The following is a 54,216-nucleotide window of genomic DNA, read 5'->3' on the forward strand; positions in this document are numbered from 1 at the left end:
TGCCGCCGAATCCCAGCACCGCCGCGATGAGGGCGATGACCAGGAAGACGACGGCGTAATGCAGCACGGGGACTCCTCGGGTGTTCTTGCGCAGGGGCCCGGTCAGGCGATCCGGGCCTGCCGCTAGCTTAGGCATATCCGCCGACGCGGTGATCAGGGCCTTGCGTGACAGCTTGTAGTCGGCAGGGTCGGTCGCGGTGTAGGACCATTCCGACAGCCCGACGGCCGAGCTGCGGCCGGCGCTCAGGACGGACTGTCGATCGCCGCCGGCTCCGGGGCCTCGGCCTCGGACTCGCCGCGCGAGCCGCCGGTCTTGGGCAGCATCGCGAGGATGCGCGTGCCGTGGCCGGGGCGGGAATGGACGGTGAGGCGCCCGCCCGCCGCTTCGACGCGATGCCGCATGCCCGCGAGACCATGGGTCGTGGGGCGCACCGCCTGGAGCTCGAAGCCGCGGCCGTCGTCGCGCACTTCCACCTCCACGTGGTTGCTGTAGTTGCGCACGCTGATGTCGACCTGTTGCGCCTCCGCATACTTGCCCACGTTGGTCAGCGACTCCTGCACCGTGCGATAGACGGTGAGCTGGCGGTCCTCGTCGAGTTCGACGGCCTCCAGGCTGCAGGCAACCTCCACGCCGGAGCGTTCGGAGAATTCGCGCGCCAGGATCTCGAGCGACGGCGTGAGCCCCAGGTTCGCGAGGGACGATGGCCGCAGGTCCTCGATGATCCGGCGCTTCAAGGCGATGCCGCTGTTGAGCGTCTCGGTCAGGTGCCGCAGGCGCTCCAGCACCTCCGGCGGCTGCTCGCCCATCCGCGATTTCAGGCGGGCCACGTCCAGCTTGGCCGCGGTGAGCAGCGCCCCGAGTTCGTCGTGCAGCTCGCGTGCCAGGTGGCCCCGTTCGTCTTCGCGCACCTGCTGCAGGTGGGTCGCGAGCTGCGCCAGGCTGGCGGTGCGCTCCCGCACCTGTGTTTCGAGCAGGTCGCGCTCCTGCTGCAACGCGGCCTGCTGCTGCTCGTCCGCGCGTTTGAGCCGGGTGGTCTGCCGCAGGTAGAGATAGAAGGCGAGGAGGGCGGCGAGGGTGACGATGGAGATGCCGCCCCGCGCGAGGCGCAGCGAGCGCTGCACCTGGTGCTGCGCGGTCACCATGGCGGCGGTGGCGCTCTTCACCAGTTGCCCCGCCTGCTCGCGGATGGCGTCCATCTGCTCCTTGCCCACGTCGGAGAGCAGCACGAACTTCCAGGTTTCCTCGTTGCCCTGCTTGCGCATGCGCACCGAGATGTCCATCTCGGCGAGCTTGCGCTGCACGTTGCGCGTGAGCTGGGACAGCGTCGCGGATTCGGCGGCCTCCGGCGGGTAGCTGCGGCGCAGCACGTCCAGCGTCTTGCCGATGTCGGCCACGGCGGCGTTGTACGGCTCCAGGTAGCGCGGGTCGCCGGTGAGCAGGTAGCCGCGCGACCCTGTTTCCGCATCCAGCACCTGCTGCAGGAGCTGGTTGACGTCGTTGCGGGTGCGGGTGGACGCCTCGATCCGGTCGAGCGCCTGGCTCGACTGGCGGTTCCCCGTCTCGCTGATACCGATGAGCACCAGCGCCGACAACAGGGCGAGGATGAGACTGATCGCACCCCGGGACGAGGCGAAAGATGACAAGACCTTCACCCTAAAGGCTCAGCGGTGTGAATACAATCCGGCGCACGTCATGACTCAAGGGTAGGCCATTTCGTTCTGAAGTGGGGCACAATGAAACAGCTTGGCGTAGAAGGTGAAGCATGATCAAAGTGGGCATTGTGGACGACCACGCCATCGTGCGGTCGGGCCTCAAACAGTTCTTTTCCGAGCAGGTCGACTTGCGTGTCGTCGGTGAAGCCGCGAGCGGCCGCGAGGCGATCGATCTCGTGCGCACCACGGAGATGGACGTCCTGGTGATGGACCTGTCCATGCCGGGCCAGAGCGGCATCGACGCACTCGGCATGATCCGCGCCAAAGCGCCGGATGTCGGCATCCTCATTCTCTCCGGCTACCCCGAAGAGCACTACGCGATGAACCTGATCCGCCAGGGCGCGAGCGGCTACCTGAACAAGGAGTGCGAGCCCATGGAGATCGTCAACGCGATCCGCACGATCGCGCTGGGCCGTCGCTACATCTCTCCGGCCGTCGCCGAACTGCTGGCGCAGCAGCTCAATCGCAAGGAAGGCGGCGCGCCGCACGAGCAGCTGTCCGAGCGCGAATTCCAGGTGTTCCTCAAGCTCGCGAAGGGCGAGACGGCCGGCGACATCGCGAAGGCCCTGTCCCTCTCGGTCAAGACGGTCAGCACGTACCGCACGCGCCTGATGGAGAAGATGAACCTCTCCTCCAACAGCGACCTGACCTATTACGCGCTGAAGAACAAGCTGATCGACTGATGGTCCCCGGAGCGCGGGCGCCTCACGCGCCCCGCCGCTCCACCAGCGCGAGGCAGAAGTCCACCAGCGCGTCGATCTCGTTCGACTTGTCGAAGACCGCGTCGGCCCCGAGTTCGGCGCTGCGCTTGCGCATGTCGCTCGTCGCATAGTTGCTCAGGACCACCACGCGCTGGCCGCGGCCGCGGTCCTGGCAGGCTTCCAGCACGCCGAGCCCGCTGCCTTGCTTGAGGAACAGGTCGACGATCAGGAGGTCCCAGTCGCGGTGCGCGGCGAGCCAGGCACGCGCGTCCTTCTCGGTCTCGGCCCACCCGAGCGAGCGCACCGAAGCGAGTTCCTCCAGCGTGCCGACCAGGTTCTCACGGATCGTTGCGTTGTCTTCGACGATGTAGGTTCGCAGTTCCACCGGATCTGGTGCGTGGCCTCCGCGCCCCCTGGCGGCGACCCCTCTCTCCTGTCGGCGGCGATTGTGCCAGTGCCCCCGGGGCGGCACGGTAGGACCTCTCCTACGGTGCCGGTTGGGCGCGGGTGACAGGAGGCGCGGCGCGCGACTACTTGCATCCGTGCGTGCCCATGGAACACTGCCGGGCAGGAGGAGCGAGGCAGTTCCTGCTCCCTTTCCACCATGAAGCTCTTCGTCCAGTCCGCCATCGTCTTCTTCGGCACCCTCATGGCCGCGGCCCTGGTCGCGCTCGGCGCGCCGGGCAACGCCGAGGTGGAGATGGCCGTGCAGGCCCCGCCGCCGGAGATGGTGGCGAGCCTGTTCGGGCTCGAGCCGTAAGCGCCTACGCGGCGTGCCGCGTCCCGCACACGGGACACGCGGGGTCGCGCCGCAGCCGCATCTCCGTCCACTCCATGCTGCGTGCATCGAGCATCTGCAGCCGCCCTGCGAGCGACGTCCCCACGCCCGCCAGCAGCCGCAAGGCCTCGGAGGCTTCCATCGCGCCCACGATGCCGACCAGCGGCGCGAACACGCCCATCGTGGCGCAGAGCGCCTCCTCGAACTGCTGGTCCTGCGGGAAGACGCAGGCGTAGCAGGGGCTGTCTTCGCTGCGCGGGTCGTACACGCTCACCTGCCCGTCGAAGCGGATCGCCGCGCCGGAGACCAGCGGCTTGCCGTGCGCGAAGCACGCACGGTTGATCGCATGGCGCGTGGTGAAGTTGTCGGTGCAGTCGATCACCACGTCGGCCTGCGGCACGAGTTCGTCGAGGTCCTGTGCGTCGACGCGCATCACGAGCGGCCGCACGAAGACGTCGGGGTTGATCGCCGCGACCGCATCGCGCGCGGACTCCGCCTTGGGCCGCCCGACGCGTTCCAGGTTGTGCGCGATCTGCCGCTGCAGGTTGGTGAGGTCCACCGCGTCGTTGTCGACGAGCGTGATGCGCCCGACGCCCGCGGTGCCGAGGTACAGCACCACGGGCGAACCGAGCCCTCCGGCGCCGATGACGAGCGCGTGCGCGTCCATGAAGCGCTGCTGCCCTTCCACGCCCAGTTCATCGAGCAGGATGTGGCGCGAGTAGCGGAGCAGCTGGTCGTCGGTCATGGGGGGATTGTGCCCGGGACGCTTGCTGGGGTGCGCTTCGCGCAACCCAGCCTACGAGCAACCGGGCTTCGTAGGCTGGGTTGTGCGAAGCGCACCCCAGCAAGCAACGCACGGACAAAGAAAAAGCGGCCCGCAGGCCGCTTTTTTCTTCGGGGAAGGAGATCAGTTCTCCTTCTTCTCTTCCTTGTTCTCCACGACCTGCGTCTTGGAGACGATCACCGGGCGGCCCTTCAGCTGGTTCAGGGCTTGCACCAGCTGGAAGTCCTTGTCGGTGCCGAATTCGGGCACCTTGCGGTCCGCGGGGGCCTTCTTGGCCTCTTCCTCGGCGCGCTTGCGGGCTTCCTCGCGGGCCTTCTCGAAGGCCGGGTCCTTGTTGATCTCGACGCCGCCCTGGCCGCTGGACAGGTGCTTGTCGAGGTCGGCTTCGCGGGTGCGCAGCGCGGCGAAGATGTTGCCTTCGGCGGTCTCGTCGACCATGACGTCCGGCACGATGCCGCGCGCCTGGATCGACTTGCCGCTGGGCGTGTAGTAGCGCGCCGTGGTCAGCTTCAGGCCGGTGTCCGGACCCAGCGGGCGCACCGTCTGCACGGAGCCCTTGCCGAAGGTCTGGCTGCCCAGGACGGTGGCGCGCTTGTGGTCCTGCAGCGCGCCGGCCACGATCTCCGAAGCGGAGGCGGAGCCTTCGTTGACCAGCACCACCAGCGGCACGGTCTTGAGCTGCGCGGGCAGGCGCTTCAGCGGGTCGGCACCGGCACGGCGCTGGTAGAACTCCGGCGAGGCCTTGTAGACGAACTTGGACTCGGCCAGCTGCCCGTTGGTGGAGACCACCGTCGCGTTCTCCGGCAGGAAGGCGGCGGAGATCGCCACGGCCGCATCCAGCAGGCCGCCCGGGTCGTTGCGCAGGTCGAGGACCATGCCCTTGAGGTTGGGGTCCTGCTTGTACATCTCTTCGACCTTGCGGACGAAGTCTTCCACCGTGCGTTCCTGGAACTGCGACAGGCGGATCCAGCCGAAGCCCGGCTCGACGACCTTGCCCTTCACCGACTGGGTCTTGATCTCCTCGCGGGTGATCGTGACCGGGAAGGTGCGGTTCTCGTCCTTGCGGTAGATCGTGAGCATCACCTTGGTGTTGGGCTCGCCGCGCATGCGCTTGACGGCCTCGGACAGGGACAGGCCCTTCACCGCGGTGTCGTCGATCTTGGTGATCAGGTCGCCGGTCTTCAGGCCGGCGCGGTAGGCGGGCGAGCCCTCGATGGGCGACACCACCTTCACCAGGCCGTCTTCCTGGGAGATCTCGATGCCCACGCCGACGAAGCGGCCGGACGTGCCTTCGCGGAATTCCTTGAAGGACTTCTTGTCGAAGTACTGCGAGTGCGGGTCGAGGCTGGCGACCATGCCGGAGATGGCGTCGGTGATCAGCTTCTTCTCGTCGACCGGTTCCACGTAGTCCGTCTTGACCATGCTGAAGACGGCAGCGAGCTGCTGCAGTTCTTCCAGCGGAAGCGGGGCAAGCGAGCCACGGGCGACGGTCTGCAGGGAAACCGTGGTCAGCGCTCCGGCCAGGGCGCCAACGGCAACAAAGCCGGCGATCTTCAGTTTGTGGCTCATGGGGTGGGTCCAGGTCCTCTCGTCTTCAATATACACCTGAGAAACGTGTCAGATGCGCGGGCGGGATAAGGGGTTCCCGAGGCCCTCCGGACGGCGTGTGAAAAAAACGCGCATCGGGGCAGGAATCGTCCTACAGCGTGCACCGAAGTGGGTCCCGCCTCGCCGGCAAAGCCGCGTCAGGCCTTGCCCTGCGCCGCGACGGCGGCGGCCGCCCGGGCTGCCGCTTCCGCGTCGCCGAGATAGTAGTGGCGGATGGGCTTCAGGTCCGTATCCAGTTCGTAAACGAGCGGGATTCCGTTGGGAATGTTCAGGCCCACGATGTCCTGGTCGGAGATGCCGTCCAGGTACTTCACCAGCGCCCGGATGGAGTTGCCGTGCGCTGCGACCACGATGCGCTTGCCGGCGCGGATCGCCGGCGCCATGGATTCGTTCCAGAACGGCAGCACGCGCGCCACGGTGTCCTTCAGGCACTCGGTGCGCGGCATCTCCTCGGGCTTCAGCTTGTCGTAGCGGCGGTCGCCGCGCTCCCAGCGGGGATCGCCGGCTTCCAGCGCCGGCGGCGGGGTGTCGTAGCTGCGGCGCCAGACGAGGACCTGCTCGTCGCCGTATTTCTTGGCCGTCTCCGCCTTGTTCAGGCCCTGCAGCGCGCCGTAGTGGCGCTCGTTGAGGCGCCACGAGTGCACCACCGGCAGCCAGGTGCGGTCCATCTCGTCGAGGACGTGCCACAGCGTGCGGGTGGCGCGCTTGAGCACGCTCGTGTAGCAGAGGTCGAAGTCGTAGCCCTCCTGCTTCAGCAGCCGGCCGGCCATCACCGCCTGCTCCAGCCCCAGCGGCGTGAGGTCCACGTCGGTCCAGCCGGTGAAGCGGTTTTCCAGGTTCCAGGTCGATTCGCCGTGGCGGATCAGGACGAGCTTGTGCATGGTCGGTCGCAAGGTGAGGGGAAACCCGCCATTCTAGAATTGCGGGTTGTCCGGCAGCGGCCGGGCGTAGAACAGGAAGAGTTTGAATGGATGTCTTGCCGTTTCTGATGCACAACTGGGCGCTGGTGCTGATCGCCGTCGTCTCCGGCACCCTGCTGCTCGCGCCCGGCGTCATGGCCGGCGCCCGCTCGGGCCTGACGCCCGGCAACGCGGTGCAGTTGATCAACCGCGACAAGGCGGTGGTGGTGGACGTGGGCGAGTCCGACGAGTTCGCGGCGGGCCACATCGTCGGCGCGCGCAACATCCCCGTGGCCGACTTCGAGAAGCGCCTGCCCGAGGTGGTGAAGAACAAGGCCGTGCCGCTCATCCTGGTGTGCGCCTCGGGCGCCCGGGCGCAGCGCTGCCTGGCCACGGCGAAATCCCTCGGGTACGAAAAGGCTGTCGCGATCGCGGGCGGAATGCGTGCGTGGAAAGAGGCTAATCTCCCGGTCGAGAAAAACTGAACCTCGCGCCACGATAGACCCATGCAGCCCGTCAAGATGTACACCACGGCCGTTTGCCCCTACTGCATCCGTGCCAAGCAGATCCTCAAGTCCAAGGGCGTCGCCGAGATCGAGGAGATCCGCATCGACATGCAGCCCGAGGAGCGCGCGAAGATGATGGAGATCACCGGCCGCCGCACCGTGCCGCAGATCTTCATCGGCAGCACCCACGTGGGCGGCTGCGACGACCTGGTCGCGCTCGACGGGCGCGGCGGGCTCGTCCCGCTGCTCAACGGCAGCGCCGCCTGAGCCGGGGCCTCCCGGCGGCCTGCGACATAATCGCGGCCTGACACGCACTGCGCCCGCCGGAGCGTTCCCGGCGGGCTTTTTCATTTCGCTTCGAAAGGCATTGGCCATGGCCGACAACAACGATCCCGTTTTCCAGATCCAGCGCGTCTACATGAAGGAGGCTTCGCTGGAGCAGCCGAATTCGCCGGCCATCCTGCTGGAGCAGGAGCAGCCGTCCGTGGACATCCAGCTGGGCGTCGAGGCGCAGCAGGCGGCGGAAGGCATGTTCGAGGTGTCCGTGTCCGCCACCGTGACGACGAAGATCAAGGACCGCACCGTCTTCCTGGTGGAAGTGAAGCAGGCCGGCATCTTCGAGATCCGCAACCTGCCCGCCGAGCAGATGCAGGCCGTCATGGGCATCGCGTGCCCGCAGATCGTGTACCCGTACCTGCGCTCCAACGTCGCCGACGTGATCACGCGCGCCGGCTTCCCGCCGGTGCACCTCGCCGAGATCAACTTCCAGGCCATGTACGAGCAGCAGCAGGCGGAGCAGCAGCAGGCCGGCGGCGCCTCGCGCATCATCACCAACGCCTGATCCTCCCGGGCCGCGCGCGATGGACATCCTGGTGCTCGGGGCCGGCGCCTGGGGCACGGCGCTGGCCATCAGCGCGGGCGCGCGCCACCGCGTGACGCTGTGGGCGCGCGACGCGGCACAGGCCGCGACGCTCGCCGCGCGGCGCGAGAACCTCACCTATCTCCCTGGCTACCGCCTCCCTGCAGGCGTGGTGGTGGCCGACCCTTCCGCAGGCGAGCTCGCCGCGCTCGCGGCACGCCATGAGCTCGTGATCGTCGCGACGCCCATGGCGGGCCTGCGCGACATGCTCGTCGCCCTGCGCGAGTGCCCGCGGCCCGTCGCCTGGCTGTGCAAGGGCTTCGAAACGCCCCGCACGCAGCCTTACGGACTGCTGGGGCACGAGATCCGCGCCGAAGTCGCGCCGCGGCTGGCGGCCGGCGTGCTGAGCGGCCCCAGCTTCGCGCAGGAAGTCGCCAACGCGCAGCCCACGGCGCTGGTGGCCGCGAGCGGCACGGCATCCGTCCGCGATGCACTCGTCGCTGCCTTCCATGGCCCCGCGATGCGCGTCTACGCCAACGACGACATGCCGGGCGTGGAAGTGGGCGGCGCCGTCAAGAACGTGCTCGCCATCGCCACGGGCCTGTGCGACGGGCTGGCGCTGGGGCTCAATGCCCGCGCCGCCCTGGTGACCCGCGGCCTCGCCGAAATGACGCGGCTGGGCCTCGCGCTCGGCGCGCGCGCCGACACCTTCATGGGCCTCTCCGGCCTGGGCGACCTCGTGCTCACGGCGACCGGCGACCTGAGCCGCAACCGGCGCGTGGGCCTGCTGCTGGCGGAAGGCCGCACCTTGCAGCAGGCGGTGGAGTCGCTGGGGCACGTCGCCGAAGGCGTGTACAGCGCGCGCACGGTCGTGGAGCGCGCACGGCGCCTGGGTGTGGACATGCCGATCGCCCGCGCCGTGGTGGACCTGCTGGATGGCCGCCTCGCGCCCGCGCAGGCCGTGGCCACCCTCATGGGGCGCGACCCCGCCGCCGAAAATATTCCGCCGGTTGCATAGGGAGCTTCCCGCTGGCGCGGGGCCATGGCGGGGCTAGCCTGAGCGCTTCCCCAACGAATGGAGCTTCCATGCAGCGATCCCTTGCCGTCCTTGCCCTGGCCGTGGCCACCGGGGGCCTCGCCAGCTGCAGCAGCATGAACGAGATGATGGGCCGCGGCCCGAGCTTCTTCGTCACCAGCGCGAACCCCGGGCGGGGCGCGGACTTCGGCGGCCTCGCGGGCGCCGACGCGCACTGCCAGAACCTCGCGAGCAGCGCGGGCTACGGCAGCCGCACCTGGCGTGCGTACCTGAGCACCACCGGCGCGAACCCGGTGAACGCGCGCGACCGCATCGGCAAGGGCCCCTGGTACAACGTGAAGGGCGTGCAGATCGCGGGCAGCGTGGACGAACTGCACGGCACCAACCAGCTCGCGAAGGAAACGGCGCTCACGGAACGCGGCGAGATGGTGATGGGCCGCGGCGATGCGGTGAACCTGCACGACGTGCTCACCGGCTCCACGCCCGAGGGCCGCGCGACGGTCGGCGGCAGCGCGGACACCACCTGCGGCAACTGGACGCGCAGTGGCGACGGGTCCGCGATCGTGGGGCACCACGACCGGCAAGGCCTGCGCGACGACGCGCCCTCGAGGTCGTGGAATTCGTCGCACGGGACCCGCGGTTGCGGGATGGATGCGCTGAAGTCGACCGGTGGAGGTGGGCTGCTGTATTGCTTCGCGGCGAACTGAGCCGCTTCGCGGGCGGTGGGGTTCGCTTCGCTCACCGTCCGCGGCTTTCGCCGCGCCACCCTACACCTTGGCGCATCCCTGTAGGGTGGCGCGCCAGCGGCAGGTGAGCGAAGCGAACCCCACCGCGCTCACGCCACCTTCGCGAACGCCTCCCGCACCTCGTCCAGGTTCCCCGGCCGCGTCACCCGCGCAACCTCCTGCCCATCCTTCAGGAAGATCAGCGTCGGCCACAGCTTCACCCGGAAGCTGCGTCCGAGCGGCCGGCCGGGGCCGTCTTCCACCTTGATGTGGCGCACGTCCGGGTGCGACGCGAAGGCACCCGCGATCAACGGCTGGGCCGCGCGGCACCAGCCGCACCACCCGGTGCCGAACTCCAGCACGGTCGCGCCGGCGAGGGCGTCGACCTCCTCGCGCGACGGGGCGCTCGTGGCGTAGCTCGTTTCCATGGACCGATTGTCGGGCAGCGGCGCGGGGCGCGCGTCGGCCGCCCCCGGCAACCCGTGTGGGCCTAATCCAGCACGAGCTGCGTCTGCGTCACCACCGAGCAGAGCTTGCCTTCCGCATTGCGGATGGACGTCTGCCAGACCATCGTCGTGCGGCCGCGGTGCAGCGCCACGCTCTCGCCGGTGACCACCGTGTCGACCTTCGCCCCGCCGATGAACTTGGTGCTGGAGTCGGTGGTCGTCGTGCGCTTGCCCTTCGGCAGGTTCAGCACCGTCCCGACCGCGCCCAGCGTGTCGGCGAAGGCCATGTGGGCGCCCCCGTGCAGGATGCCGCCCGCGGTGCACAGATCCGGACGCACGCGCATGGTGGCGACGACGCGCCCGGGCGTCGCCTCGGTGAGTTCCACGCCCATGAGGCCGGGAAAGAGCGGTTGCAGCAGGGCCTGGAGCTGGTCGACGGTCATGCGGGTCCTCCGGCCGGCGACTGTACTGCCGCGATGAGCGTCGCGCCAGCAGGGGCCTGCCCGAGCCGGTATGCTCGCCCCATGCGTTCCGTGTTCGATTTCTCTCCTGCCGCCATCGCGCGGCTCGCGCGCGACGACGCCGCCCGCGCGCTCGCCGAAGACGTCGGCGACGGCGACCTGACGGCCGCCCTGGTGGACCCTGCCCGCCGCGCGCAGGCGCGGGTCCTGGCCCGCGAGGCCGCGGTGATCTGCGGCGCGCCCTGGGCCGAGTCGGCCTTGCGCCAGGTGGACCCCGATGCGCGCATCCGCTGGCTGGTGGGCGAGGGCGAGCGCTGCGCCGCCGACCAGGTCGTGCTGGAGGTGGAAGGCAGCGCGCGCGGCCTGCTCACGGCCGAGCGGACGATGCTCAACTTCCTGCAGCTGCTGAGCGCGGTCGCCACCAAGACGGCGAGCTACGTGGACGCGGTGCGCGGCACGCGCGCGCAGATCGTGGACACCCGCAAGACGCTGCCGGGGCTGCGCCTCGCGCAGAAGTACGCGGTGAAGGCCGGTGGCGGCACCAACCACCGCATCGGGCTCTACGACGCGGTGCTGATCAAGGAAAACCACATCGCGGCGGCCGGGGGCGTGACCGCGGTGCTGCAGGCGGCGCAGCGTGTCGCGGCGCGCGCGGTGTTCGTCGAGATCGAGGTCGAGACGCTGGAGCAGCTGCGGGAGGCGCTGGATGCCGGCGCGAAGATGGTCCTCCTGGACAACATGGACCTGCCCACGCTGCGCGAGGCCGTGCGCATCAACGCCGGCCGCGCCATCCTGGAGATCTCCGGCGGCGTCACCTTCGAGCGCCTGCGCGAGCTTGCGGAAACCGGCGTCGACCGCATCTCCATCGGAACCCTGACGAAGGACGTGAAAGCCACGGACTTCTCCATGCGTCTCAAGGAAATCGGATGAGTGCCGTGATCCCCCTCAAGGAAGTCGAATACGAACACCCGCTGCCGGGCAATGCGTGCGACACGAAGTACGCGTGGGCGCGCGTGCCGGTGGAGCCCTCGCCGGCGGAGCGCACGGCGCTGAAGGACAAGATCAAGCGGCTGCTGAAGGAACGCAACGCGGTCATGGTCTCGCACTACTACGTGCACCCGGACCTGCAGGACCTCGCCGAGGAAACGGGCGGCATCGTCAGCGACTCGCTGGAGATGGCGCGCTTCGGGCGCGACCACGCGGCGCAGACGCTCGTCGTGTCCGGCGTGAAGTTCATGGGCGAGACGGCGAAGATCCTGTCGCCGGAAAAGCGCGTGCTGATGCCCGACCTGGACGCGACCTGCTCGCTGGACCTCGGCTGCCCGGAAGACGAGTTCGACGCGTTCTGCCGCCAGCACCCGGACCGCACGGTGGTGGTGTACGCGAACACGAGCGCCGCGGTGAAGGCGCGTTCGGACTGGCTGGTGACTTCCAGCTGCGCCCTCGACATCGTGGGCGCCCTCAAGGCCAAGGGCCACAAGATCCTGTGGGCCCCGGACAAGCACCTGGGCAGCTACATCCAGCGCGAGACCGGCGCCGACATGGTGTTCTGGAACGGCTCGTGCATCGTGCACGACGAGTTCAAGGCCTTCGAGCTGGAGGACCTGAAGAAGCAGTACCCGGACGCGAAGGTGCTGGTGCACCCCGAGTCGCCCGCCGACGTGGTGGCGCTCGCCGATGCGGTGGGATCGACCTCCGCCATCCTGAAGGCGGCGCGGGAGATGGACGCCAGGGAGTTCATCGTCGCCACCGACAACGGGATGATGCACAAGCTGCGCACGCTCAACCCCGGCAAGGTGTTCATCGAGGCGCCGACGGCGGGCAACAGCGCCACGTGCAAGAGCTGCGCGCATTGCCCGTGGATGGCGATGAACGGCCTGGCGGGGCTGGCGCACGTGCTGGAGACGGGCGCGAACGAAGTCTTCGTCGACCCGGCGCTCGGCGAGCGCGCGCGCGTGCCGATCGACCGGATGCTGGCCTTCACGGCGGCCCTGAAGGCGGGGCAGCCGGCGGGGGCGCTGGTGCCGAACATCGGCGCGGCTTGAGGCGGTGATCGCTGGGGTGCGCTTCGCGCAACCCAGCCTACGCGCCGCGCCAGCCCCTAGGCTGGGTTTCGCGCCAGGTGATCGCTGGGGTGCGCTTCGCGCAACCCAGCCTACGACCGTTCACGCGCCACCGCGCCCGCCGTAGCCCCGTAGGCTGGGTTTCGCGCCAGCGAACCCCAGCTTCCCTACCGCCTCCCGATCCCGAACCGCCACGCCTCGCTGCTCGCCACCAGCGGCACCAGCAGCCAGGCGACGAACGCCTGCGCGATGGCGTGGCGCGACACCTCCATCTTCGGCCCGTGCAGCGCCCACACGACCGGCGCCCACCCGTAGATGCACAGCAGCAGCGCCGCGGTGAACAGCACCGTGCCGATCGCGAAGCGGCCCTGCAGCCACTGGCCGGAGCCGGGCACCAGGAAGGATGCGAGCACCGCCTGCCAGGGGCGGCGCGGCGCCAGCGCGATCTCGACCGTGTTGCCGAAGTCGTCCGGCAGCGCCGGCGACGACATCAGCAGTTGGGCGACGCGGCGCGCGGTGTTCCCGCTGGCGCAGCGCAGGTACAGCGTGGTGCCGGTGGTGAACGTGAGCACCAGGTTCGCCGGCTGCAGGAGCTGCTGCCACCAGGGCCGGTGCCCGGCCATCTGCCCGGGCGAGCCTGCGAACACCACGGAACGCCGCGGCCACTCGCTCTGCAGCCGGCGCTCCTTCGCTGCACCGGCGAACAGCAGGATGCGCCGGTTGGTCACGAGCAGCCACCGCGGGCGCCGTCCCGGCAGGTAGACGGCTTCGCGCGGCACTTCCGACTCCAGCTTCACGCGCTCGAATTCCGCCGGCGACCGCAGCCACGCGATGGCGGGCTCGTTCAGCGCTTCCTCCACTTCGGGCCCGCCGGCGAGCTGGCGGTGCCGCGCGTAGGCGAGCAGGCCCAGCACGAGCAGCACGGCGGAGAGGGCGAAGGCCTGGCGCGACGCGACCCCCTTCCAGAAGGCACGGTCCTCCCGCAGCTTGCGGAAGGCGGCGCGCACCTGCACGTCGCCGAACGGCTCGATCTCGTTGCGGTCGGCATCGAAGCGGCGCACCTCGAAGGTGTGGCCGTCCACCAGCAGCAGCTGCTTGTTGAACCAGGCCACGTCGCGCAGTTGCGGGATGGTGTCGAGGTTGAACATCGCCTGCGAGCCGTCCGGGAAGACGTCGACCACGTGCCCGGGTTCCATCAGCGTGCCGAGGCGCGTGACGGTGGCCAGCGGCAGGTCCGTGCCGCCGACCTGCGGACCGCCTTGCGAGGCTATCGCCTCGCCAAGGAACGGGGTGTCCGGCGGCGCGCGGCGCAGCTGCACGTTCACCTTCACCGCCAGCGTGCGCGCATCCAGCAGGCGCAGCGCGAAGCGGTTGGTGTCCGTGGTCCACCAGCCTTGCGGCGACCACCACAGGCCGTTGGTGAAGCGGTAGGTGTCCGGCGGCGTGCGCGCGAGCAGGCGCCCTTCGCTGTCGAACAGCACCACGGTGTGGCCGCCGCCCGTGGACGCGGCGATGTCGCCTTCCGGCGAAACGGCCAGGTGCACGGCGTGGAGCGGCAGCTTCGCGATGTCGTCCGGCCACTGCGGCCGGATGGTGCGCACGCGGGCAAAGGTGCGGCGGTCCACCAGCTGCCAGTCGCGGTCGAAGCGGCTCGCGAGCAGCACCTGGTTGCCGGGAGCCATCGCCATGTTGCTCACGGCAGCGGTGAAGCCGAGCTCGCGCGCGGTGCGCACGCCGTTGCGGTGGCCCAGGCTGTCCATGATCCAGAGGTCCTCGTCGACCCCCAGCCACAGCGTGTCCGCGTCGATCGCCTGCAGCGTGACAGGGCCCTGGATCGCGACCCAGCGGCCGTTGGCGTGGAAAGTCGCCGCAATGCCTGCCAGCGCCAGCACCAGCAGCCCCCCGGCCAGCGCGCGCATCGCGCCGGCCGATTCCCAGATCTTCCGCATCCCCGTCCTCGTTCTTGTTGCTTCGTCCCGCCGCGATTGTCACGGCTGAGGCGCGTCGCCGCCGCGCGCCGTCCGGCGGATGGACAGCCGCGCCGCGTGCGGCTTCACGGACTCGTTGCGCCCTTCTCCAGCGATTGCAGCAGTGCCTTGACTTCCGCGGGCAGCTGCAGCAGCTCCGGGCTCGTGATGATGCCGATGCCCAGCGCGTCCAGGCCGTCGAGCATGCTGCACTGGAAGCTCACGTCCGGCTGCTTCAGGCATTCGACCACGCCGCGCGCGGCCGCCGTCGCCGGGTAGCGGCCCGGATGGAAGGCGTAGACCATGTCCTCCGCGTTGCGCGGGTAGACCGTGCGCTGCAGCAGGTCCGCGGGGTACTTGCTCGCCGTCATGGTGCGGATCACGTAGGCCATGCGCGGGCCCAGCTCCGGCAGCGGCTGCCGCGTGTCGATCGAGTGCGCGCCGTGCAGGCCCACCATGGTCTGCGCGATCGGGCGGCCGTCGCTGAAGAAACGTTCGGAGCCGCTCAGGAAGATGAGGCCGCAGGCGGACTCGCACTTGCCGGCCACCGCCGTGGGCAGCCCTTCGTCGCGGATGCGGTTGCCGACCTGGTAGCCGTTCCAGAGGTCGCCGCCGGGGCTGTCGTGCAGCAGCACGAGGGCAGGGCGGCCGGGGCCGGCCAGCGCGTCGCGCAGGCGCACGAGGTCGTTGCCGTCGACCGGACCGGACATCACGAGGATGTCGCCGACCCGGTGGAAATCCATCGCCCGCGCGCCGGGGGCGGCAGCCACGGCGGCGAAGAGCAAGGCAAGCAGGGTGCGGCGCATCGGAATCCCCTCGCGGCACCCGACTCCGTGCCGCCTGTGGGTCCGTTATAGCAACGGCGCTCCCGGGCGGCCAGCCGGCCGTTGCAAAAAAGGAGGTTCCGGCGACCGGCGCTCAGGGCTGCAGGATGGTCGGCACCGCCACCGGCGCCATCCGCGGATAGTCGCGGCTGAAATGCAGGCCGCGGCTCTCGTGCCGCGACTGCGCCGACTTCACGATCAGGTCCGCCACCGTCACCAGGTTGCGCAGTTCCAGCAGGTCGCGCGTGACGTGGAAGGCGCTGTAGAACTCCTGGATCTCCTGCTGCAGCAGCGTGACGCGGTGGGCGGCGCGGTCCAGGCGCTTGTTGGTGCGCACGATGCCCACGTAGTCCCACATGAAGCGGCGCAGCTCGTCCCAGTTGTGCGAGATCACCACCAGTTCGTCCGCGTCGGTGACGCGGCTGTCGTCCCAGGCCGGCACCGAAGGCGGCAGCGGCAGCGGCGTGGCCAGGATGTCCTGCGAGGCGGAACGGGCGAACACCATGCACTCCACGAGCGAGTTGCTCGCGAGGCGGTTGGCGCCGTGCAGGCCCGTGTACGCCGTCTCGCCGATGGCGTGCAGGCCAGCCAGGTCGGTGCGGCCGGAAAGGTCCGTGTGGATGCCGCCGCAGGTGTAGTGGGCGGCGGGCACCACCGGGATCGGCTGGCGCGTGATGTCGATGCCCAGCTCCAGGCAGCGCGCGTGGATGTTCGGGAAGTGTTCCTTGATGAACTCGGGCGGCTGGTGCGAGATGTCCAGGTGCACGCAGTCGAGGCCGTGCTTCTTCATCTCGAAGTCGATCGCGCGGGCCACGACGTCGCGCGGCGCCAGTTCCAGGCGCTCGTCGTGCGCCGGCATGAAGCGCGTGCCGTCCGGCAGCAGCAGGCGGCCGCCTTCGCCGCGCACGGCTTCGGAGATCAGGAAGTTCTTGACGTGCGGGTGGTACAGGCAGGTCGGGTGGAACTGGATGAACTCCATGTTCGTCACCCGGCAGCCCGCGCGCCAGGCGGCGGCGATGCCGTCGCCCGTGGCCGTGTCCGGATTGGTCGTGTACAGGTAGACCTTGCCCGCGCCCCCGGTGGCCAGGATGGTGTGCGGCGCGCGGAAGGTGACGATCTCGTCGGTCGCTTCGTCCAGCGCGTACAGGCCCAGGCAGCGGTTGGCGCCCTCCAGCCCCAGCTTGGCGGAGGTGATCAGGTCCACGAGCATGTGGTGCTCGAGGACGGTGATGTTGGGCGTGTGCTTCACGCGCTGGATCAGCGTCTGCTGCACGGCGGCGCCGGTGGCGTCGGTCACGTGCACGATGCGGCGCGCGCTGTGGCCGCCTTCGCGCGTGAGGTGCAGGTGGCCGTCTTCCTCGGAGAAGGGCACGCCCAGCTGCTGCAGCCAGGCCACGCTTTCGGGCGCGTGCTCCACGACGAAGCGCGTGGCGGCCGGGTCGGACAGGCCGGCGCCGGCGATGAACGTGTCGTTGACGTGCGCATCGAAGCTGTCGCTCGGGTCCGTGACGGCGGCGATGCCGCCTTGCGCCCAGCCGCTGGAGCCGTCGCTCATGACGCGCTTGGTGAGGATGGCGACGCGGTGCGTCGGCGCGAGGTGCAGGGCGGCGGACAGGCCGGCGAGGCCGCTGCCGACGATGAGGACGTCGAAGTCCCGAGGTTGGGCCTGGCTCAAGGCAGGGCTCCCGTTCTTGTTATGCGGGTTGGTACGCGAGGCGGACGTAGATCGGCGCGTAGGCTTCGGCCTGGGTCAGCTCGATGAGCGTTTCCTTGGCCAGTTCGAGCATGGCGATGAAGGTGACGATCAGCACCGGGACGCCCCGGGTCACGTCGAACAGGTTCTCGAACTCGACGAACTTGCGGCCCTGCAGCTTCTTGAGCACCATGGACATGTGCTCCCGCACGGAGAGCTCCTCGCGCGTGATCTTGTGGTGCTGCACCAGCCTGGCCCGGCGCAGGATGTCGCGCCAGGCTTCCTGCAGGTCGACGATGTCCACGTCGGGAAAGCGCGGCTGCAGCGACTGCTCGATGTAGACCTGCGCACGCAGCACGTCGCGGCCGACCTGCGGCATCTCGTTCAGGCGGAAGGCCGCGGCCTTCATCTGCTCGTACTCCAGCAGGCGGCGGACCAGTTCGGCGCGCGGGTCCTCGGCTTCCTCGCCCTCCGCCGTCTTCTTGGGCGGCAGCAGCATGCGCGACTTGATCTCGATGAGCATCGCCGCCATCAGCAGGTACTCCGCGGCCAGCTCCAGGTTGCGCACGCGGATCTCGTCGACGTACACGAGGTACTGGCGGGTCACCGCCGCCATCGGGATGTCGAGGATGTTGAAGTTCTGCTTGCGGATCAGGTACAGCAGCAGGTCCAGGGGGCCTTCGAAGGCCTCGAGGAAGATCTCCAGCGCGTCCGGCGGGATGTACAGGTCCTGCGGCAGGGCGAACAGCGGCTCGCCGTAGAGGCGGGCGAGCGCGACCTGGTCCACCACCTCGGGCAGGCCGGTCTCCTCGGGCGCCGGGGGCTCCGGCAGCTCGGGCAGGACGGTGTCGCCGCTGTCCATCGGGGGCTTCAGCGCGGCCGGCGCGGGTCGTCGCCGTACACGTACGGCTTCTGCGGGACCCGGGCATCCTTCCACTCGGCCAGCGCGTCGCGGTCCAGGTGCTTGTCCCACCAGAGGGCACGGCCGGCGCGCTGCTGCGCCTCGAGCTCGGGCTTCTCCGTCTTCAGCTGCTCGATGAACTGCGTGACGTCGGAGCGGTAGTCGGGGCGGCGGAAGATGCGTTGCAGGAAGGACATGGGGCGATTTTACCGGGCGGACGGATGGGGGGCTTCCGGCGCGATCCGGCCGTCCACGACCTGCACGATGCGGTCGCAGCGCCGGGCGAGTTCCGGGTTGTGGGTGACGAAGAGGACGCTGGTGCCCTGTTCGCGGCTGACGGTGCGCAGCAACTCGAAGACGACGTCGGCGCTCTTGGTGTCCAGGTTGCCCGTCGGCTCGTCCGCCAGCAGCAGCGCCGGCTCCATGGCCAGCCCGCGCGCGACCGCCACCCGCTGCTGCTGCCCCCCGGAGAGGCGCCCGGCCGGCTGGTCGGCCCAGGGGGCCAGGCCGACCCGGGCGATGAGGTCCGATGCACGCCGGGCCATGTCCTCGCGGCCGACGCCGCCGGCGCCAAGCATCGGCATCATCACGTTCTCCACCGCGCTGAAGGCGTTGATCAGGTGGTGGTACTGGAAGACGAAGCCGATCGTGTGGCCCCGCAGGCGGGTGAGCTCCGCCTCGTCCAGGCCGGTGGTCTCCCGGCCCGTGATCTCCAGGCTGCCGGCGGTGGGCCGGTCCAGCAGGCCCACGATGTTCAGGAGGGTGCTCTTGCCGGAGCCCGACGGGCCCATCACGGCGACGAACTCCCCGCGGCGCACCACCAGGTCGACGCCGTGCAGCACCTCGGTTTCGTTCGGTTCCCCGACGTTGAAGGACTTGCGGATGCCCCGCAGCCGGACGACGGGCGTGTCTTCCATCGGGCTCATCCGCGGATCGCCACGGCCGGGTCCAGCCGCGCGGCGCGCAGGGCCGGCGCGAAGGCCGCGAGCAGGCCCGTCAGGGCCGCCACGGCCAGGGCCACGCCGAAGAGGCGCGGGTCGAGTTCCAGCGGGAACAAGGGGGTGCCGTCCGGGTTGCGGGCGACCTGCTGCCAGACCACCAGCGACAGCGCGCCCATCACCGAGCCGGCCAGCGCGCCGCCGAAACCGAGCAGCCCGCCCTGCAGCAGGAACACCCGCAGGATCTGGGCGCGCGAGATGCCCATGGCGCGCAGGATGCCGATCTCGCGCGAGCGCTGCACCACGGACACCACCAGGACGCTGGCGATGCCGAGCGCCACGGACAGCGCGACGAAGCCGCGGATCGCGGTGTTGGCCGTCGTCTGCGCGCTGACGGCGGTGAAGAACTGTTCGTTGGTCTTGATCCAGCTGTCCGCCTCCACCCCGGTGCGGGCGGTGATGCGCTGCGCCACCCGCTCCGCCGCATAGACGTCGTGCACCGTGACGTCCAGCACCGTCACCCCGCCGGGCAGGCCGAGCAGGCTCTGCGCGGTGCGCAGCGCCACGAAGGTGTTGCGCTGGTTGGCGCCCTTGTTGCCCAGGTCGAAGATCCCGGCGACCGTCAGGACCGCGTCGCTCCCGTTGGCCGCCGAGATGCGCAGCTTGTCGCCGACGCCCACGCCGAGGTCGCTGGCGAGTTCCGTGCCGACCAGCATGTCCGTGGCCTGGATCTGCGCGGTCCCCCGCACGATCTTCTCCGGCAGCGACACGATGCGGTAGTACTGCTGCGGGTCCATGCCGGTCACGCTGACGGCGCGGCTCGCGTCGCCGCGCACGGCCAGCACCGAGCCGTTCAACGCGGGCGAGACGTGCACCACCTCGGGCATCTCCTGCAGCGTTTCCACGACGCCCTGCCACTGGTCGATGCCCTTGAGGCGCTGCAGCGGCGGCTGCAGCACCACGCCCACCGCCGGCCCGTCGCGCAAGGGGCGCGCCGTCTCCCTGGCGGGCAGCAGCTGGATGTGGGGCTGCCCCGTGAGCACCCGCCGCACGAAGTTGCCCTGCAGGCCGGCCAGCAGGGCCGACATGAAGATGATCACGCCGACGCCGACCGCCACGCCCACGAGGATGAAGGCGGTCTGCATGCGCCCTTCGCGCAGGAAGCGCACGGCCACGATCCACTCGAAGGGCAGCCAGGACGGGAAGGCGCGGCGGACAGCCGGCGGCTCGGCGCTCTCCATGGCTAGCGCTGCGGGACGATCGCCCGCACGCGGGCGCCTTCGGCGACCTGCAGGGCGGCCGGGCCGGTGGCGGGCAGCACCGCGTCGCCGGCGGAGGCGCCCGACAGCACCTCGCACCAGCCGCGCGAGCGCAGGCCCAGCTTCACGGGCTGCCGGCGCGCATGGCCGTCCTCCACCTTCAGCAGCCACGGCGCGGGCGAGTCGATCCCGCGCACGGCCTCCGTCGGCACGAGGACCGCGGCGGGGCGCCGGGCGACCTCGATGTCCACGGAAACGGTCATGTCCTGCCGCAGGTAGTCGGGCGGCTGCGGCACGTCGAGCTTGACCTCCACGGAGCCGCGCTGCGCGTCGATGCCGGGATTGATGTAGGCGAGCTTCGCAGCGAAGCGCTGGTCGGCGTACGCATCGGCGGAAGCCAGCGCGTCCTGCCCGACCGCCAGCAGCTTCAGGTTCTTCTCGTCGATCTGCACCACCAGCTGCGCGGCGCCGCTGGGGGACAGGACCATGAGCGGCTTCCCGGGCTGCACCACGTCGCCCCGCTCCACGTTGCGGGCGATGAGCGTGCCGGCCGCGGGCGCCAGCACGCGCGTGTAGCGCAGCCGGGCCCGCGCGGCTTCCGCGGCGGCGCGGGCCTGGGCGAGCGCCGCGTCGGCCGAGACGGCGTTGCTGCCGCCGGGCCGCGCGCTCGCGAGCTGCTGCTGCGCGGTGCGCAGGATGGACTGCGCCACGCTGGCGGCACGTTCGGAGTCGTCCAGCGCCGCCTGGCCGATGAACTCCCTGGCGATCAGCTCGCGGTTGCGTTTCAGGGTCCGCTCGGCGACCTCGTGGTTCGCCTGCGCCTGGCGCACGGCCTGTTCCGCATTGGGGGCGTCGACTTCGCGGACCTGGCGCACGCGCGCCGCCGCCTGCTTCACGGCCAGTTCCGCCTGGGACACGGCGGCCCGTGCCTCCGTGGATTCCAGCTCGATCAGCAGGGCGCCGGCGGGCACCGTCTGTCCCTGGGCCACCGGCACGGCGACGACCGTGCCCGTGACCTGGACGCCCACGTCCGCGCGGTGCGGGGTTTCCACCCGGCCGCTCGCCACGACCGTCTGCACGAAATCGCGTTGCACCACCTGCAGCACCGCCACCTTCGGGCCCCGGAGCATCCGGGGCGCGGCGAGCGCCGCGACCGCCAGCACCAGCACGGCCGCGAGCAGCCACGCCGCGTGCTTGCGGGCGCCATGCAGCCAGTCCTTCCAGCGGCTCGATCCAGCCATACGGCCAAAGCATGCGCGCCGCATGCTCCCCGCCGGTTGACCCACGTCAAGCTAGGCCGGCACCTCTTCGGAGGCCTCGTGCCGGGCGAGTTCCCCCAGGAAACCCGCCTGCACCAGCACCTCCCGCGGCTGGGGCTGGAGGTTCTCCATGCGCAGGGTGCCGCCGCGCAGCAGCACCACCTTGTGCAGCTGCCGCAGCGCGTCCAGGCCGGAGGTGTCCAGGTGCACCATCTGCAGCGCGTCGAGCACGACCGGCGTGCCCGCCGGCCCGCTTTCCACGGCTTCCACGATGGGATCGACCTTGGCCGTGGCGCCGAAGAACAGCGAGCCGTAGAGCCGGTAGCGCAGCTCTCCGCTGTCGCCCGGGATGCGCTCGACGCTGAAGAGGGAGCCCATCTTCTGGATGAACAGGATGCAGGCGGCGAGCAGGCCGACCTGGACGGCCACCGTCAGGTCGAAGACGACCGTCAGCACGAAGGTGCCCAGCATCTTGATGCGGTAGTCCGCGCTGTAGCGCCGCAGGTGCGCGAACTCGCGCCACTCGCCCATGTTCCAGGCGACGAAGAAGAGGATGCCGGCCAGCACCGAGAGCGGCACCAGCTGCGCGAGCGGCGCGGCGGCCAGCACCACCACGGCGACCGTCACCGCGTGCACGAGGCCGGCGATGGGGGAGGTCGCCCCGGCCCGGATGTTGGTCACCGTGCGGGCGATCGTGCCCGTGGCCGGCATCCCGCCGAAGAAGGGCACGACGAAGTTCGCGACGCCCTGGGCCATCAGCTCCTGGTTCGGGTCGTGCCGCGGCAGGTTGGACAGCTGGTCGGCGACGCGCGCGCACAGCAGCGACTCGATCGCCCCCAGCAGCGCGATGGTGACCGTGGGCGTGACCAGGAGCTTGACCGTCTCCCAGCTGAAGTCCGGCAGCGTGAAGGCCGGCACCCCGCGCGGGATGGCGCCGAAACGGCTGCCGATGGTCTCCACCGGCAGCTGGAAGTACCAGGCGACGAAGGTCAGCGTGGCCAGCGCCACGATCGGGCCGGGGATGCGGGCGCCGACCTCGCTGGCTTCGCGTACGCCGGGCAGGTCCACCGGCAGGCGCTCGGCCAGCCGCACGCTCCAGAGGCGCGGCCACACGAACAGGCCGAGCAGGCAGGCGAGCCCCAGCGCGAACGCGGACGGGTTGAAGGTGTCGAGATGGGACCCCAGGAGCCGCAGCTGCGCGAAGAAATCGGCCGGCAGCTTGCCCACGTCCAGCCCGAGCCAGTCCCGCAGCTGCGAGGCGGCGATCAGCACCGCGATGCCGTTGGTGAAGCCCACGACGATGCTGAGGGGCACGTAGCGCACCAGGCGCCCGAGGCGCAGCAGCCCGAGGAGGAACAGCAGCACGCCGGCGCAGGCGGTCGCGATCAGCAGGTTCGCGACGCCGTAGCGCTCGATGATCCCGTACACGATCACGATGAAGGCGCCGGCGGGCCCGCCGATCTGCACGTGGGAGCCGCCGAGGGCGGCGATCAGCGCGCCCGCGATGATCGCGGTCCACAGCCCGGCCTCCGGCTTGAGCCCGGAGGCGATCGCGAAGGCCATGGCCAGGGGGAGGGCGACGATGCCGACCGTCAGCCCGGCGCCGAGGTCGCGCCCCGCGCGGGCACGGTCGTACCCGCGCAGGGCATCCAGCAGGCGGGGGCGGAAGGGGGCGAGCGGCACGAAGGCCATCGCGCTGTATTCTTCCATCGGCGCAGCGGCGCGGCGAGGCCCTTGTGGGCCCGCGGCAACGCCGGCTCAGTGGCCGGATGCGACCAGGCGCTGCCGGACATCCCGCAGGAACGGACGCAGCGCGAGCAGCCACAGGCCGATCGCGAGCGGCACGGTGCTCGCGAAGCCCACGTGCTTGAACCCCCAGGCGCCCGCCAGGCCGCCCGTGAAGAAGCAGGCCACCAGCAGGCCGTGGATGCGGAGCTTGCGGCGGTTGGCGAGCACCGGGTCGCGCCCGGGTTCGCGCGGGTTGACGTACAGGAGCTTGCCCAGCTCGATGCCGATGTCGGTGACCAGGCCGGTGACGTGCGTCGTGCGGATCTCGGCGCGCGAGATCTTGGTGATCACGGCGTTCTGCAGGCCCATGATGTAGCAGAGGAGCAGCACGGTGAGCGGCAGGAACAGCGCCGCGAAGCCGCCGATGGAGGCGCCGGCCACGCCGAACAGCAGCAGGGCCACGGCTTCCAGGAACAGCGGCAGGCCGTAGGCGCTGTGCAGGCGGCGGCGCAGCCCCCAGTTGACGAGGATGGCCGTGGTCATCGCACCGAGGACGAAGGCGAGGATGGCTGCGGCCGCTGCGGCGACCGGAGCGAACTGCCCCAGCACCAGGTTGTCCGCCATCGAGGACACCAGGCCGGTCATGTGGGAGGTGTACTGGCCGACGGCGAGGAAGCCGCCTGCGTTGGTCGCGCCGGCCACGAAGGCGAGGAAGGCACCGAGCCGGACGTTGGCCTGCGTCGTGCGGTCGACGTCCGCCCAGCCGCGGATGAAGGGAAACATCGTGGCGGAGCTTAACCCAGGCCCCGCGCGGGGCTCACTGCCCGGCGGCTTCGCCCGAGGGCAGCACGGCGTCCACCGCCGCGCCGGCGACGGCACCGGTGACCTTGGCCGCGCCCACCGCCGCATCCACCGCCAGCGATCCCGCGGTCACCGCCACGGACGCGGCGGCCGCGCCGATGGTGATGACGGTGCACCCGCTGCAGGTCGCAACGACGAGGGCGAGGAGGGCGGCGCGGACGGGGTACTGCATGCCCGCCAGCTTACCTTCGCAAGCTCAGCGGACCTGGTCCTTTACATAGGCGGCGAGGGTCCGCGTGACCGCCGTGAGATCTTCCTGCAGCAGGGCGAAGCCCTCGTTGCGCTCGCGCGTCGCCTCGTCCATGTAGAGGGGACGGCGGATCTCCACCTGCAGGCTGTGGCGGCGCCGCGCGGGCTGGCCGATGCGCGCGATCAGCTGCACGCCCTTGTACGGGTCGTTGCGCGCCACGGTGTAGCCGCGCGCGCGCAGCTCGCGGTCCACGAGGTCCACGAAGGCGGGTTCGCAGGTCGTGCCGTCGCGGTCGCCCAGCACGAAGTCCGCCAGCGGCCTGTCGCTGACGATCTGCAGGCGCTGGTAGGCGTCGTTGGGCATCGAGTGCAGGTTCAGGTGCCACACGGCGCCGAAGCGCTGCGCGGTCTCCTCGATCGCCTCGGACAGGGCGGCGTGGTACGGGAGGTACCAGGCATCGATGCGGTGGCGCACTTCGGCGACCGTCAGCGGCCGGTCGTAGATCGGCACGCCGGCGCGGATGTTGCGCCACACCAGGCCGTAGCCGAGGCGGCTCTTCTCGCTGGGCGCCAGGGGCTCGGGCCAGGGTTCGGCGAGCAGGTCCGGGTCCAGGTCCTCCAGCGTGCGGTTCGCGTCGATGTAGGTGCGCGGGAAGTGCGCGTGCAGCAGCGTGCCGCCGTGGCGCGGCACGGCTTCCCACAGCGCCTCCACGTGCGTGTCCTCGCCGCGGCGCAGCAGCTCGCGCGGCACCGCGTGGGCGTAGTCGTCGGGGTAGAAGGTGCCGCTGTGCGGGGAGTCGCACACCAGCGGCACCGCCGCGCCCTGCGGGCGCAGCAGCGTGAAAGGCGCCATCACTCCGCCTTGATGTTGGCCATCTGCGCGACCTTCTGGTAGCGCGCGATGGCCTGCTGGATCTGCTGGCCGAACTCCGCCGGGGTGCCGGGGATCAGCGTGGCGCCGAGCTCGTCGATCTTCTTCTGGAACTCGGGGTTCTTCATCGCCTTGTGGAAGGCGGCATTCAGCTTCGCCACCACTTCCGGCGGCGTGCCCGCGGGCGCCACCACGCCGAACCAGCCGCCGCCGCCCATCTGGGGGAAGCCCAGTTCGCCGTAGGTCGGCACGTCGGGCAGCGCGGGCGAGCGCTTCTCGGACAGCACCGCCAGCGCGCGCAGCTTGCCACCCTTGATGTGCGGCAGCGCGGAAGGCAGGTTGTCGGTGATGGCGTCCACCTGGCCGGCCAGCGCGTCGTTCATCGCCTGGCCCGCGCCCTTGTACGGCACGTGCAGCAGCTCGATGTGCGCCAGCGCCATGAAGTGCGCGATGTTCGCGTGGCCCAGGGAACCGGTGCCGGGCGTGCCGAAGCTGTACTTGTTGGGGCTGGCCTTCGCCTGCGCGAGGAATTCCTTCATGTCCTTGGCGGAGACCTTGTTCGGGTTCACCGCGAACACGCTGGGCGTCGTGGCGACGTTGGTGACGGGCGCGAAGTCCTTCACCGGGTCGTACTTCAGCTTGCTGCCGTACACCGCGGAGTTGGCGCCGTGCGTGCTGACGGTCGCCATGCCCAGCGTGTAGCCGTCCGCCTTGCTCTTGGCAACGAACTCCATGCCGATGGAGCCGCCCGCGCCGGCCTTGTTGTCGACGACGATGGGCTGGCCCAGCTCGCGGCTGCCGAACTCGGCCAGCAGGCGCGCGGCGATGTCGGTGGAGCCGCCCGGGGCGAAAGGCACCACCAGCTTGATCGGCTGGCTGGGGAAGGGCTGCTGCGCGGAGGCGCCGAGCGCGAGGAGGGCGGCGGCCGCAACCGCGGCCTGTAGGAAATGGCGGGTCTTCATGGGAGGTGTTCCTGGGGTTCGTTCTCGCCCGCGAGGCTAGGGGTCCCCGGCGCGGCGGTCCAACGACTTTTTCGCCGGGGGTGATGACATGCTGTAATCGCCCCATGCCGATCCGCAGTCCCTCCCTCGTGGAGCTGCACGCCTTTCTCGCCGTCGCCCGCACGGGCAGTTTCCGCAAGGCCGCCGACGAATTGTTCGTCACGCAGGCGGCGGTGAGCCGCGCGGTCGCCCGGCTGGAGCAGGAACTGGGCGTCGACGTGCTCGCGCGCTCGGGCAGCGGCGTGGAGCTGACCGCGGCGGGGCGCGAGCTGCGCCGGCGCGTGGAGAAGCCGGTGGCGGCGCTGGAGGAGGCCGCCGTGCAATTGCGCCGCCGTTCCGATCGCATGCGGCTGCGCCTCTCGGTGGTGACCAGCCTCGGCAACCTGTGGCTGATGCCGCGCCTGGAAGACTTCCATGCACGGCACCCGGGCATCGCACTCGAATTCCGCCCCTACCGGCGCGACGACGATTTCCTGCGCGAGGACGTCGACCTCTGGATCGCCCTGAAGCAGAAGCCGCGGCAGCAGTGGCCGCGGCAGGTCGCGGCGGACTACCTCGTCGGGCGCGAGATCGTGGCGGTGTGCAGTCCCGCGGTGGCGCGCCGCATCCGCAGCGCCCGCGACCTGCTCGCGCAGCCGCTGCTGGTGCACTCGATGTACCCGGAGAACTGGTCGCTGTGGGCCGAAGCCGTGGGCGCGAAGCTGCCCGCCGGCTGGGAGGGCAGCGGGTTCGACCTGGTGATCAACCTGATCGAGGCGGCGCGCAGCGGCATGGGCGTGGCGGTGGTGCAGAAGTGCATGGTGGAGGCGGACCTCGCTTCCGGCCGCCTCGTGATGCCCGTGCCGGGCACCGCCTCCACGGGCCGCGGCTACTACCTGTGCCGCCGGCGCGCGCTGGGCGCGCATCCCGCGGTGGAGCAGTTCTCGGCGTGGGTGGCGGCGCAGGCCGCGCTCAGCGAACCCGCATCCCCGGCTCGGCGCCGGGCCACGGGTTGAGCACGTAGATCCCGGCCTTCTGCTTCTCGTCCGCGTGGCTCGCGGCGAGCACCATGCCTTCGCTCACGCCGAACTTCATCTTGCGCGGGGCGAGGTTGGCGACCATCACCGTCAGCTTGCCGACCAGGTCCTCGGGCTTGTACGCCGAGGCGATGCCGGAGAACACGTTGCGCATGCGGCCCTCGCCCACGTCGAGCGTGAGCTGCAGCAGCTTGGTGGAGCCTTCCACCGGCTTGCACTCGACGATCTTCGCGATGCGCAGGTCGATCTTCGTGAAGTCGTCGATCGTGATGCTGGGGGCGATGGATTCGCCCCCCGGTTCACTCCCTCTCCCGCTTGCGGGAGAGGGCTGGGGTGAGGGCTGGTCCGCCGGCGGCTCGAACAGCGCATCCAGCTGCTTCGCATCCACGCGCTGCATCAGGTGCTTGTAGTCGCCCACCTGGTGCCCCGCAGGCAGCGGCTGCGCGGCGTTGGTCCAGTCCAGCGGCTCGCACTGCAGGAAGGCTTCCGCCTGCGCGGCGAGCGCCGGCAGGATGGGTCGCAGGCACGCGGTCAGCACGCGGAACATCTGCAGGCACCAGCTGCCGACCGCCGCGGCTTCGTCGCCCTTGCCTTCCTTGGCCAGCTTCCAGGGCGCGGCGGCGTCGAAGGCCGTGTTCACCTGGTCGGCGACGGCCATGACCTCGCGCAGCGCCTTGGCGTAGTCGCGCGACTCGTACAGCCCTTGCACCGTCCGCAGCAGGGCCTGCGGATCGACTGCCGCGAGGGGCTGGCCCGCCACCAGCTTGCCGCCCGGCACGAACTTGACGGCGCGGCTGGCGATGTTGACGTACTTGCCCACCAGGTCGCTGTTGACCCGGGCCATGAAGTCCTCGGGGTTGAAGTCGACGTCCTCGTTGCGGCCATTGAGCTTGGCGGCGAGGTAGTAGCGCAGCCACTCGGGGTTCATGCCGAGCGACAGGTACTTGAGCGGGTCGAGCCCGGTGCCGCGGCTCTTGCTCATCTTCTCGCCGTTGTTCACGGTGAGGAAGCCGTGCACGAAGATCGCGTTGGGCGTCTTGCGGCCGCTGAAATACAGCATCGCCGGCCAGAACAGCGTGTGGAAGGTGATGATGTCCTTGCCGATGAAGTGGTACTGCTCCGTCGCGGGGTCGGCGATGAACTCCTCGTACGAGCGGGTCTCGCCGGCCGCCTTCGCGCCGCCCTTGTCGAAGTAGTTCTTCAGCGACGCGAGGTAGCCCACCGGCGCGTCCAGCCAGACGTAGAAGTACTTGCCCGGCGCATCCGGGATCTCGATGCCGAAGTAGGGCGCGTCGCGGCTGATGTCCCAGTCGCCCAGCGCCGTCTGGCCGTCCTCGCCGGGCACCAGCCACTCGCTGATCTTGTTCAGCACCTCGGGCTGCACGGTGCCGCTCGCGGTCCACTTCTTCAGGAACTCCATGCTGCGCGGATCCGACAGCTTGAAGAAGAAGTGCTCGGACGTCCTCAGCACCGGCTTGGCGCCGGACAGCGCCGAGTAGGGGTTGATCAGGTCGGTGGGCGAATAGACCTTGCTGCATACCTCGCAGTTGTCGCCGTACTGGTCCTTCGCGTGGCAGTTCGGGCACTCGCCCTTGATGAACCGGTCCGGCAGGAACATCTGCTTTTCCGGGTCGAAGAACTGCTCGATGGTCTTGCTGGCGATCAGGCCGTTGGCCTTGAGGTCGCGGTAGATCTGCTGCGCCAGCTGGGTGTTCTCCGGGCTGTGCGTCGAGTGCCAGTTGTCGAAGCGGATGTGGAAGCCGTCCAGGTATTCCTTGCGGCCCGCGGCGATCTCGGCCACGAACTGCTCCGGCGTCTTGCCCGCCTTCTCCGCGGCGATCATGATCGGCGCGCCGTGCGCGTCGTCCGCGCCCACGAAGTGCACCATGTTCCCCGCCATGCGCTGGTGGCGCACCCAGATGTCGGCCTGGATGTATTCCATGATGTGGCCGATGTGGAACTTGCCGTTGGCGTAGGGCAGGGCGGTGGTGACGAAGAGCTTGCGCTGGGGCATGGGTTGATTCCGGGGGGAACCGGGCATTTTATCGGCGGTGGGTACACTTGCAGGGAAGCAGGAAAGAGAGACATGGCCACCCAGGAACAGCTGCTCGCGGCACTCGCAGGCGTCAAGGACCCGAACACGGGCAAGGATTTCGTTTCCACCAGGGCCGTGAAGAACGTGCAGGTCGAAGGCGGCGACGTCTCCTTCGAGGTGGAGCTGGGCTACCCGGCGAAGAGCCAGGTGCCGGAGCTGCGCAAGGCGCTGGTCGCCGCGGCGAAAGGCGCGCCGGGCGTGGACAACGTGTCGGTGAACATCACCACCCGGGTCCTCGCCCACGCCGTGCAGCGCGGCGTGCAGCTGATGCCCAACGTCAAGAACATCATCGCGGTCGCGTCCGGCAAGGGCGGCGTGGGCAAGAGCACCACGGCGGCCAACCTGGCGCTGGCGCTCGCGGCCGAAGGCGCGCGCGTGGGCATCCTGGACGCCGACATCTACGGCCCGAGCCAGCCCATGATGCTGGGGATCGACCGCCGGCCCGAGAGCGAGGATGGCCAGACCATGGAGCCGCTGGAAAACCACGGCGTGCAGGTCATGTCCATCGGCTTCCTCGTGAACCAGGACGAAGCCATGATCTGGCGCGGCCCCATGGCCACGCAGGCGCTGGAGCAGCTCCTGCGCCAGACGAACTGGCAGGAGCTCGACTACCTGATCGTCGACATGCCCCCGGGCACCGGCGACATCCAGCTCACGCTGTCGCAGCGCGTGCCGATGACGGGTGCCGTGATCGTCACGACGCCGCAGGACATCGCGCTGATCGACGCGCGCAAGGCCGTCACCATGTTCGAGAAGGTGGGCGTGCCCATCCTCGGCATCGTGGAGAACATGGCCGTGCACGTGTGCAGCAACTGCGGCCACGCCGAGCACATCTTCGGCGAGGGTGGCGGCAAGCGCTACGCGCAGGAGAAGGGCATCGACTACCTGGGCGCGCTGCCCCTGGCGCTGCACATCCGCGAGCAGGCCGACAGCGGCAAGCCGACGGTCGTGGCGGACCCCGACAGCGAGGCCGCGAAGATCTACAGGAGCGTCGCGCGCCAGGTGGCGATCAAGATCGCCTCCAAGGCGAAGGACTTCTCCGCGAAGTTCCCGACGATCACCGTCTCGAAGAACACCTGAGGTGGCCATGGAACGGCCGGCCCTCGACGTCGCCGTCGTCCTGCGCAAGGTGCCCACGTCCAGCCAGTGGCAGCCCTGGCGCTGGGAGCTGGCGGAAGTGGTGCCCCACGAGGAAAGGTTCGGCACGGAGCCGCGCCTGCTGCACCGTGGCGACGACGGCGAGCGCTGGCTCCACCCCGCGCAGCGGGTGGAGCTGTACCGCGACGAGGCCGAGGGCTACTACCTCAACGTCGCCTCGCCGGCGCCCTGCTGGTTCGTGCTCTGGCGCATGGAGGAGGAAGCCAGCGTCGCCGACGAGCCCATCCCGCGCCCGCTGATCGTGACCCTCAGCTACAACGAGGCGGCCCGCTGGCTCGACGCGCAGGAGACCGTGGAGCAGGTGCCCGCGCCCGCGCACGTCGTCGAGTGGATGCGCGCCTTCTACGAGCAGCACTACGTCCCCGAGCCCAAGAAGCGCAAGCGCCCGGACAGCTTCCGCCGGCTGGAAGACCGGTTCGGGCAACCGGCGACGGTGAGCACGGAGAAGAAGTACGGCCGGGGGGAAGGCAATGGCTGAGGGGTTCTTCAGTCGGTGGTCGCAGCGGAAGGATGCGCTCAGGAAGGGGCAGGAGCTTCCCGAGGAGCCGAAGCCGGTTTCGGCGCCCGAGCGCCCCTCACCCCCACCCTCTCCCCGGAGGGGAGAGGGAGAGGAAGGGCTCCCTCTCCCGCTGGCGGGAGAGGGCAGGGGTGAGGGCCAGTCGGCGCCGGAACCCCCACCGACCCTCGAAGACGCCCAGGCGCTGACGAAAGACTCCGACTTCACCCGCTTTGCCCGGCCCGACGTCGCCCCCGAGGTGAAGAACACGGCGATGAAGAAACTCTTCAGCGACCCGCACTTCAACACCATGGACGGCCTGGACGTCTACATCGACGACTACAACAAGCCGGACCCGCTGCCGCCGGACATGCTGCGCAAGCTCGCCAGCGCGAAGTTCCTGAAGCTCTTCGACGACGAGGAAGAGGAGAAGGACGCCAAATCCCCCACGGCGGGCGAAAGCCCCGATGCGGGTGCGCCCGAATCCGTGGCACAGTCCAGCACCCGGACCGCGCAAGCATTACCGCCGGCCGAAGACCATGCCGACCCTGATCTGCGACTGCAACAAGACGATGCCCCTGGACCCGAAAGCCCTGGGGCGGGCTCTCGATGAAAACCTGACGCTGCACTCCACGCTGTGCCGCCGCGAGGCGGGCGCGTTCCAGCAGGCCGTGAAGACGGGCGATGACGTGGTCGTCGCCTGCACCCAGGAAAGGCGCCTGTTCGGCGAGCTCGGACAGCAGACGGAGGGGGCCGTCTCGCCCATCCGCTTCGTCAACATCCGCGAGACCGGCGGCTGGAGCAAGGACGCGCGCAGCGCGATGCCCAAGCTGGCCGCGCTGCTCGCGGCCGCGAAGCTGCCCGAGCCGGAGCCGGTCCCCACCGTCACGTACAAGAGCGCCGGCCGCCTGCTCGTGATCGGCCCGCTGGAAGAGGCGGAGCGCTTCGCGCATGTGATCGGCGACGCCCTGGACATCACCATCTTCTCGCGCGGCGGCAGCGGCGAGCAGGAGCGCCGCTATCCCATCGTGGGCGGCCGCATCGAGAGCCTCACGGGCTGGCTGGGGGCCTTCCAGCTCGCCTGGTCGCAGGACAACCCGATCGACCTGGACCTGTGCACGCGCTGCAATGCCTGCGTGGCCGCCTGCCCCGAGCAGGCGATCGGGCTGGACTACCAGGTGAACCTGCAGGCCTGCAAGTCGCACCGGTCCTGCGTGAAGGCCTGCGACGTGGCCGGCGCCATCGACTTCACGCGCGAGCCGGTCGCGCACACGGACACCTTCGACCTGGTGCTGGACCTGCGCCGCCAGCCGTCCTTCGTGCAGCACGCGCCGCCGCAGGGCTACTTCCACCTGCCGCCGGAGCAGGAGAACGGCCCGCGCGCGCTCGACGTCGTGCTCAAGCTGCGCGAGCTGGTGGGCGAGTTCGAGAAGCCGAAGTTCTTCGCGTACAAGCAGAAGCTGTGCGCGCACAGCCGCAACGAGAAGGTGGGCTGCAACGCCTGCATCGAGATCTGTTCGGCCGAGGCCATCTCCAGCGACAAGTCGCGCCAGCAGGTCAAGGTGAATCCCAGCCTGTGCGTGGGCTGCGGCGCCTGCACGACGGTGTGTCCCACGGGCGCGCTCACGTACGCGTATCCGCGTGCGAACGAGCAGGGCGCGAAGATCCGCACCCTCGTCTCCACCTACGAGAAGGCGGGTGGCAGCGCGCCGGTCGTGCTTCTGCACAGCCAGGAACGGGGCCAGGCCTTCGTCGAGGAGCTCGGCCGCGCCGCACGCGTCGGGGTCGCCGAAGGCGTGCCGGCCAACGTGATCCCGATGTCCGTGTGGCACGTGGCAAGCATGGGCATCGACCTGTGGCTCACCGCGGTTGCCCAAGGTGCCGCGCATGTCGCCGTGCTCGCGACGAGCGAAGAGGCGCCGCAGTACCTCGAAGGCCTGCAGGCCCAGATGCAGGTGGCGCAATCCATCCTGGAAGGCCTGGGCTACGAAGGCAGCCACTTCAGCCTGCTGCAGGCGCGCAGCGCGAGCGACCTCGACCAGGAGCTGAAGCTGCTCGCGCGCCGCCGCGGCGCCGCGCCCGCGACCCGCGCGCGCTATGCCGTGTCCGCCGAGAAGCGCACCACGCTCGACCTCGCGCTCGACCACCTCGTCGAACATGCGAAGAAGAAGCCCGAAGCGATCGCGCTGCCGGCCGGTGCCCTGTTCGGCACGGTGGACGTGGACAAGGACAAGTGCACGCTGTGCATGTCCTGCGTCGGCGCCTGCCCCTCGAGCGCGCTGCAGGACAACCAGACGGCGCCGCAGCTGCGCTTCGTGGAGAAGAACTGCGTGCAGTGCGGCCTGTGCGCGAAGACCTGCCCGGAGCAGGCGATCACGCTGCAGCCCCGCCTGCTGCTCACGCCCGAGCGCAAGCAGCCGCGCGTGGTGAACGAGGCGAAGCCCTTCGCCTGCATCCGTTGCAGCAAGCCCTTCGGCACCCTCAAGGGCATCGAGGCGATGATCGGCAAGCTCGCCGGCCACGCCATGTTCCAGGGCCCCGCGCTGGAGCGCCTGAAGATGTGCGGCGACTGCCGCGTGATCGACATCTACAGCGCGCAGGACGAGAGCCGAATCACCGATCTATGAGCGAACCCCTGCAGACGACGAGCGCCCTCGACGAAGAGACCGCGCGGGCCGAGATCTACGGGCTGCTCGCGCAGCTCTATTACGCGCCGCCCCCGCCGGAACTGCTGTCCGCGCTGCGCGTCGCCGTGACCGACGCCCCGGCGCAAGGCGCTTTCCTCGAAGAGCCCTGGCGCCAGGTCGTGGGCGCGGCCCGCGAACTGTCGGACCAGCAGGTGGCCGACGAGTACGACGCGCTGTTCGGCGGTGTCGGCAAGCCCGAGGTCTACCTGTTCGGCTCGCACTACCTCAGTGGCTTCCTCAACGAGAAGCCGCTCGCCCGGCTGCGCGAGGCGCTCGCGGGCATGGGCCTCGCGCGCGACGAGGCGACGATGCCCGAGACCGAGGACCACGTCGCCTACGTGTGCGAGGTGATGCGCTACCTGATCGCGGGCGACGATGCCGCCGTCGCGAACCTCACGCGCCAGAGCGAGTTCTTCGCCGAACACCTGCAGCCGTGGGTGGGTTCCTTGTGCGATGCAATAACGGCGCACCCGAAGGCGCGCTTCTACGCGCAGCTCGCGGAGTTCACGCGCGCGTTCATGAACGTGGAAGCCCAGGGCTTCGACATGCTCGCCTGAAGAGCGTGGCGGGCGGGACGCGTTTATTCCCTCGCGCGCCATCGAGTCGCACGGCGATTTCCCTAGGCCTTTGGGTCTCGTTTTGAGGCCGAAAGCCTGTCGGGCTGCTGTCGCCTAGCGTTTTCCCTGACGCGGAAAGCGCACGCTCCGTTGCGGTGCACGTATTGCTCTACTACAGTATGAAGAGTAGTTCATAAGAGCTTCAGGAGACCCACATGTCCGAAAGCCAGGCCAAGCCCTCCCGTCGGGGCTTCGTGTTGGGAGCCGCCGTCGCCGGTGCGGCCACCGCCGCCGTCGCCACGCTCCCCAAGACCGTCACCCCCGAACTCCCCGTCGCCGAGACCACGCCGCCCGCGCCAGCGAACGGCGGCGGCTATCGCGTGTCGGAGCACGTCAAGCGTTACTACAAGACCACCCAGGTCTGACCTCGGAGAGATCCATGCTGCTCACGAAGAAGACGGGTTCCACCCAGGCGACCGCGCGCTCGCCGTTCGTCCACAGCCTGCAGCGCGGGCTGGCCACGGCCATTCCCACCATGGACCGCCGCGCGTTCCTGCGCCGCTCGGGCCTGGGCGTCGGCGTCGGCATCGCCGCCTCGCAGCTCGCGCTGGTGAAGAAGGCGCGCGCCAAGGACAACAACGGCGCGGCCGTCGGTGAAGGCCGCATCGAAGTCAAGCGCACCGTGTGCACCCACTGCTCCGTGGGCTGCGCGATCGACGCCGTCGTGGAGAACGGCGTCTGGGTGCGGCAGGAGCCCGTGTTCGATTCGCCGATCAACCTCGGCGCGCACTGCGCCAAGGGCGCCTCCATCCGCGAGCACGGCCACGGCGAGTTCCGCCTGCGCTATCCCATGAAGCTGGTCGACGGCAAGTACCAGCGCATCTCCTGGGACCAGGCGTACAGCGAGATCACCGCCAAGCTGCAGGAGCTGCGCAAGGCGAGCGGCCCCGAGTCGGTGTTCTGGATCGGCTCCTCGAAGCATTCGAACGAGCAGTCCTACCTGATGCGCAAGTTCGTGAGCCTCTGGGGCAGCAACAACTGCGACCACCAGGCCCGCATCTGCCACTCCACCACCGTCGCCGGCGTGGCGAACACGTGGGGCTACGGCGCGATGACGAACTCGTACAACGACCTGCAGAACTCCAAGGCCGCCCTGTACATCGGTTCGAACGCCGCCGAGGCGCACCCGGTCTCCATGCTGCACATGCTGCACGCCAAGGAGAACGGCACCAAGCTGATCGTGTGCGACCCGCGCTTCACGCGCACGGCCGCCAAGGCGGACCAGTACATCCGCTTCCGTTCGGGCAGTGACATCCCGGTGCTGTTCGGCATCCTGTACCACATCTTCAAGAACGGCTGGGAAGACAAGAAGTACATCAACGACCGCGTCTACGGCATGGACAAGGTCCGCGAGGACGTGCTGGCCAAGTGGACGCCGGACAAGGTGTTCGAGGCGAGCGGCGTGCCCGAGGCCGAGATCTTCAAGGCCGCCGAGACGATGGCGAAGAACCGCCCCTCCACCATCGTGTGGTGCATGGGCCAGACGCAGCACTCCATCGGCAACGCCATGGTGCGCGCCTCGTGCATCCTGCAGCTGGCGCTGGGCAACATCGGCGTGTCCGGCGGCGGCGCGAACATCTTCCGCGGCCACGACAACGTGCAGGGCGCCACGGACGTGGGCCCGAACCCGGACTCGCTGCCCGGCTACTACGGCATCGCCGAAGGTTCCTGGCGCCACTACGCGAAGGTCTGGGGCCTCGACTACGACTGGATCAAGGGCCGCTTCGAGAACCCCGGCATGATGACCAAGCCGGGCATCACGGTGTCCCGCTGGATCGACGGCGTGCTGGAACGCAACGAGCTGATCGACCAGACGCCCAACCTGCGCGGCGTCTTCTACTGGGGCCACGCGCCCAACTCGCAGACCCGCGGCCTGGAGATGAAGCGGGCCATGGACAAGCTGGACCTGCTGGTCGTGGTGGATCCGTATCCGTCCGCCACCGCCGCCATGGCGGCGATGCCCGGCGACGCGAAGGACCTGAACCCGAACCGCGCGGTGTACCTGCTGCCGGCGGCGACGCAGTTCGAGACCAGCGGTTCCTGCACGGCGTCCAACCGCTCGCTGCAGTGGCGCGAGAAGGTGATCGAGCCGCTGTGGGAAAGCCGCAGCGACCACATGATCATGTACCAGCTGGCCGACAAGCTCGGCTTCGGCAAGGAACTGGTCAAGAACTACAAGATGCAGAAGGTCAAGGGCCTGGACGAACCGGTGCCCGAGGACATCCTGCGCGAGATCAACCAGTCCAACTGGACGATCGGCTACACGGGCCAGAGCCCCGAGCGCCTGAAGGCCCACATGCGCCTCATGGGCAGCTTCGACGTGAAGACGCTCAAGGCCAAGGGCAGCGTCAAGGACCCGGCGACGGGCTACGACATCCAGGGCGACTACTTCGGCCTGCCGTGGCCCTGCTACGGCACCCCCGAACTCAAGCACCCCGGCTCGCCCAACCTGTACGACACCACCAAGCACGTCATGGACGGCGGCGGCTGCTTCCGCGCCAACTTCGGCGTGGAGAAGGAAGGCGTGAACCTGCTGGCCGAGGACGGCTCGGCACCGGTGGGCTCCGACATCACGACGGGCTATCCCGAGATCGACCACGTCTTCTTCAAGAAGCTGGGCTGGTGGGATGAACTGACCGATGCCGAGAAGGCGGCGGCCGAAGGCAAGAACTGGAAGACCGACCTGTCCGGCGGCCTGATCCGCGTGGCGATGAAGAACCACGGCGTGCATCCCTTCGGCAACGCGAAGGCGCGCGCGGTGGTCTGGAACTTCCCGGACCCGATCCCGCAGCACCGCGAGCCGATCTACAGCACGCGTCCGGACCTGGTGGCCAAGTACCCGTCGCACGACGACAAGAAGGCCTTCTGGCGCCTGCCGACGCTGTTCAAGACGCTGCAGCAGAAGAACATCGACGACAAGGTGTACGAGAAGTTCCCGCTGATCCTCAGCTCGGGCCGCCTCGTGGAGTACGAGGGCGGCGGCGACGAGACGCGGTCCAACCCGTGGCTCGCGGAACTGCAGCAGGAAGCCTTCGTCGAGATCAACCCGAAGACGGCGACCAACCGCGGCATCAAGAACGGCGACCGCGTGTGGCTGAAGACGCCCACGGGCGCGCAGCTGAACGTGCAGGCGCTCGTGACGGAGCGGGTGGGCCCGGACACGGTGTGGATGCCGTTCCACTTCGCGGGCCGCTGGCAGGGCAACGACATGCTCGCCTACTACCCGAACGGCGCGGCGCCGGTGGTGCGCGGCGAGGCGGTCAACACCGCCACGACCTACGGCTACGACAGCGTCACGATGATGCAAGAGACCAAGACGACCATCTGCGACGTGCAGCGCGTTGCCTGACAAAGAGGAGATCACGATGGCCCGAATGAAATTCATCTGTGACTCCGAGCGTTGCATCGAGTGCAACAGCTGCGTCACGGCCTGCAAGAACGAGCACGAGGTCCCGTGGGGCGTGAACCGCCGCCGCGTGGTGACGCTCAACGACGGCGTGCCCGGCGAGCGCTCCATCTCGGTGGCGTGCATGCACTGCTCCGACGCGCCCTGCATGGCGGTGTGCCCCACCAACACCTTCTACCGCACGGAAGAAGGCGTGGTGCTGCACGACAAGGACACCTGCATCGGCTGCGGCTACTGCAGCTACGCCTGCCCGTTCGGCGCGCCGCAGTTCCCCGCGGCCGGCACCTTCGGCGTGCGCGGCAAGATGGACAAGTGCACCTTCTGCGCCGGCGGTCCCGAGGCCAACGGCTCGCAGGCGGAGTTCGAGAAGTACGGCCGCAACCGCCTGGCCGAAGGCAAGCTGCCCGCCTGCGCCGAGATGTGCTCGACGAAGGCGCTGATCGCCGGCGACGGCGACGTGGTCGCGGACATCTTCCGCAACCGGGTGCTCAAGCGCGGCAAGGGCGCGGAAGTGTGGGGCTGGGGCACGGCCTACGGTTCCAAGCAGGCCGGCCAGCCGGCGGGAGGCAAGTCGTGAAGACCGTCCTGATCCTCTCCGCCGCCGTCGCGGCCTTCGCGCTGGCCGGCTGTGCCGAGCGCGAGCAGACCGCCAGCGGCATCAAGAGCGATGCCGCGCCCTGGCAGGGCACGAACAAGCAGCCTCCCTTCATGGCCGCCGGCTGGAAGCAGGGCGACAAGGCCGACTGGGAGTCGAAGCTGAAGGTCCGCACCGTCAACGGGCAGAACGACTATGTCAAGGTTCCTTGAGCTCGCTGCAGCGGCCGTCCTGACGGCCGCTTTCGCAGGCGGGGCGCTCGCGCAGTCGCAGACCTCCACGCCCGCGGGCGGCGGGTCGACCACGACCGCGCCGGCGCCGGCCGCCTCGAAGGTCGTGCCCGAAGACCTGGCACCCGGCCAGGCCGCCCCCGGCGGCATCCAGGGCCAGAACATCTTCGACGTGAAGCCCGAGGTGAAGCCCGACGCTTCGTCCGAGAAGGGCTACATGGAGCAGAACAACGCGCAGCGCAACGCGGTCCAGCCCGGCAACAACGCGCCGATGTGGCGCGACGTGCAGCGCGGCGCGGAGGGCTACAGCAGCCTGCCGAAGTCGCAGGCGCCGGAGGCGGGCAACCTGATCCAGGCGCCCGTGCAGTACCCCGGCACGCGCTTCGTCAGCGCCGGCGAAGCGTGGCGCCAGGTGCGCAACGCGTGGATCATCCCGTACGGCGGCTCGCTGCTGCTGATCGTGCTGGTCGCGCTCGCGATCTTCTACTTCGCCAAGGGCCCGATGGGCCACGCGGACGGCCGCAGCGGCCCCGGCCGCATCGAGCGGTTCACGCCGTTCGAGCGCGCGGCGCACTGGGCCAACGCGATCGCCTTCGTGGTGCTGGCGATCTCCGGCATCGTGATGGCGTTCGGCAAGTTCTTCCTGCTGCCCGTCATCGGCCAGACGCTGTTCGGCTACTTCACCTACCTGCTGAAGAACCTCCACAACTTCGTGGGCCCGCTGTTCGTGGTGTCGCTGGTGATCATCGTGCTCACCTTCATCAAGGACAACCTGCCGCAGAAGGGCGACGTGTCCTGGATGCTCCGTCTCGGCGGCGTGCTCGGGAAGAAGGAAGCGCCTTCCCACCGCTTCAACGCGGGCGAGAAGGGGATGTTCTGGGTGGGCAACCTGCTGCTCGGCGCGATCGTGGTCGGCTCCGGCCTCTACCTCGACAAGCTGCTGCCCAGCATGGAATACCTGCGCGGCGACATGCAGGTGGCGCACATGGTCCATGCCGTCGCGGCCGTGCTGATGATGGCCATGCTGTTCCTGCACATCTACATGGGCACCGTCGGCATGCGCGGCGCCTACCGCGCCATGCGCGAGGGCTACGTGGACGACGCCTGGGCGAAGGAACACCACGCCTACTGGTACGAGGACATCAAGGCCGGCCGGATCCCGGCGCAGCGCAGCAAGCCGCTGACCATCGCGGACGACACGGGCAAGTCCGTGCGGCCCGCCTGAGGAGAAAAGAAGATGATGCGTTGGATGCTTACCGCGGCCGCGCTGGCCGTTTCCGCGACCGTGTCGGCCAAGCTGCCGGCGCCCGTGCTGGACGAGGCCGCGAAGGCCAAGGCCGCCGAGGCAGCCGCCAGGACGGCGTGGCAAGGCAAGGTCGATGCCTACCAGCTGTGCAAGGCGCAGGATCGCGTTGCTGCCCGCTACAAGGCGAACCACCCGGCGCAGGCGAAGCCCGCAGCGGCCGCTCCTGCGGCGACGCCGGTCGCCGCCGCGCCTGCCGGCGCCGCCTCTGCTGCCGCTGCCGCGGCCAAGCCGCCCGTGCCGACCGCAGCGACGGCGTCGCAAGGCGGCGGCACGCCGGTGGCTGCGGTGGTCGCCGCTGCGCCGGCGATTCCGCCGTGCGCCGACCCCGGCCCGTTCGCCTACGCGCCGCCGGAGCAGAAGCCGCTGGAGACCTCCGGCGCCCATTCGCCGGCCGCCACCGCCGCTTCGCCGCCGAGCGTGCGCACGCCGTCCGCGGAGATGGCGCCGGCCAAGCCGTCCACCGGCCCGGCGCCCGCCAAGAAGTAAGGCCGCGCACCGCCCCCCCGAAGGCCAGCCTCCCGGCTGGCCTTTGCATTTGCGGTAGCCTTCGCCCATGACCCGTCCCGTGCTGACCGAGGCCCGCGCGCCGCTTACCCGCGGCGTGGAGGTCGTCAACGAACATGGCGAACGCGAGGCCATCTCCATCCCTGCCGAGCGCGACCTCACCGTCTACGTCGACAAGCGCGAGCTCGTCACCCTGATGACGCTGGGCGCCCACCCCGAGTGGCTGGTGCTCGGCTACCTGCGCAACCAGCGGCTGGTGGAAGGCCTGGCGGCCGTCGAGTCGGTCACCGTGGACTGGGAGGTCGGCGCCGCCGCCGTCAAGACCCGCAGCGGCATCGAACGCATCGAGGAACGCACGGCCAAGCGCGTGGTCACCACCGGCTGCGGCCAGGGCAGCGTGTTCGGCGACCTGATGGCCGACGTGGACGGCATCGCGCTGCCGGAAGCACGCCTCACGCAGGCGCAGCTGTATGGCGTCGTCAATGCGATCCGGCTGCAGGAGAGCACGTACAAGTCCGCCGGCTCGGTGCATGGCTGCGCGCTCTTCCGCGGCGAGCAGATGCTGCTGTTCGTCGAGGACGTGGGCCGCCACAACGCGATCGACACCATCGCCGGCTGGATGTGGCTGCAGCAGGACCTGCCGCCCGCCACGCCCGACGAACCGCTCGTGTTCTACACGACCGGCCGCCTCACGAGCGAGATGGTGATCAAGTCCGCGCAGATGGGCGTCGCCATCGTGGTCTCGCGCAGCGGCATCACGCAGATGGGCTACGAGATCGCCGAGCGCCTCGGGTTGTGCACCATCGGGCGCGCCACCAACCGCCACTTCCTCTGCTACACCGGCAGCGAACGCCTGCTGCTGCAGCCCGAGCTCGCCGTCCGCCCGCGCCCCGTCGGCGCCTGAGCCTCCCGCCTCCTCCATGATCCTGTTCCCCGCCTTCTCCCTCGGCTGGCGCACCCTGCGCCGCGACCTGCGCGCCGGCGAACTGCGCCTGCTGATCGTCGCCGTCACGCTCGCCGTCGCCGCGCTCACCGCCGTCGGTTTCTTCGCCGACCGCCTCAAGGGCGGGCTCGCGCGCGACGCGCGTGCGCTACTCGGGGGCGACGCGGTGGTCGTGAGCGACCATCCCACGCCCGCTGCATTCATCGAGCGTGCGCAGGCGCTGGGCCTGCGCAGCGTCACGACGCTGGTGTTTCCGTCCATGGCCCGCGCGGGCGAGACCCAGGGCGGCGCCAGTCGCCTCGTGTCGCTGAAAGCCGTCCCCGCCGGCTACCCGCTGCGGGGGCAACTCGAGGTCGCGGCGCAGCCGGAGGCGCGCGGCCAGCGCACAACCGAGCCGCCCGCGCGTGGCGAGGCCTGGGTGGACGCGGGCGTGCTCGAGTCGCTGAACCTGCGCATGGGCGACCCGCTGCTGCTCGGCGACGCGCAGCTGCGCATTGCCCGCGTGATCACCCTGGAGCCGGACCGCGGCACGGGTTTCCTCAGCTTCGCGCCGCGCGTCATGATCCACGCCGACGACCTGCCCGCCACCCGCCTCGTGCAGCCGGCGAGCCGCATCGGCTACCGCTTCGCCGTCGCGGGCCAGGACGCGCAGGTGCGGCGCTTCGCCGACTGGGCGGACGCCGAGGCGAAGAAGCCCGAGGTGCGCGGCGTGCGCGTCGAATCGCTGGAAGGCGGCCGGCCCGAGATGCGGCAGACGCTGGACCGCGCCGAGAAATTCCTGAACCTGGTCGCGCTGCTCGCCGCGCTGCTCAGTGCCGTGGCGGTGGCGCTGGCCGCGCGCGGCTTCGCGAGCCGGCACCTCGACGACTGCGCGATGCTGCGCGTGCTGGGACAGAGCCAGCGCACCATCGCCCTCAGCTACACCTTCGAGTTCGCGGTCATCGGCGTGATGGCCAGCCTCCTGGGCGTGGCGCTCGGCTACGCCGTGCACTTCGTCTTCGTCATGCTCCTGAGCGGGCTGGTGGAAACCTCGCTGCCCGCGGCCACGGCGTGGCCGGTCGCCTTCGGCATGGGAATGGGCGTGACGCTGCTGTTCGCCTTCGGGCTGCCGCCGGTGCTGCAGCTCGCGCAGGTGCCGCCGTTGCGCGTGATCCGCCGCGACGTGGGCGGGCTCAAGCCGGCGTCGCTGCTGGTGCTGGGCATCGGCGTCGCGGGCTTCGCCGCGCTGCTGCTCGCCGCGAGCAGCGACCTGAAGCTGGGCGGCATCGCGGTGGGCGGCTTCGCCGGCGCCGTGCTGCTGTTCGCGGGCCTGAGCTGGGTGGCGGTGAAGCTGCTGCGCCGCGTGGTGAACGAGCAGACCGCGCCGCGCTGGCTGGTGCTGGCCACGCGCCAGATCGGCGCGCGGCCCGCGTATGCGGTGGTGCAGACGAGCGCGCTGGCTGTCGGCCTGCTCGCGCTGGTGCTGCTGGTGCTGCTGCGCACGGACCTGATCGCGAGCTGGCGCCAGGCCACGCCGCCCGACGCGCCGAACCGCTTCGTGATCAACGTGATGCCGGAGCAGAGCGAGCCTTTCCTGCAGCAATTGCGCGGCGCCGGCGTGAAGCGCCTGGACTGGTATCCCATGTTCCGCGGCCGCCTGGTGGCCGTGAACGGCCGCAGCGTCGGCCCGGACGATTTCACCGAGGACCGGGCGCGCCGGCTCGTCGACCGCGAGTTCAACCTCTCGTACGCGCAGCAGCAGCCGCAGCACAACGAGGTGGTCGCCGGCCGCTGGGTGCCGGGCGAGCAGGGCGCGGTGAGCGTGGAGGAGGGCATCGCCACGACGCTGGGCCTCAAGCTCGGGGACACCCTGCGCTTCGACATCGCGGGCGCCACGAGCGAGGCGAAGATCACGTCGCTGCGCAAGGTGGACTGGGGCTCGTTCCGCGCGAACTTCTTCGTGATGTACCCGGTGGCCGAACTGCCGGACGTGCCGGTCACCTTCATGGGCGCCTTCCGCGCGCCGGAGCAGCGCGGCTTCGACAACGCGCTGGTGCGCGCCTTCCCCAACGTGACCAACGTGGACATGACCGCGACCATCACGCAGGTGCAAGGCGTCCTGGACAAGGTGATCCGCGCGGTGGAGTTCCTCTTCGGCTTCACGCTGGCCGCGGGCGTCGTGGTGCTGTTCGCGGCGGTGACCGCCACGCGCGAGGAGCGCGCGCGCGAGTACGCGATCATGCGCGCGGTGGGTGCGCGCGGCAGCCTGCTGCGGCAGGTGCAGCGCGCGGAGCTGATCGGCGTCGGCCTGCTCGCGGGCTTCCTGGCGAGCGGCGTCGCGGCGATCGTGGGCTGGGGGCTGGCCAAGTACGCGTTCGACTTCGCGTGGACCGCCTCGCCGCTCGTGCCGCTCGCGGGCGCCGCCGCGGGCGCGGTGCTGGCGCTGGCGGCCGGCTGGTGGGGCCTGCGCGAAGTGCTGAGCCGCCCCGTCGTGGAAACCTTGCGCAAGGCGGCCGAATAGGGGCGCTGAGACAATCGGGGGATGGAGAACCCCGAGAAGCCCGCCCACGCCACCCCGTTCGAGTGGATCGGCGGGGAAGAGAAGGTCCACGCGCTCGTCGAGCGCTTCTACGACCTGATGGACCTGGAGCCCAGGTACAAGGAGCTGCGCGCCGCGCACGGCACCGAGCTGGAGCGCGCGCGGCAGAACCTGTTCTGGTTCCTGTGCGGCTGGCTCGGCGGGCCGCAGCACTACACGGACCGCTTCGGCCACCCGCGCCTGCGGATGCGGCACATGCCTTTCAAGATCGGCGTCCTCGAGCGCGACCAGTGGCTCGCGTGCATGGATGAAGCGATGGGGGACGTCGGGGTGCCGCAGGAGCTGCGGGAGCGGCTGAACCAGTCGTTCTTCCAGACGGCGGACTGGATGCGGAACACGCCGATGTGAAGGGAATCGCTGGGGTGCGCCGCTTCGCTTGCGCAACCCAGCCTACGGTGCGCCCCGGATCGTGCACCGGGGTGAGCGAAGCGCTCGTAGGCTGGGTTGAGCGAAGCTCACCCCAGCATGCACGGCCGCCTCACGACGACGGCTTCAACAGCACCACCACCGCCCCCGCTCCCCCCTCATCTCCCCGCGCCTGCACGAACGCCATCACCTCGTTCTTCTGCACCAGCCAGCTGTGCACCTTCCCCTTCAGGACGGGTGTCTTCCCCGGGGACCCGAGTCCCTTGCCGTGCACCACGCGCACGCAACGCAGGCCCTGGCGCACCGCTTCGCGCAGGAAGGTGGCGAGGGCCTCGCGCGCGTCGTCGGTGCGCAGCCCGTGCAGGTCGATCTCCGACTGGATGCTCCACTCGCCGCGCCGCAGCTTGCGCGCGACGTCGATGCCCACGCCGGGACGGCGGAAGCTCATGGCGTCGTCCACCTCCAGCAGCGTGGACGCGTCGAACTCGTCGCTGATCGCCTCCTTCAGCACCCGCTGGTCATCGAGCTGGCGCTGCGCCGGAATCGGCGCCACCGGCTCCGGCGCGTGCCGCACGCGCCCGTGGTGGCGCAAGGGCTCCACCTTGCCCGCGGCGCGCTGGAACAGGTTCTTCTCCGCTTCCGTGCGCTTGCGCGCCTCCGCATCGCGGGCCGCCTGTTCGCGCGCGACGCGCTCCTGCTCGGCGAGGTGCCTGCGGATCGCACCCAGGTCCTGCAGCGACTTCGTTTTCAAAGCAATCCCTTCTCGGCCATCGACAGCGCGTGCCCCGGGGCCACGATCACGTGATCGAGCACCCGCACGTCCACCAGCGCGAGGGCGGCCTTGAGCGTCTGCGTCAGGGCTTCGTCCGCGCGGGACGGCTGCACCGTGCCGCTGGGATGATTGTGGGCCAGTACCACGGCGGCGGAGTGGTGGTGCAAGGCCTTGAGCACGACTTCGCGCGGGTACACGCTCGTCTGGGTCAGCGTGCCGCGGAAGAGTTCCTCCATGGCCACGAGGCGGTTCTGCGCGTCGAGGAAGAGGGCGGCGAACACTTCGTGCGGACGGCGTGCGAGATGCAGCTGCAGGTAATTTTTCACGGCCTCGGGCGAGCCGAAGACCTCGCGCGCCTTCAGTTGCTCCGCGACGGCGCGCCGCGCGAGCTCCAGCACCGCCATCAGCTCGGAGCGCTTGGCCGTGCCGCCCAGGCCGTTGACGCCGCGCAGCTCGTCGCCGCTGGCATGCAGCAGGCCGGCGAGGCCCTGGAAGCGTCCCAGCACCTCCTCGGCCATCTGGAAGACGCCGCGGCCGCGCGTGCCCGTGCGCAGCAGCAGCGCCAGCAACTCGGTGTCGCTGAGCGCGCCCGGCCCCCGGGCGAGCAGCTTTTCGCGCGGCCGCGCGTCCGGCGGGAGGTCTTTGAGCGCCATCACGAGCCCCTTCACCCCGACTTTTTACAATAGGGGCCAATCATCGGGACTTCCATGGCCTCCACCGCTGCCCGGGTGCAACCCGGCTCCTTCCTCACGCTGCACTACCGCCTCGCGGGACCGGCGGGCGACATCATCAACACCTTCCACGACAAGCCCGCCACGCTGACGCTGGGCGCGGGCGAGCTGTCGCCGGCGGTGGAGCAGCGCCTGCTGGGCCTGGAGGAAGGCGCGCGCACGGTCTTCGAGATCCCCGCGGGCGAGGCCTTCGGGGAACGCAACCCCGAGATGGTGCAGTGGGTCGCGCGCAAGCTCCTCGCTCAAATGGGGGACCCGCACGAGCGCTACGCGGTGGGCGACGTGGTGCAGTTCCCCACGCCGGACGGCCTGGGCCAGTACGCGGGCGCCGTGCGGCAGCTGGGCGAGGACAGGGACGGCGACGGCCAGCCCGACGCGGTGCTGTTCGACTTCAACCACCCGCTCGCGGGCCAGCCGGTGACCTTCGAGGTCCACCTGATCGGAGTGCTGTGATGACGGCTCCCGGCGAAATCCTCCTGGCCGAGCCGCGCGGGTTCTGCGCGGGCGTGGACCGCGCCATCGACATCGTGGAGCGGGCGCTCGAGAAGTTCGGCGCGCCGATCTACGTGCGACACGAGATCGTGCACAACACCTTCGTCGTGAACGACCTCAAGTCCAAGGGCGCGATCTTCATCGAGGACCTGGCGGAAGTGCCGCCGGGCGCCACGCTGGTGTTCTCCGCCCACGGCGTGAGCAAGGCGGTGCAGCAGGAGGCGCAGCAGCGCGGCTTCCACGTGTTCGACGCGACCTGCCCGCTGGTGAGCAAGGTGCACATCGAGGTGGCCAAGCTCGCGAAGGAAGGCTACGAGTTCATCATGATCGGCCACAAGGGGCACCCCGAGGTGGAAGGCACGATGGGCCAGCTCGATCACGGCATCCACCTGGTGGAGGACGTGGCGGACGTCGCGTACGTGCAGCCTTCGCAGACCGAGCGCCTCGCCGTCGTCACGCAGACCACGCTGTCGGTGGACGACGCGGCGGCCATCACGCGCGCCGTCAAGGAACGCTTCCCCTCCATCCGCGAGCCCAAGCAGCAGGACATCTGCTACGCCACGCAGAACCGCCAGGACGCGGTGAAGATGCTGGCGCGCGAGGTGGACGTGGTGATCGTGGTGGGCAGCCCCACCAGCTCCAACAGCAACCGCCTCGCCGAACTCGCGCGCAAGCTGGGCGTGACGAGCTACATGGTCGACAGCCCGCAGGAGCTGAAGGCCGAATGGCTGGAAGGCCGCTCGCGCGTGGGCCTCACCGCCGGCGCCTCGGCGCCCGAGGTGCTGGTGCAGGAAGTCGTCGCGCGCATCAAGGCCCTGGGTGCCGTGTCCGTGCGCAAGATGGACGGCATCGTGGAGACGGTCAAGTTCCCGCTGCCCAAGGGCCTGAAGCTGTGAACCGCAGCGAAGTCCTGGCCGCCGCCGAGCGCTTCGCGACCGACGGCCGGGGCTTCGTGCGCCGCACGCCGCTGTGGAAGCTGCCGGGCGCGGCGCTGGGCGTCGCGTGCGCGGAAGTGTGGCTCAAGCTGGAACACCTGCAGGTGGCGGGCAGCTTCAAGGCGCGCGGCATGTACAACCGGCTGCTGGCGAATCCTGTGCCTGAGAGTGGCGTCATCGTCGCGTCCGGGGGGAACGCCGGGATCGCCACCGCCGCCGCGGCGCGCGCGCTCGGCGTGCCCTGCGAAGTGTTCGTGCCGACCGTCAGCAGCCCCGCCAAGCAGGCGAAGCTGCGCGAGCTGGGGGCACAGGTCGTCGTGACCGGTGCCGTGTACGCGGAAGCGTTTCAGGCGTGCCTCGCGCGCCAGCGCGAGACCGGCGCGCTCCTCACGCATGCCTACGACCAGCCGGAAGTCGTCGCCGGCGCCGGCACGCTCGCGATGGAGATCGAGGAGCAGGGCGGCGAGGCCCCCGACAGCGTGCTGGTGAGCGTCGGCGGCGGTGGCCTCATCGCGGGCATCGCCGCGTGGTTCGAGGACCGCAGCCGCGTCGTCGCCCTGGAGCCGGAGCTCGCGCCCACGCTGTACCGCGCGCGCGAAGCCGGCGCGCCGGTGGACGTGGGCGTGAGCGGCATCGCAGCGGATTCGCTGGGCGCCAAGCGCATCGGCGCGATCGCGTGGGATCTCGCGCAGCGCCATGTGCGCGATGCGCTGCTGTTGCCGGATGCGGCCATCCGCGAGGCGCAGCTCGCGCTGTGGACGGAGTTCAAGCTGGCCGTCGAACCGGCCGCGGCCCTGGGCCTGGCCGCGCTGCAATCGGGCGCCTACGTGCCGCAGGCCGACGAGATCGTGGCCCTGGTGGTGTGCGGGGCCAACCTCGACCCGGCCTCGCTCACTCGCAGCTGACCATCCACGGCACGCCGAACTTGTCCGTCAGCATGCCGAAGTGCCCGCCCCAGAAGGGCGGCGCGAACGGCATCTTCACCTGGCCGCCGGCCGCGAGCGCGTCGAAGGCCTTGCGTGCCTGGTCGACGCCGCCCTTGACCCAGAGCGATACCGTGATGCCGTTGTAGCCGGACACACTGCCCATGCCGGGCGGCACGTCGCTGCCCATGATCTGCGCGCCTTCGGCTTCCACGGTGCCGTGCATCACCTTCTTCTTCCATTCGGGCGACAGCTCCTTGCCGTCCATGGGCGAGCCCTCGAAGCGCATCAGGGTCGTCACCTTGCCGCCGAGGCACTGGGCATAGAAGTTCAGCGCCTCCTCGCAGTTGCCGTGGAAGGAGAGATAGCAATCGATCTGCATGGCCATGGGCGTCCTCCTTGGGGTGGGGCGACCATGGTACGGAAGCCCCCGAATAAAATCACCCCATGCTCGACGTCAACCTCCTCCGCAAAGACCTGAATTCGGTCATCGCGCGCCTCGAAGCGCGCAAGTCGCCGCAGCCTTACCTCGACGTCGCGGCCTTCCAGCGGCTGGAGGCCGAGCGCAAGACCATCCAGACCCGCACCGAAGAGTTGCAGGCCCGCCGCAACCAGCTGTCCAAGCAGATCGGGCAGCTCAAGGCCAAGGGCGAGAGCGCAGATGCCGTGATGGCCGAAGTCGCGCAGTGCAAGGTGGAGCTCGACCAGTCCGCCGCGCGGCTGGAGCAGATCCAGCCCGAGCTGGAAGCGCTGCTGCTCGGCATCCCCAACCTGCCGCACGAGAGCGTGCCGGTGGGCGAGGACGAAAAGGGCAACGTGGAAGTGCGCAGGTGGGGCACGCCCCGCAAGTTCGATTTCGCCGTCAAGGACCACGTCGACATCGGCGAGCCGCTCGGCCTGGACTTCGGCACGGGCGTGAAGCTCAGTGGCGCCCGCTTCACCGTGATGAGGCAGCAGGTCGCCCGCCTGCACCGCGCGCTCGCGCAGTTCATGCTGGACACGCAGACGCAGGAGCACGGCTACACCGAGTGCTATACGCCTTACATCGTCAACGCGGCGACGCTGCGCGGCACGGGGCAGCTGCCCAAGTTCGAAGGCGACCTGTTCGCCGTGAGCAAGGGCGGGCAGGAGGGCCTGGCGTCGGAGGACCAGCAGGCGCTGTACCTGATCCCGACCAGCGAGGTGACGCTCACGAACTTCGTGCGCGACGAGATCCTGCCCGAGTCGCAGCTGCCGCTGAAGCTCACGGCGCACACGCCCTGCTTCCGCTCGGAAGCGGGCAGCGCCGGCCGCGACACGCGCGGCATGATCCGCCAGCACCAGTTCGACAAGGTGGAGATGGTGCAGGTCGTGCACCCGGACAAGAGCTACGAGGCGCTGGAGGAGATGACCCGCCACGCCGAGGCGATCCTGCAGAAGCTGGAGCTGCCGTACCGCGTGATGCTCCTGTGCTCGGGCGACATGGGCGCGGGGGCGGCCAAGACCTACGACCTCGAGGTCTGGCTGCCCGCGCAGGACACCTACCGCGAGATCAGCTCGGTCTCCAACTGCGAGGCCTACCAGGCCCGCCGGCTGCAGGCGCGCTTCAAGAACGCGCAGGGCAAGAACGAGCTCGTGCACACGCTCAACGGCTCCGGCCTGGCGGTGGGGCGCACGCTGGTGGCGGTGCTGGAGAACTGCCAGCAGGCTGACGGGAGCGTGACGGTGCCGAAGGTGCTGCGGCCGTATCTCGGCGGGGTGGAGCGGCTCGCGCCCTGAGCTTGGGTTAAACTAACGGGCTTCGCACCACGCGAACCGAATCAGGAGCGGTGGCAGAGTGGTCGAATGCGCCGGACTCGAAATCCGGTATACGGTTTTACCGTATCGAGGGTTCGAATCCCTCCTGCTCCGCCAAGAACAAGGCCCGCGCAAGCGGGCCTTCTTGTTCCTGGCCAATCCCGGCGTCCCGCCGCGAGCTACGAACTCGCAGGCCGGTCGGACAGCTCCTCGACGAACCGCGCCAGATCGCTGCTCTCCGTCTTGTGGAAGACGGCGTCCGCCCCCAGCGCCGAGCAGTGCCGCCGGATCACGTCCGTCACGTAGCCGCTGAACACCACGACGGTGCCGCATTCCTGCTGTTCCTTGAGGTGCCGGACGATGTTGAAGCCATCGCCCTCGGCCAGCGTCAGGTCCACGATCGCGAGGTCCCACGATCCCCGGTTGGCGTCGGCCCAGTCCATCGCGAGCGTCTCGGAGTGGACGACCCCGACCACTTCCGCATCGCCGGCCGCGGACACCAGCTCGCGCAGGGCGAGCTGCATGTTCACCGAGTCCTCCACCACGAGCACCCGCAGCGGATGCGACACTTCCCCTGGGTGGATGTCCTGCTCTTCGGTTTGCACTGTCGGCTCAGCGTTGGGTTGGGCGATTACTGCATGGCACCCCTCGCAGCGCTGTAGGACGCTTCCTGCGCACCGGTCAGGGAAAGTCGATCGCGAGAAGATGTTCACGATCGCGGGGCACTGCGACGCGACGGCGACGCGGGCGTGAATTGCTCCGCGCCCGCCACGCCGGCCTACAGCCGTCGCAGAACGTTCCTACAAGCAGAACGGTCCTGCCATGAGCCACTGCGAGCGAAGCATCCCCTCCGAAGAACATGGTGCGCGAATGGCGCCCGCACGCAGTTGCTGGCCGACGGCAGCTTGCGCATCGCCTGCCGGCATGCGAGCCAAGGGTCGGTTCGACTCGGCCTCCAGGACGTCTCGAAGCCGATCGCGTTTTCCGAGCCCCTGGCCAGCCCGGACCTCGAACCGGCCTACAGCTTCCGGATCGAGCATTCGAGCATGGCGTCGCTGCTCCTGAAGCTCCAGGCGCAATGGCTCGCGCCGACGTCGGTGCGCCTCTGGCTGGGGGCCCGCCTGGCGGCGTCCGGGCCCCTGGTTCCCCACTGCGTCTACCACGTGTCCGGACGAGGGCAGTTGCTGGCGGTCGTCGATGGGAGCGGCGAGGTCGGACTGAGGCCGGGCCTCGCGCTGGCCGAACTGCAGGACGCGAACTGGCTGGCGCGACCCGCGTCCGCGCGGTTCATTCCGCCCACGTTCCAGCGCACCACGATCCCGGACCTCGTGCGGGCGCATGCGTCGCGGGGTTAGCACGGGTGCGCTGGGCACGCCCCAAGAAGAAAGCCCGCCTTGCGGCGGGCTTTCCCTTTTTCTGGCCGGCTTTTCCTGCCGGTGTGTTCTCCGCCCCGCAGATTCGTGGGCCAGGACTTCGGTCGGCGCGAAGCCGAAACCGTTCCTGCCGTCCAGTCTCCTGTCCACCGACTCGGGCGGCAGCAACAGGAACGCATCGCACGCATAGCAGTGGTACAGGCGTCGGGTCCAGATCGCCTTCATCCACATCGCACGGCCGACGCGGTGGTAATGCTCCGCCCGGCATTCGCAAGCCGTCAGTCGCATGTCCTCCTCCCCCTCGGCCGGGATTATTCCCCCTGTTACGTGCCAACCACAAGCATTTGTGATGGCTTTGCGACAGGCAAAAAAAGAGCCCCGCGCGAACGCGGGGCTTTCCCCTCAATGACCTCGCTTGCACTCGAGGCCTTCCCCAACGACACCCTGGTCCGGCGCCTTCGCCGGTCCCCGATTCCCCTGGCCTCCGGGCTGGTGCTGTACCAGCCATCCCACAACTTTGTTTCAAGAAGTATCGAAAAACGGGCGCTGGCGGGCAAGCCCGCTCGCTCGGCCGGGAGCCGCCGTTCGTCCCGCCCGCACGGACGGTCCGTGACGAAGTTGGCGTCCGCTCCCCGCCGGCAAAGAAAAAGCCCCGCCGGGGCGGGGCTTGCGCAGGGGGCGGTGGTCAGCCTTGACGCTGGATCAGCGTGATCCGCTCCTCGGCGGTCTGGTTGCCGTTGGTGGCGGTCAGGCGCACGTCGTAGCGGGTGCCCGGGATGGGCAGGCCGCGCGGCGTGACCAGCACGTTGAAGTTGCCGTTGCGGTCGGCCTGCACCGTCTGGTCCGCCACCGGCTGGGTGACGCCCAGCAGGCCACCCACGCTCGCCACCGAGTCGACCTGCACGCGCACGTTGGCGTGCGGCGCCGTGCGGCCCTGGATCGCCAGGTTGCCGTTGGCATCCACGACGGCGTTGTTCTGGTGGCTGGTGATGGAGAGCGGGAAGCGGCCGTCGCCGTCACGGCGCGCATCGCGCTGGTCGCGGTCGCGGTCCGCGCGGTCACGGTCGCGGTCGCGGAAGTCGTCGTCGCGCACGTTGAGGTCCAGGCGCGCGGTATCGCGCTGCTGGCCCTTGCGCAGGGTGGCGACCGCGCTGCGGAACGCGTCCGGGTCGTCGCGGCGGCGGATCGTGTACGAGCCTTCGTAGACGCCCGGGCGCGATTCGGCCAGGTCGACGCCGTTGATCACGCCGGGGATGTCCAGCCAGGCATCGCCGCCGGGGACACCGTTCAGGCGGAAGTGCAGCTCGCGCCCCGGCTCCAGCCGCGGGATGGGGCGCATGACGAAGCGCTCGATCTGGGCCTGCTGCGGCGCGTTGCCCATGGCAAGGGCCTGGAACCCGGGCGGGAAGTTGAACTGGCGCGAGTAGCTGCGCTCGCCGAAGGTGACGCGCGCGGTCATGAGCTGCGTCGGGTCGATCCGGTCGCTGCGGCGGACGACGTACGTGCCCGTGTAGTTGCCGCGCGTCGCTTCGCGCAGCGGCACGGTGATGCCGCTGTCGCCCAACGTCAGGCTCGCGCGCTTCGCCTTGGGCGTCGCATACACCTGCACGCGCAGCGTCGCGCCGGGCGACAGGCCGGAGTCGGAGTTGAGCGCCATGTTGGTGATCCGCGGCGCCGTCGCCGTCCGCGCCTGCGCGTGGACCGGCTGCGCGACGAAGGTGGCCGCGGCCGGGGCCAGCAGCATCAGCGCCGCCACGGTGGATTTGAAGGTGTGCTTGGCCATGGGGATGCCTCCTGGTGTCGAGATAAGCTCAACATAGGAGCCGCAGCTCGGCGGCCGTGTCAGGCCGGGGCGCCGTCCTGCGTCGGAGGGCCCGCGCAATGCGTGCGGGCTTTTCCGGCTCGTCAGTGCGTGGGCGGTTCGCCGGGTCCACGCTCCAGCGGCGGCATCTCGCTCGGCGAGCCGGCCTGGAAGCTGGTCAGGCGCGTGTCTTCGCCGGCGTCGCTGAAGAAGCGTTCCGCCGCCTCGCCGCGCGCCACCTGCACGCGGTACCAGGCATAGCCCGCGGCGGCGACGGCCACGAAGGCCACGCCGCCCCAGGAGCGCAGGTACCAGGAGAGCGCCAGCAGGAGGACGGCCGCGAGGGCGGCGGCGATGGGGACGAGTCGGCCTGGGCGTTTCATGGGCGGCAGTGGATGGCCGCCCGATGCTAGCGGCTTGCCGTCCCCAGGGGAACGGGGGCGCGGCGGCCCGTGAGCTCCTGCGGGTCGTCGTGCGCCGTGGTGGCGTTCACCAGCTTGCGCACGCCGGGCATGCGTTGCACTTGCGCCGCGACGCCCTCGCGCTCGCTGGCCAGCACGCGGCCGGACAGGCGCACGACGCCTTCCTCCACCGCCACGTGCAGCGCGCGCGGGTGGCTCACCATGCGGTCCAGCGCCTGCTGGATGCGGTCGCGCAGTTCGGCGTCGCTGCGCGGATCGCCGGCAGGCACCTGCAAGGGCGCGCGACGCGCCAGCCGGCCGCGGCCGACGCGCCTGGCTTCGCCCGGCAGCCCGCCGCGCACGAGGTCCGCGAGCAGGGCGCGGCGGCGCGCGCCGAGGTCCGGGTCCAGGTAGTACATGGCCAGGGCGCCCGCGGCGGCCGCGCCGAGGGTGGCGAGCGGCTTGTTCATGGCGTCCTCCGAGTCGCGTTCCGGGGAATCAAGCATAGGTCGTATGGCGCCGGGGCGCGGCGGCAGGGGTGATGCGGACGCTGGCGGCCGTCTCCAGCTTGTCCAGGAGCGCCTGCAGGGCGTAGCGGTGCTGGCGCCACAAGGCCATGAAGCGCTTGTCGTGCTCGGACTCCAGCCAGTGCTCCGGGTCGCGTAGCCACAGCGCCTGCTGGGTGCCGAGGAAGTTGATCAGGCGGTTGTGCACTGCGAGCAGTTCGGCCATGTCGCCCGCCAGTTCCGGGAACCAGGCGAGGCGGATGGTGCACGCGGTGTCCAGGGCGGCGGCCGCTTCGGGGCCCTCGCCCTGGAACACGGCGGCCAGGCGCTGGGCGCACACCCATTCGGAGTAGCGATTCAGCGCCTGCAGCAGCTGTTCGGCCTGGTCGCGGCGCAGGTCGTGGCGCCGCCGGTGGCGGGCGAGGAACCAGCTCAGGAC

General features: G+C 69.9%; 59 protein-coding genes and 1 tRNA gene (2 of these 60 only partly in view). 30 read left to right on the forward strand and 30 right to left on the reverse strand.

The features are described from left to right. Positions 1 to 67, reverse strand: partial view of a DUF1328 domain-containing protein gene (locus H8N03_RS02405; protein ID WP_187074522.1) — the 5' portion only. 98 nt of this gene lie to the left of the window's left edge; 67 of the gene's 165 nt are visible here — the first part of the coding sequence; the start codon lies at positions 65 to 67; its stop codon lies beyond the left edge, outside the window. 176 nt (positions 68 to 243) lie between these two features. Further along, complete coding sequence (locus tag H8N03_RS02410; RefSeq protein ID WP_187074523.1) at positions 244 to 1,644, reverse strand: sensor histidine kinase; 1,401 nt, start codon at positions 1,642 to 1,644, stop codon at positions 244 to 246. Positions 1,645 to 1,763: 119 nt separating this feature from the next. On the opposite strand from H8N03_RS02410, the gene H8N03_RS02415 reads away from it, so the two are divergent. Then, complete coding sequence (locus H8N03_RS02415) at positions 1,764 to 2,396, forward strand: response regulator (RefSeq protein WP_169418000.1); 633 nt, start codon at positions 1,764 to 1,766, stop codon at positions 2,394 to 2,396. 22 nt (positions 2,397 to 2,418) lie between these two features. Here H8N03_RS02415 and H8N03_RS26140 read toward each other — a convergent pair whose 3' ends face one another. Next, complete coding sequence (locus H8N03_RS26140) at positions 2,419 to 2,799, reverse strand: response regulator (RefSeq protein ID WP_187074524.1); 381 nt, start codon at positions 2,797 to 2,799, stop codon at positions 2,419 to 2,421. Between the two features lie 219 nt (positions 2,800 to 3,018). Between H8N03_RS26140 and H8N03_RS26145 the strand changes: the two genes are divergently transcribed. Then, on the forward strand, positions 3,019 to 3,174 hold the full coding sequence (locus H8N03_RS26145) for a hypothetical protein (RefSeq protein ID WP_187074525.1): 156 nt from the start codon (positions 3,019 to 3,021) through the stop codon (positions 3,172 to 3,174). Positions 3,175 to 3,178: 4 nt separating this feature from the next. Here H8N03_RS26145 and H8N03_RS02430 read toward each other — a convergent pair whose 3' ends face one another. From H8N03_RS02430 to gpmA, 3 genes are all read right to left on the reverse strand, one after another. Further along, the gene (locus H8N03_RS02430) at positions 3,179 to 3,937 is read right to left on the reverse strand and encodes a HesA/MoeB/ThiF family protein (RefSeq protein ID WP_187074526.1); all 759 of its coding nucleotides are present in this window, start codon (positions 3,935 to 3,937) and stop codon (positions 3,179 to 3,181) included. 162 nt (positions 3,938 to 4,099) lie between these two features. Beyond that, a complete protein-coding gene (locus tag H8N03_RS02435; protein ID WP_187074527.1) occupies positions 4,100 to 5,545 on the reverse strand; it encodes a S41 family peptidase in 1,446 nt (481 codons plus the stop codon). 176 nt (positions 5,546 to 5,721) lie between these two features. Continuing rightward, a complete protein-coding gene (gene gpmA / locus H8N03_RS02440) occupies positions 5,722 to 6,465 on the reverse strand; it encodes a 2,3-diphosphoglycerate-dependent phosphoglycerate mutase (RefSeq protein ID WP_187074528.1) in 744 nt (247 codons plus the stop codon). 95 nt (positions 6,466 to 6,560) lie between these two features. Here gpmA and H8N03_RS02445 point away from each other — a divergent pair, with 95 nt between their 5' ends. The 5 genes from H8N03_RS02445 (at position 6,561) to H8N03_RS02465 (ending at position 9,591) form a co-directional block, all read left to right on the forward strand. After that, positions 6,561 to 6,968 (forward strand): rhodanese-like domain-containing protein, encoded by a 408-nt coding sequence (locus tag H8N03_RS02445; protein ID WP_187075189.1) that lies wholly within the window; start codon positions 6,561 to 6,563, stop codon positions 6,966 to 6,968. A gap of 21 nt (positions 6,969 to 6,989) precedes the next feature. Further along, positions 6,990 to 7,256, forward strand: coding sequence for a glutaredoxin 3 (grxC, locus tag H8N03_RS02450; protein ID WP_187074529.1), 267 nt, complete (start codon positions 6,990 to 6,992; stop codon positions 7,254 to 7,256). A gap of 106 nt (positions 7,257 to 7,362) precedes the next feature. Then, entirely contained in the window at positions 7,363 to 7,830 is a 468-nt protein-coding gene (gene secB, locus H8N03_RS02455) for a protein-export chaperone SecB (RefSeq protein ID WP_187074530.1), read from the forward strand. Between the two features lie 19 nt (positions 7,831 to 7,849). Then, the gene (locus H8N03_RS02460; RefSeq protein ID WP_187074531.1) at positions 7,850 to 8,866 is read left to right on the forward strand and encodes an NAD(P)H-dependent glycerol-3-phosphate dehydrogenase; all 1,017 of its coding nucleotides are present in this window, start codon (positions 7,850 to 7,852) and stop codon (positions 8,864 to 8,866) included. A 68-nt stretch (positions 8,867 to 8,934) separates the two neighbouring features. Next, a complete protein-coding gene (locus H8N03_RS02465) occupies positions 8,935 to 9,591 on the forward strand; it encodes a hypothetical protein (protein ID WP_187074532.1) in 657 nt (218 codons plus the stop codon). 128 nt (positions 9,592 to 9,719) lie between these two features. Here the strand turns inward: H8N03_RS02465 and H8N03_RS02470 are convergent, their stop codons facing one another. Together H8N03_RS02470 and H8N03_RS02475 are read right to left on the reverse strand one after the other, a co-directional pair. Further along, a complete protein-coding gene (locus H8N03_RS02470; RefSeq protein WP_187074533.1) occupies positions 9,720 to 10,037 on the reverse strand; it encodes a thioredoxin family protein in 318 nt (105 codons plus the stop codon). A 62-nt stretch (positions 10,038 to 10,099) separates the two neighbouring features. Beyond that, positions 10,100 to 10,498, reverse strand: coding sequence for a PaaI family thioesterase (locus H8N03_RS02475; RefSeq protein WP_187074534.1), 399 nt, complete (start codon positions 10,496 to 10,498; stop codon positions 10,100 to 10,102). An 81-nt stretch (positions 10,499 to 10,579) separates the two neighbouring features. On the opposite strand from H8N03_RS02475, the gene nadC reads away from it, so the two are divergent. Both nadC and nadA read left to right on the forward strand, forming a co-directional pair. Continuing rightward, positions 10,580 to 11,446: a carboxylating nicotinate-nucleotide diphosphorylase gene (gene nadC, locus H8N03_RS02480; protein WP_187074535.1), complete on the forward strand. Its 867-nt coding sequence runs from the start codon at positions 10,580 to 10,582 to the stop codon at positions 11,444 to 11,446. Next, positions 11,443 to 12,561 (forward strand): quinolinate synthase NadA, encoded by a 1,119-nt coding sequence (nadA, locus tag H8N03_RS02485; RefSeq protein ID WP_187074536.1) that lies wholly within the window; start codon positions 11,443 to 11,445, stop codon positions 12,559 to 12,561. Before nadC ends, nadA begins: the two co-directional genes overlap by 4 nt. 185 nt (positions 12,562 to 12,746) lie before the next feature. Here nadA and H8N03_RS02490 read toward each other — a convergent pair whose 3' ends face one another. The 13 genes from H8N03_RS02490 to H8N03_RS02550 all read right to left on the reverse strand — a co-directional run bounded on the left by H8N03_RS02490 (position 12,747) and on the right by H8N03_RS02550 (position 26,031). After that, positions 12,747 to 14,528, reverse strand: coding sequence for a WD40 repeat domain-containing protein (locus H8N03_RS02490; RefSeq protein WP_187074537.1), 1,782 nt, complete (start codon positions 14,526 to 14,528; stop codon positions 12,747 to 12,749). Positions 14,529 to 14,632: 104 nt separating this feature from the next. Further along, entirely contained in the window at positions 14,633 to 15,352 is a 720-nt protein-coding gene (locus H8N03_RS02495; RefSeq protein ID WP_187074538.1) for a hypothetical protein, read from the reverse strand. 112 nt (positions 15,353 to 15,464) lie between these two features. After that, positions 15,465 to 17,045, reverse strand: coding sequence for an L-aspartate oxidase (gene nadB / locus H8N03_RS02500; RefSeq protein ID WP_187074539.1), 1,581 nt, complete (start codon positions 17,043 to 17,045; stop codon positions 15,465 to 15,467). Between the two features lie 19 nt (positions 17,046 to 17,064). Further along, complete coding sequence (locus H8N03_RS02505) at positions 17,065 to 17,925, reverse strand: segregation and condensation protein A (protein WP_187074540.1); 861 nt, start codon at positions 17,923 to 17,925, stop codon at positions 17,065 to 17,067. A gap of 8 nt (positions 17,926 to 17,933) precedes the next feature. Next, positions 17,934 to 18,161: a DUF3460 family protein gene (locus H8N03_RS02510; protein ID WP_187074541.1), complete on the reverse strand. Its 228-nt coding sequence runs from the start codon at positions 18,159 to 18,161 to the stop codon at positions 17,934 to 17,936. 9 nt (positions 18,162 to 18,170) lie between these two features. Beyond that, positions 18,171 to 18,881, reverse strand: coding sequence for an ABC transporter ATP-binding protein (locus H8N03_RS02515; RefSeq protein WP_187075190.1), 711 nt, complete (start codon positions 18,879 to 18,881; stop codon positions 18,171 to 18,173). Between the two features lie 5 nt (positions 18,882 to 18,886). Beyond that, entirely contained in the window at positions 18,887 to 20,143 is a 1,257-nt protein-coding gene (locus H8N03_RS02520) for an ABC transporter permease (protein WP_187074542.1), read from the reverse strand. 2 nt (positions 20,144 to 20,145) lie between these two features. After that, positions 20,146 to 21,402: an efflux RND transporter periplasmic adaptor subunit gene (locus tag H8N03_RS02525; protein ID WP_187074543.1), complete on the reverse strand. Its 1,257-nt coding sequence runs from the start codon at positions 21,400 to 21,402 to the stop codon at positions 20,146 to 20,148. Between the two features lie 51 nt (positions 21,403 to 21,453). Continuing rightward, positions 21,454 to 23,130: a SulP family inorganic anion transporter gene (locus H8N03_RS02530; RefSeq protein ID WP_255428014.1), complete on the reverse strand. Its 1,677-nt coding sequence runs from the start codon at positions 23,128 to 23,130 to the stop codon at positions 21,454 to 21,456. A gap of 48 nt (positions 23,131 to 23,178) precedes the next feature. Then, positions 23,179 to 23,931: a YoaK family protein gene (locus H8N03_RS02535; protein WP_187074544.1), complete on the reverse strand. Its 753-nt coding sequence runs from the start codon at positions 23,929 to 23,931 to the stop codon at positions 23,179 to 23,181. A 34-nt stretch (positions 23,932 to 23,965) separates the two neighbouring features. Further along, entirely contained in the window at positions 23,966 to 24,181 is a 216-nt protein-coding gene (locus tag H8N03_RS02540; protein ID WP_187074545.1) for a hypothetical protein, read from the reverse strand. A 24-nt stretch (positions 24,182 to 24,205) separates the two neighbouring features. Then, a complete protein-coding gene (locus H8N03_RS02545) occupies positions 24,206 to 25,051 on the reverse strand; it encodes an N-formylglutamate amidohydrolase (RefSeq protein WP_187074546.1) in 846 nt (281 codons plus the stop codon). Next, entirely contained in the window at positions 25,051 to 26,031 is a 981-nt protein-coding gene (locus H8N03_RS02550; protein ID WP_187074547.1) for a tripartite tricarboxylate transporter substrate binding protein BugE, read from the reverse strand. Before H8N03_RS02550 ends, H8N03_RS02545 begins: the two co-directional genes overlap by 1 nt. Positions 26,032 to 26,135: 104 nt before the next feature. Here H8N03_RS02550 and H8N03_RS02555 point away from each other — a divergent pair, with 104 nt between their 5' ends. Next, positions 26,136 to 27,065 carry a LysR substrate-binding domain-containing protein gene (locus H8N03_RS02555; protein ID WP_187074548.1) on the forward strand — a complete coding sequence of 310 codons (930 nt, stop codon included), beginning with the start codon at positions 26,136 to 26,138 and terminating at the stop codon, positions 27,063 to 27,065. Here the strand turns inward: H8N03_RS02555 and metG are convergent. Then, a complete protein-coding gene (metG, locus tag H8N03_RS02560) occupies positions 27,022 to 29,100 on the reverse strand; it encodes a methionine--tRNA ligase (RefSeq protein WP_187074549.1) in 2,079 nt (692 codons plus the stop codon). The two genes, H8N03_RS02555 and metG, sit on opposite strands and share 44 nt — an antisense overlap. 72 nt (positions 29,101 to 29,172) lie before the next feature. Here metG and apbC point away from each other — a divergent pair, with 72 nt between their 5' ends. From apbC to H8N03_RS02630, 14 genes are all read left to right on the forward strand, one after another. Beyond that, positions 29,173 to 30,261, forward strand: coding sequence for an iron-sulfur cluster carrier protein ApbC (gene apbC, locus H8N03_RS02565; RefSeq protein ID WP_187074550.1), 1,089 nt, complete (start codon positions 29,173 to 29,175; stop codon positions 30,259 to 30,261). A gap of 7 nt (positions 30,262 to 30,268) precedes the next feature. Further along, positions 30,269 to 30,817, forward strand: a complete 549-nt coding sequence (locus H8N03_RS02570; RefSeq protein WP_187074551.1) for a DUF3305 domain-containing protein — start codon at positions 30,269 to 30,271, stop codon at positions 30,815 to 30,817. Continuing rightward, positions 30,810 to 31,448, forward strand: a complete 639-nt coding sequence (locus H8N03_RS02575) for a DUF3306 domain-containing protein (protein WP_187074552.1) — start codon at positions 30,810 to 30,812, stop codon at positions 31,446 to 31,448. The genes H8N03_RS02570 and H8N03_RS02575 overlap by 8 nt, the downstream gene beginning before the upstream one ends. Continuing rightward, positions 31,375 to 33,462 carry a 4Fe-4S dicluster domain-containing protein gene (locus H8N03_RS02580; protein ID WP_187074553.1) on the forward strand — a complete coding sequence of 696 codons (2,088 nt, stop codon included), beginning with the start codon at positions 31,375 to 31,377 and terminating at the stop codon, positions 33,460 to 33,462. Before H8N03_RS02575 ends, H8N03_RS02580 begins: the two co-directional genes overlap by 74 nt. After that, complete coding sequence (locus tag H8N03_RS02585) at positions 33,459 to 34,079, forward strand: TorD/DmsD family molecular chaperone (protein ID WP_187074554.1); 621 nt, start codon at positions 33,459 to 33,461, stop codon at positions 34,077 to 34,079. Before H8N03_RS02580 ends, H8N03_RS02585 begins: the two co-directional genes overlap by 4 nt. A 215-nt stretch (positions 34,080 to 34,294) precedes the next feature. Then, positions 34,295 to 34,504 carry a twin-arginine translocation signal domain-containing protein gene (locus tag H8N03_RS02590; RefSeq protein WP_187074555.1) on the forward strand — a complete coding sequence of 70 codons (210 nt, stop codon included), beginning with the start codon at positions 34,295 to 34,297 and terminating at the stop codon, positions 34,502 to 34,504. Between the two features lie 14 nt (positions 34,505 to 34,518). Continuing rightward, positions 34,519 to 37,488: a formate dehydrogenase subunit alpha gene (locus H8N03_RS02595; RefSeq protein WP_187074556.1), complete on the forward strand. Its 2,970-nt coding sequence runs from the start codon at positions 34,519 to 34,521 to the stop codon at positions 37,486 to 37,488. Positions 37,489 to 37,504: 16 nt separating this feature from the next. Then, the gene (gene fdh3B / locus H8N03_RS02600; protein ID WP_187074557.1) at positions 37,505 to 38,122 is read left to right on the forward strand and encodes a formate dehydrogenase FDH3 subunit beta; all 618 of its coding nucleotides are present in this window, start codon (positions 37,505 to 37,507) and stop codon (positions 38,120 to 38,122) included. Beyond that, entirely contained in the window at positions 38,119 to 38,352 is a 234-nt protein-coding gene (locus tag H8N03_RS02605; RefSeq protein WP_354005062.1) for a hypothetical protein, read from the forward strand. The genes fdh3B and H8N03_RS02605 overlap by 4 nt, the downstream gene beginning before the upstream one ends. Further along, the gene (locus tag H8N03_RS02610) at positions 38,336 to 39,595 is read left to right on the forward strand and encodes a formate dehydrogenase subunit gamma (protein WP_187074558.1); all 1,260 of its coding nucleotides are present in this window, start codon (positions 38,336 to 38,338) and stop codon (positions 39,593 to 39,595) included. The genes H8N03_RS02605 and H8N03_RS02610 overlap by 17 nt, the downstream gene beginning before the upstream one ends. Before the next feature lie 24 nt (positions 39,596 to 39,619). Beyond that, the gene (locus tag H8N03_RS02615; RefSeq protein WP_255428015.1) at positions 39,620 to 40,162 is read left to right on the forward strand and encodes a hypothetical protein; all 543 of its coding nucleotides are present in this window, start codon (positions 39,620 to 39,622) and stop codon (positions 40,160 to 40,162) included. A gap of 67 nt (positions 40,163 to 40,229) precedes the next feature. Next, on the forward strand, positions 40,230 to 41,084 hold the full coding sequence (locus tag H8N03_RS02620; RefSeq protein ID WP_187074560.1) for a formate dehydrogenase accessory sulfurtransferase FdhD: 855 nt from the start codon (positions 40,230 to 40,232) through the stop codon (positions 41,082 to 41,084). 16 nt (positions 41,085 to 41,100) lie between these two features. Then, positions 41,101 to 43,623, forward strand: coding sequence for an ABC transporter permease (locus H8N03_RS02625; protein ID WP_187074561.1), 2,523 nt, complete (start codon positions 41,101 to 41,103; stop codon positions 43,621 to 43,623). 21 nt (positions 43,624 to 43,644) lie between these two features. Beyond that, positions 43,645 to 44,049, forward strand: coding sequence for a group II truncated hemoglobin (locus H8N03_RS02630; protein WP_187074562.1), 405 nt, complete (start codon positions 43,645 to 43,647; stop codon positions 44,047 to 44,049). Between the two features lie 130 nt (positions 44,050 to 44,179). Here H8N03_RS02630 and H8N03_RS02635 read toward each other — a convergent pair whose 3' ends face one another. After that, positions 44,180 to 44,824, reverse strand: a complete 645-nt coding sequence (locus tag H8N03_RS02635) for a Smr/MutS family protein (protein ID WP_435531651.1) — start codon at positions 44,822 to 44,824, stop codon at positions 44,180 to 44,182. Beyond that, on the reverse strand, positions 44,815 to 45,492 hold the full coding sequence (radC, locus tag H8N03_RS02640) for a RadC family protein (RefSeq protein ID WP_187074564.1): 678 nt from the start codon (positions 45,490 to 45,492) through the stop codon (positions 44,815 to 44,817). The genes H8N03_RS02635 and radC overlap by 10 nt, the downstream gene beginning before the upstream one ends. 54 nt (positions 45,493 to 45,546) lie before the next feature. Here radC and H8N03_RS02645 point away from each other — a divergent pair, with 54 nt between their 5' ends. From H8N03_RS02645 to H8N03_RS02655, 3 genes are read left to right on the forward strand one after another with little or no spacing between them, the layout of a single operon-like run. Then, the gene (locus H8N03_RS02645) at positions 45,547 to 46,023 is read left to right on the forward strand and encodes an FKBP-type peptidyl-prolyl cis-trans isomerase (RefSeq protein ID WP_187074565.1); all 477 of its coding nucleotides are present in this window, start codon (positions 45,547 to 45,549) and stop codon (positions 46,021 to 46,023) included. After that, complete coding sequence (ispH, locus tag H8N03_RS02650; protein WP_187074566.1) at positions 46,023 to 46,958, forward strand: 4-hydroxy-3-methylbut-2-enyl diphosphate reductase; 936 nt, start codon at positions 46,023 to 46,025, stop codon at positions 46,956 to 46,958. The genes H8N03_RS02645 and ispH overlap by 1 nt, the downstream gene beginning before the upstream one ends. Next, positions 46,955 to 47,902, forward strand: a complete 948-nt coding sequence (locus tag H8N03_RS02655; RefSeq protein WP_187074567.1) for a threonine/serine dehydratase — start codon at positions 46,955 to 46,957, stop codon at positions 47,900 to 47,902. The genes ispH and H8N03_RS02655 overlap by 4 nt, the downstream gene beginning before the upstream one ends. Here the strand turns inward: H8N03_RS02655 and H8N03_RS02660 are convergent. Beyond that, a complete protein-coding gene (locus H8N03_RS02660; protein ID WP_255428016.1) occupies positions 47,889 to 48,308 on the reverse strand; it encodes a VOC family protein in 420 nt (139 codons plus the stop codon). The two genes, H8N03_RS02655 and H8N03_RS02660, sit on opposite strands and share 14 nt — an antisense overlap. Before the next feature lie 59 nt (positions 48,309 to 48,367). On the opposite strand from H8N03_RS02660, the gene serS reads away from it, so the two are divergent. Together serS and H8N03_RS02670 are read left to right on the forward strand one after the other, a co-directional pair. After that, entirely contained in the window at positions 48,368 to 49,678 is a 1,311-nt protein-coding gene (gene serS / locus H8N03_RS02665) for a serine--tRNA ligase (protein WP_187074568.1), read from the forward strand. Positions 49,679 to 49,722: 44 nt separating this feature from the next. Then, positions 49,723 to 49,813 (forward strand) — tRNA-Ser (locus H8N03_RS02670). A gap of 62 nt (positions 49,814 to 49,875) precedes the next feature. On the opposite strand, the gene H8N03_RS02675 is transcribed toward H8N03_RS02670, so the two are convergent. Further along, positions 49,876 to 50,301, reverse strand: coding sequence for a response regulator (locus tag H8N03_RS02675; RefSeq protein WP_187074569.1), 426 nt, complete (start codon positions 50,299 to 50,301; stop codon positions 49,876 to 49,878). Between the two features lie 441 nt (positions 50,302 to 50,742). Between H8N03_RS02675 and H8N03_RS02680 the strand changes: the two genes are divergently transcribed. Further along, positions 50,743 to 51,051: a hypothetical protein gene (locus H8N03_RS02680; protein ID WP_187074570.1), complete on the forward strand. Its 309-nt coding sequence runs from the start codon at positions 50,743 to 50,745 to the stop codon at positions 51,049 to 51,051. A gap of 703 nt (positions 51,052 to 51,754) precedes the next feature. Here the strand turns inward: H8N03_RS02680 and H8N03_RS02685 are convergent. The 4 genes from H8N03_RS02685 to H8N03_RS02700 all read right to left on the reverse strand — a co-directional run. Then, the gene (locus H8N03_RS02685; protein ID WP_187074571.1) at positions 51,755 to 52,852 is read right to left on the reverse strand and encodes a hypothetical protein; all 1,098 of its coding nucleotides are present in this window, start codon (positions 52,850 to 52,852) and stop codon (positions 51,755 to 51,757) included. Positions 52,853 to 52,974: 122 nt separating this feature from the next. After that, a complete protein-coding gene (locus tag H8N03_RS02690; RefSeq protein ID WP_187074572.1) occupies positions 52,975 to 53,253 on the reverse strand; it encodes a hypothetical protein in 279 nt (92 codons plus the stop codon). A gap of 26 nt (positions 53,254 to 53,279) precedes the next feature. Then, positions 53,280 to 53,741: a BON domain-containing protein gene (locus tag H8N03_RS02695; protein WP_187074573.1), complete on the reverse strand. Its 462-nt coding sequence runs from the start codon at positions 53,739 to 53,741 to the stop codon at positions 53,280 to 53,282. 28 nt (positions 53,742 to 53,769) lie between these two features. Then, positions 53,770 to 54,216: the 3' portion of a hypothetical protein gene (locus tag H8N03_RS02700; RefSeq protein WP_187074574.1), read on the reverse strand. It continues 57 nt past the right edge of the window; 447 of the gene's 504 nt are visible here — the last part of the coding sequence; the start codon falls outside the window, past its right edge; the stop codon is at positions 53,770 to 53,772.

The sequence above is a fragment of the Ramlibacter cellulosilyticus genome (assembly GCF_014297465.1).
Taxonomy (GTDB): Bacteria; Pseudomonadota; Gammaproteobacteria; order Burkholderiales; family Burkholderiaceae_C; genus Ramlibacter; species Ramlibacter cellulosilyticus.

Coding starts and splice junctions, on each gene's coding strand:
- nadA (WP_187074536.1), top strand. CDS start 11,443: ATGAGTGCCGTGATCCCCCTCAAGGAAGTCGAATACGAACACCCGCTG.
- apbC (WP_187074550.1), top strand. CDS start 29,173: ATGGCCACCCAGGAACAGCTGCTCGCGGCACTCGCAGGCGTCAAGGAC.
- H8N03_RS02540 (WP_187074545.1), bottom strand. CDS start 24,181: ATGCAGTACCCCGTCCGCGCCGCCCTCCTCGCCCTCGTCGTTGCGACC.
- H8N03_RS02575 (WP_187074552.1), top strand. CDS start 30,810: ATGGCTGAGGGGTTCTTCAGTCGGTGGTCGCAGCGGAAGGATGCGCTC.
- H8N03_RS02580 (WP_187074553.1), top strand. CDS start 31,375: ATGCCGACCCTGATCTGCGACTGCAACAAGACGATGCCCCTGGACCCG.
- gpmA (WP_187074528.1), bottom strand. CDS start 6,465: ATGCACAAGCTCGTCCTGATCCGCCACGGCGAATCGACCTGGAACCTG.
- H8N03_RS02570 (WP_187074551.1), top strand. CDS start 30,269: ATGGAACGGCCGGCCCTCGACGTCGCCGTCGTCCTGCGCAAGGTGCCC.
- secB (WP_187074530.1), top strand. CDS start 7,363: ATGGCCGACAACAACGATCCCGTTTTCCAGATCCAGCGCGTCTACATG.
- H8N03_RS02520 (WP_187074542.1), bottom strand. CDS start 20,143: ATGGAGAGCGCCGAGCCGCCGGCTGTCCGCCGCGCCTTCCCGTCCTGG.
- H8N03_RS02595 (WP_187074556.1), top strand. CDS start 34,519: ATGCTGCTCACGAAGAAGACGGGTTCCACCCAGGCGACCGCGCGCTCG.
- H8N03_RS02430 (WP_187074526.1), bottom strand. CDS start 3,937: ATGACCGACGACCAGCTGCTCCGCTACTCGCGCCACATCCTGCTCGAT.
- metG (WP_187074549.1), bottom strand. CDS start 29,100: ATGCCCCAGCGCAAGCTCTTCGTCACCACCGCCCTGCCCTACGCCAAC.
- H8N03_RS02510 (WP_187074541.1), bottom strand. CDS start 18,161: ATGTCCTTCCTGCAACGCATCTTCCGCCGCCCCGACTACCGCTCCGAC.
- H8N03_RS26145 (WP_187074525.1), top strand. CDS start 3,019: ATGAAGCTCTTCGTCCAGTCCGCCATCGTCTTCTTCGGCACCCTCATG.
- H8N03_RS02660 (WP_255428016.1), bottom strand. CDS start 48,308: ATGGCCATGCAGATCGATTGCTATCTCTCCTTCCACGGCAACTGCGAG.
- H8N03_RS02545 (WP_187074546.1), bottom strand. CDS start 25,051: ATGGCGCCTTTCACGCTGCTGCGCCCGCAGGGCGCGGCGGTGCCGCTG.
- H8N03_RS02515 (WP_187075190.1), bottom strand. CDS start 18,881: ATGGAAGACACGCCCGTCGTCCGGCTGCGGGGCATCCGCAAGTCCTTC.
- H8N03_RS02530 (WP_255428014.1), bottom strand. CDS start 23,130: ATGGAAGAATACAGCGCGATGGCCTTCGTGCCGCTCGCCCCCTTCCGC.
- H8N03_RS02460 (WP_187074531.1), top strand. CDS start 7,850: ATGGACATCCTGGTGCTCGGGGCCGGCGCCTGGGGCACGGCGCTGGCC.
- radC (WP_187074564.1), bottom strand. CDS start 45,492: ATGGCGCTCAAAGACCTCCCGCCGGACGCGCGGCCGCGCGAAAAGCTG.
- H8N03_RS02585 (WP_187074554.1), top strand. CDS start 33,459: ATGAGCGAACCCCTGCAGACGACGAGCGCCCTCGACGAAGAGACCGCG.
- H8N03_RS02685 (WP_187074571.1), bottom strand. CDS start 52,852: ATGGCCAAGCACACCTTCAAATCCACCGTGGCGGCGCTGATGCTGCTG.
- H8N03_RS02645 (WP_187074565.1), top strand. CDS start 45,547: ATGGCCTCCACCGCTGCCCGGGTGCAACCCGGCTCCTTCCTCACGCTG.
- H8N03_RS02435 (WP_187074527.1), bottom strand. CDS start 5,545: ATGAGCCACAAACTGAAGATCGCCGGCTTTGTTGCCGTTGGCGCCCTG.
- fdh3B (WP_187074557.1), top strand. CDS start 37,505: ATGGCCCGAATGAAATTCATCTGTGACTCCGAGCGTTGCATCGAGTGC.
- H8N03_RS02590 (WP_187074555.1), top strand. CDS start 34,295: ATGTCCGAAAGCCAGGCCAAGCCCTCCCGTCGGGGCTTCGTGTTGGGA.
- grxC (WP_187074529.1), top strand. CDS start 6,990: ATGCAGCCCGTCAAGATGTACACCACGGCCGTTTGCCCCTACTGCATC.
- serS (WP_187074568.1), top strand. CDS start 48,368: ATGCTCGACGTCAACCTCCTCCGCAAAGACCTGAATTCGGTCATCGCG.
- H8N03_RS02505 (WP_187074540.1), bottom strand. CDS start 17,925: ATGGACAGCGGCGACACCGTCCTGCCCGAGCTGCCGGAGCCCCCGGCG.
- H8N03_RS02550 (WP_187074547.1), bottom strand. CDS start 26,031: ATGAAGACCCGCCATTTCCTACAGGCCGCGGTTGCGGCCGCCGCCCTC.
- H8N03_RS02470 (WP_187074533.1), bottom strand. CDS start 10,037: ATGGAAACGAGCTACGCCACGAGCGCCCCGTCGCGCGAGGAGGTCGAC.
- H8N03_RS02535 (WP_187074544.1), bottom strand. CDS start 23,931: ATGTTTCCCTTCATCCGCGGCTGGGCGGACGTCGACCGCACGACGCAG.
- H8N03_RS02495 (WP_187074538.1), bottom strand. CDS start 15,352: ATGCGCCGCACCCTGCTTGCCTTGCTCTTCGCCGCCGTGGCTGCCGCC.
- H8N03_RS02465 (WP_187074532.1), top strand. CDS start 8,935: ATGCAGCGATCCCTTGCCGTCCTTGCCCTGGCCGTGGCCACCGGGGGC.
- H8N03_RS02415 (WP_169418000.1), top strand. CDS start 1,764: ATGATCAAAGTGGGCATTGTGGACGACCACGCCATCGTGCGGTCGGGC.
- H8N03_RS02625 (WP_187074561.1), top strand. CDS start 41,101: ATGATCCTGTTCCCCGCCTTCTCCCTCGGCTGGCGCACCCTGCGCCGC.
- ispH (WP_187074566.1), top strand. CDS start 46,023: ATGACGGCTCCCGGCGAAATCCTCCTGGCCGAGCCGCGCGGGTTCTGC.
- H8N03_RS02490 (WP_187074537.1), bottom strand. CDS start 14,528: ATGCGGAAGATCTGGGAATCGGCCGGCGCGATGCGCGCGCTGGCCGGG.
- nadC (WP_187074535.1), top strand. CDS start 10,580: ATGCGTTCCGTGTTCGATTTCTCTCCTGCCGCCATCGCGCGGCTCGCG.
- H8N03_RS02615 (WP_255428015.1), top strand. CDS start 39,620: ATGCTTACCGCGGCCGCGCTGGCCGTTTCCGCGACCGTGTCGGCCAAG.
- H8N03_RS02695 (WP_187074573.1), bottom strand. CDS start 53,741: ATGAACAAGCCGCTCGCCACCCTCGGCGCGGCCGCCGCGGGCGCCCTG.
- H8N03_RS02525 (WP_187074543.1), bottom strand. CDS start 21,402: ATGGCTGGATCGAGCCGCTGGAAGGACTGGCTGCATGGCGCCCGCAAG.
- H8N03_RS02630 (WP_187074562.1), top strand. CDS start 43,645: ATGGAGAACCCCGAGAAGCCCGCCCACGCCACCCCGTTCGAGTGGATC.
- H8N03_RS02610 (WP_187074558.1), top strand. CDS start 38,336: ATGTCAAGGTTCCTTGAGCTCGCTGCAGCGGCCGTCCTGACGGCCGCT.
- H8N03_RS02475 (WP_187074534.1), bottom strand. CDS start 10,498: ATGACCGTCGACCAGCTCCAGGCCCTGCTGCAACCGCTCTTTCCCGGC.
- H8N03_RS02620 (WP_187074560.1), top strand. CDS start 40,230: ATGACCCGTCCCGTGCTGACCGAGGCCCGCGCGCCGCTTACCCGCGGC.
- H8N03_RS02690 (WP_187074572.1), bottom strand. CDS start 53,253: ATGAAACGCCCAGGCCGACTCGTCCCCATCGCCGCCGCCCTCGCGGCC.
- H8N03_RS02555 (WP_187074548.1), top strand. CDS start 26,136: ATGCCGATCCGCAGTCCCTCCCTCGTGGAGCTGCACGCCTTTCTCGCC.
- H8N03_RS02680 (WP_187074570.1), top strand. CDS start 50,743: ATGGCGTCGCTGCTCCTGAAGCTCCAGGCGCAATGGCTCGCGCCGACG.